Origin of the sequence: Agrococcus beijingensis, assembly GCF_030758955.1 — a bacterium.
GTDB classification, from domain to species: domain Bacteria; phylum Actinomycetota; class Actinomycetes; order Actinomycetales; family Microbacteriaceae; genus Agrococcus; species Agrococcus beijingensis.
Genome location: NZ_CP132360.1, coordinates 2,419,741 through 2,475,317 on the forward strand (window position 1 = coordinate 2,419,741; position 55,577 = coordinate 2,475,317).

Genomic DNA, 55,577 nt, shown 5'->3' on the forward strand with positions numbered 1-55,577 from the left:
AGCGTCGGGAGGGCGCCGGTGACGGTGCTGTTCGGCACCGAGTCGGGCGGCGCCGAGCTGGTCGCCGAAGAGCTGCGGCGCACCCTCGCGGCTCGAGCGGATGTCGTGGTGCAGGATCTCGCCGACATCACGCCCGACGACCTCGACGCATCCCGACTGCACCTCGTGGTCTGCGCCACCTACGGCGACGGCGAAGTGCCGACGTCGGCGCGGCCGTTCCATCGGGCGCTCGCGGCGCGCCCCGACCTCGCGGGCCTGCGCTACGCCGTGTTCGGCATGGGCGACCGCAGCTACACGAAGACCTACTCGCGCGGCAGCGAGCTCGTCGACGAGGCGCTCGCGGCCTGCGGTGCCCAGCGGCTCGGCGAGTACGGCCGGCACGACGCGGGCGGCCCTGTGCCGGCTGCCGAGGCGGCGGTCGACTGGGCCGAGGGGGTGCTCTCGGAGGTGCTGGCGCCCGTGGCTGCCTAGGCCTCGCCCATGGGCTCCTTCGGCAGCTTCCGCACGCGCGCCCGGCGCTTCGGCCGCGCCGGGATCATCGAGCGCATCTCCTCGAGCCTGCCGAAGCACAGCAGCCGGTCCTCGGCGTGCAGCACCTCGCTGCCCTTCGGCGTCGGGATCACGGTGGTGCCGCGGTGGAGCGTCAGCACGGTGATGTCGCGGGCGCCGAGGCCCGACTCGGCGAGCGTCCTGCCGACCAGGTCGGCGTCGCCGTGCACGACCAGCTCGGCCACGCCGAAGCCGGTCGAGACGCTCAGCCGCTCGCGCACGTCGATCTGCGGGAAGGCGACCTGGTTGTCGATGTAGTCGATGATCGCGCCGGCGACGTCGAGCCGCGTCGCCGTCTCGATGCCCTCGAGGCCCGGGGAGGAGTTGACCTCCATCACGAGCGGCCCGTCATTGCCCTCGAGCATGTCGACGCCGGCGACCTTGAGGCCCATGATCTGCGCGGCGCGCACCGCGACGCGCTCGTAGTCGGGATCGAGCGTGACCGCCTCGACGCTGCCGCCGCGGTGCACGTTGGAGCGGAACTCGTCGCCCTGCGCGCTGCGCCGCATCGCGGCGACGACGCGGTCGCCGACGACCAGGGCGCGGATGTCGCGGCCCCTGCTCTCGGCCACGAAGTGCTGGATCAGCACCTGCTGCCGCGTGCTCTGCAGCGTCTCGATGATCGCCTCGGCCACCTTGATCGTGGGCGCGAGGATGACGCCGATGCCCTGCGTGCCCTCGAGCAGCTTCAGCACCACGGGGGCGCCGCCGACCCGCTCGATCGCCGGGATCACGTCGGCGCGGTCGCGCACGAAGGTCGTCGCCGGCATGTCGATGTCGTGGCGCGCCAGGATCTGGGTGGCCCGCAGCTTGTCGCGCGAGTTGGTGATGCCGTTGGCCGTGTTGGGCGTGTAGACGTCCATCTGCTCGAACTGCCGCACGACGGCGGTGCCGAAGTAGGTGATCGAGTTGCCGATGCGCGGCAGGATCGCGTCGTAGTCGGTGAGCTGCCGGCCGCGGAACTGCAGGTCGGGCGCGTCGCCGGCGAGATCGATCGCGAAGCGCAGGGTGTTGAGCACCTTGACGTCGTGGCCGCGATCGACGGCTGCGGCACGCAGGCGCCTCGTGCTGTACGAGCGCGGAGCGCGGGAGAGGATGGCGAGCCTCATTCTGGGCACACTGCCTTCCTGGTTGGATGAGCGCATGGGCGACGACCATCCTGGCACCTCGGCGAGCGTCGGGTGGCGCGAGTGGATCGCCCTGCCCGACCTCGGTGTCGCGCAGGTGAAGGCCAAGCTCGACACCGGTGCGCGCACGAGCGCGCTGCACGCCTTCGACCTCGAGGAGTTCACGCGCGACGGCGCCGAGTGGGTGCGCTTCTCGGTGCATCCGTGGCAGCGCTCGCAGGCCGACCAGGTCGTCGTCGAGTGCCCCGTGCACGACCGTCGCGTCGTGCGCTCCTCGACCGGCCACGAGCAGTCGCGCATCGTCATCCGCACAGCACTCGCGCTGCGGGGGCGCACGATCACGACCGAGGTGACCCTCTCGCGACGCGACGAGATGGGGTTCCGGATGCTCGTGGGGCGCGAGGCGCTCCGCCAGGGCTTCGTGGTCGATGCGTCGCGCTCCTACCTCGGCGGGCGCCCCGCGCGCGCCGTTCGGCGACGGAACCTGGGTCGCGATGGCGCGTGAGTCGTTCGCGATCGGCGGCCTGCGGGTGCGGCCGGGGCAGGCGAAGAGCGTCGACCTGCCGATCGCGCGGCTCGTCACGGGCGGCGACGTCTCGTTGCCGGTGCGCGTCGTGCACGGCATCGAGCCCGGCCCGGCGGTGTGGCTCGACGCGGCCGTGCACGGCGACGAGGTCGTCGGCGTCGAGGTGATCCGCCAGGTGCTGGCGTCGGTCTCGCCGCGCACGCTGCGCGGCACGCTGGTCGCCGTGCCGGTGGTGAACGTGCTCGGCTTCATGACGGGCGACCGCTACCTGCCCGACCGCCGCGACCTGAACCGCTCGTTCCCCGGCTCTGCGCGCGGGTCGCTCGCGAGCCGCATCGCGCACCTGCTGATGACCGAGGTGGTGGGGCGCTGCGATGTGGGCATCGACCTGCACACCGGCTCCGACCGCCGCGACAACCTGCCGCAGATCCGCGCCGACCTCGACGACCCCGAGACGCGCAGGCTCGCCGAGGCGTTCGGGGCGCCGGTGATGCTGCACGCGCGGCTGCGCGACGGCTCGCTGCGGCAGGCCGCCCGCGACGCCGGCGCGATCGCCCTGCTCTACGAGGGCGGAGAGGCGCTGCGCCTCGAGGAGGCGCCGATCGTCGCGGGAGTGGCGGGCGTGCTGCGGGTGCTGGCGGCGCTCGGCATGCTCGACGACGCCCCGGCGCCGGAGGTCGCGTCGGCCACCAGTCGCAGCAGCGGCTGGGTGCGGTCGCGCGGCGAGGGCATCCTGCACCTCGAGGTGGCGCTGGGCGATCAGGTCGTCGCCGGCCAGCGGCTGGGACGGGTGGCGGATGCGTTCAGCACGCGGGGCAGGCTGGTGCGGGCCGATCGGGCCGGGCTGGTCATCGGCCTCGCGCGCGCCCCGATCGTGCACGCGGGCGACGCGGTCGCGCACATCGCCGAGCTGCTCGACGAGCCGGCTGCGCCCGGTCGCCTGCTGCGCCGACCGCCTGAGCCGACCTGCTGAGCCGACCGCCTGAGCCGACCGGCTGACCTCAGCCGACCAGCCCGAGCCCGCCGGTCACGATCAGCGCGACGCCGCCCAGCACCGACAGCCCGATGATCGCCCAGCGCACGACGGTGCGGCTCACCAGGTGCGCGAGCCGGTTGCCGAGCAGCACGCCCGCGACCACCGGCACCGCGAGCACGAGCCACGCCCACAGCGGCCAGTCGGGCGATCCCTCGGGCGCGACGAACGGCCGCACCGCCACGATGGCGCCGCTGATCAGCACCCAGAAGGGCTGCATGGTGGCGACGAAGGTGCGGTCCTGCCAGCCCGACAGCAGCGAGTAGACGCCGACGGCGGGCGCGCCCATGCCGACGCTCGAGTTGAGCACGCCGATGGCGGTGCCGGTCGCGACGCGCAGCACCGGGCCGTCGTGCGTGCGCGCGGTGCGGGTGAACGCCACGCTGATCACGACGCCGACGACGGCGATCACGCCCACCGCGATGCGCAGCACGTCGGTGTCGAGCCCCTTCGCCAGCAGCAACCCCGGCACCATCAGCGCCAGCGCCGGGATCGCGATCCACAGCAGCCGCCGCCAGTCGACCTCGCGCCAGACCTTCGGCAGGATGATGATGCAGGCGATCGCGCCATAGAGGTTCACGACCAGCACCGCCGCCAGCGGTCCGGCCACCAGCGCGATGGCCGGGGTGACCACCAGGCCCCAGCCCATGCCGATCATGCGCTGCCCGGCGGCGCCGATGAGCACCGCGACGAGCGCGACGACGAACGAGAGCAGGTCCACGCCGGCGTCAGCGCAGGTCGGCTTCGATGGCGCGGGCGGTGCGCTGCACGGCGGCGCCCATCGCATCCGTGTCGGGCTGTCCGACCGTGACCACCGCCACCGACGCATCCGTCGAGCCCCGGCTGACGATCGGTGCGCCGACCGACGTGATGCCCTGGATCACCTCGTTCGCGCTCACGGCCCACCCGCGCCGCCGCATGACCTCGACCTCGGGGTGCATCGGCTCGTCGTGGCCGAGCGCGCGCCAGGTGGCGGCGTCGAGCATCGACTGCAGGGCGATGCCGGGCGCGCCCAGCGCGATCGGGTGGCGGTGGCCGGGGTGCTGGGCGACGGATGCGTTGACCCCCCTGGGCACGGCCGTCACGAGGGTGACGGCGTCGTCGCCGTCGCGCACCGCGAGGAACGCGGTGGCGCCGAGCTCGTCGGCGAGCTGCTGCAGGTGGGGGAGGGAGGCCGACTGCAGGTCGTGCTCGACGTCGCGGGCGAGGATCACCAGCTGCGGGCCGAGCGACAGCAGGCCGGCGGGGTCGCGCACGACGAGCCGGTGCTCCTCGAGCGTGCGCACGAGCCGGTAGGCGACCGAGCGGTGCACGCCCAGCCGGTCGGCGAGCTGCTGGATCGTCTGGCGGCCGTGGTCGGCGAGCAGCGAGAGCGCGGTCAGGCCGCGCGAGAGCGTCTGCGATCCCGAGGTGTCGGGTCGGGTCTCGGCGTCAGTCGGCATCGTCGCTCGCTCTCGTCAGCGCATCCGCCGCGTGCACGGATGCCCGGGCCGAGCGGATGCCTTGTTGCAAGCATAGAACACCGCGTTCAGATAGTGGCACGATGGCGGGTCCGCGGCACGTGCGCGATGGGCTGTGGCTCGGCGGTGATGAGCTCGCGGAACCCGGGGCACTGCGCGAAGTCGCTGTGCTCGCACGACTGCAGGTGGCGGATCACCGCAAGCGCCGCGTCGAGCTCGGCCCGACGCCGCTCGAGCGCCGACACCTGGTCGGCGAGCATCGCGTGCCGCTCGGCGGCGCTCGAGGTGCCCAGCACCGAGCGGATCGCCGCGAGCGACATGCCCGCGTCCTGGCCGCGCAGGATCGTGCCGATGCGCATCCTCGCCGACTCGTCGTAGCGGCGCTTGCCCCCGACCCGGCTGGTGGGCTCGAGCACGCCCTGCGACTCCCAGTGCCGCAGCACGTGCGCAGCCAGGCCGAACTCGGCCGCGAGCTCGCCGATCGACAGCAGACTTGACCTCATGTCGACATGAAGTCACATGCTGGTGCGCATGGCAACCCACGACTCCGATCCCATCGACTGCATCGTGCTCGGCGGCGGCCCCGCGGGCCTGCAGGCCGCGCTCACCCTCGCCCGCGTGCACCGCTCCGTCGCGCTCGTCGACGCGGGGCCGGGGCGCAACGCGGCCGCCGCGCACATGCAGAACGTCGTCACCCGCGACGGCACCCCGCCGGCGACGTTCCGGGGGATCGCCCGAGAGCAGCTCGAGGCCTACAGCACCGTGCGCCTGCTCGACGGCACCGCGGTGGCCGCGGTGGCGGGCGAGGACGACGTGGCGGTCGAGCTCGGCGACGGCCGGCGGCTACGGGCGCGCTTCCTCGTGCTCGCGACCGGCGTGACCGACCTCCCGCTGCCGCTGCCCGGGCTCGCGCCGCACTGGGGCGGGCAGGTCGCGCACTGCCCCTTCTGCCACGGGCACGAGCTGGGCGATCGGGTGGTGGTGCTCGGCGGCGAGCCGCAGCGCGAGCATCCCGTGCGCATGATGGTCGGGGTCGCGCAGCACCTGACCTGGCTGACGGATGGGGTGCGCCTCGACCCCGAGGTCGCCGACGGTCTGCGACGGCTCGGCGTGGTCGTGGACGAGCGTCGCGCCATCGACGTCGTCGAGCGCGATGGCCGGCTCGTGGGGATCGCCGTCGAGGGCGGCGACGTGGTCGCGTGCGACGGCGTGCTGGCAGGCGGGGCCTGGCAGCAGCGGTCGACGCTGCCCGCGGCGCTCGGCTGCGCGATGCTGCCCGACGGCGCCATCGAGGTCGATGAGCTCGGGGCCACGAGCGTCGCGCGCGTGCTCGCCGCCGGGGATGCTGCGCACCGGGCGGCCGCGGGCCCGGGCCACTCGGTGATCGCGAGCGCGGCGGCGGGCCAGCTGGCGGCGCTCGGCGTCGTGCGCGCTCTGATCGCGTAGCGGCTGCGGGCGTCAGGCGCGGGCCTCAGGCCGCAGGCCTCAGGCGCTCGCGACGAGCCCCAGGACTCCGCCGAGCAGCACGGCGGCGCCGCCCGCGAGCGAGAGCACGATGATCGTCCACCGCGCGACGGCGGCGGGCACGCGGTCGGCGATGCGGTGGGCGAGCAGCGTGCCGAGACCGGCGGCAGCCGCGGCGCCCAGCCACGCCCACCACGGCCACGCCGGGAAGCCGTCGGGCACGAGCAGCTGCCGCTCGAGCAGCGTCACCGCGTTCAGGATCACCCAGAACGGCTGCATGGTGGCGGCCAGCACGCGCGGATCCCAGCGGCTCACCAGCGCGTAGGCGCCCACCAGCGGCGCGCCCACGCCGACCGCCGCGTTGAGGCCGCCGATCGCCAGCCCGGTGGCGATCCGGGTGCCGGGTCCGTCGAGCGTGTGCGCGGTGCGGGTGAAGGCGACCGAGACCAGCACGCCCGCGATCGCGACGAGCCCGACCGCGATCCGCAGCGCATCCGTCGGCACCATGCGCGCCACGAGCAGCCCCACGACGCTCATCGGCACCGCGGGCAGCAGCAGCCACGCGAGGCGGCGCCAGTCGACGTCGCGCCAGACGCCCGGCAGCATCAGGCCGCAGCCGATGATCGCGAAGATCAGGTTGAGCGGCACCGCCGCGATCGGGCCGGCGACCAGCACCGAGACCGGCCCCATGACGAGGCCGAAGCCGAGGCCGATGACGCGCTGCGCGACGGTCGCGACGAACAGCGCCGCCGCGTAGAGCAGCAGCGTGGTGGGATCGATCATGCGGCCGCCGTCGCGGCCGTCGCGCGATCAGCGCCGCTCAGACCTCGACCGAGTCGCCGGTGCCCAGGCGGTGGTGCTGGCCGCCGTGCTCCTCGACCGCGCCCTCGATGCGGGCGTGCGACAGGCTCAGCCCCATCGACGAGAGCGTCGCGTCGTGCACGGCGAAGGTGGCGCGCGGGGCGACCGCGACGACGAAGTCCATCACCTCGCCGATCTTCAGCCAGGGCGCGCCCGCGGGCGTCGCGAGCAGCTCGACCGGCACGTCGGGCGTCGTGAACGAGTCGCCCGGGTAGTAGAAGCGCTCGTTGACGAGCACGCCGAGGTTGTCGATGAGCGGGAACGAGCGGTGGATCTCGGCATGGGTGCCGCCCAGGAACCGCAGCCGGAACGGCCCGGCCGTCACGCGCTCGCCCGCCGCGACGACCGTGATGTCGAAGCCCTCCGCCGCCGCCGCGACGCCCGCGGGCCCGTAGATCGGCACGTTCGGGTGGGCCTTCCGCAGCGCTTCGAGGTGCGGCGCATCCCAGTGGTCGGCGTGCTCGTGGGTGATGAGGATCGCCACCAGGCCGGGCGCCGAGAAGCTGCTCGTCTGGTTGCCGGGATCGATGACGAGCTGCTGCCCCTCGTCGTCGAGGATCATGCAGGCATGCTCTCGCTTGGTGACTCGCATGCCCCCACGGTATTGGGTGCGGGCGCCGGCGGCGAGTGCCGGCCGTGTCGGGCGGCGGCCGGGGCGCCCCCGATCCTCGCAGCGGCCGCAGCGCCATAGGCTCGCTGCCGTGCACGTCGTCGTCGCCTCCAACCCCACCGCGCGCTTCGGGCGCTCCGAGCCGGTCGGGGCGCTGGTCGCCGCGCGCATCGCCGACCTCGGCCATCGGGTGGAGCACGTGGTCGCCGTCGACTTCGCCGGCCAGCTGGAGCAGACGCGCTTCGCGATGATCCAGGCGGATGTGCTGGTCGTCGTGGGCGGGGACGGCATGGTGCACCTGGGGGTCAACATCGTCGGCGGCACCTCGAAGCGCCTGGTGGTCGTGCCCTCGGGCAGCGGCAACGACTTCGCGCGCACGCTCGAGCTCGGCTCGACCGGCACGGTGATCGACTCGCTCGAGGCGATCCTGGCCGGCGAGCCCGACCGGGTCGACCTGGTGCGCATCGAGCACCCCGACGGCGTCACGCTCGCGGCCGGCATCGTCTCGGTCGGCTTCGACGCCGACGTCAACGTGCGCTCGTTCCGGTTCACGCGCGTGCCGAGCCGGATCCGCTACCAGGCGGCGATCCTGGCGACCGTGCTGCGGCCGCGCCACCGCACGTTCCGCGTGCGCCTCGACGGGGGAGCGGAGCGCAGCTGGCGCACCCTCGTCGCGGCCATCTCGAACAACCGCTCGTTCGGCGGTGGCATCCCGATCGCCCCTGGCGCCGACCTGCGCGACGGCCGGCTCACGGCCGTCTTCGCCGACGAGCTCTCCTACCCGCGCTTCCTGTGGCTGCTCGGCAAGGTGCTGCGCGGCCGCCACGAGGCCGACTCGCGCGTGCACATCGTCGACTGCGAGTCGGCCGAGATCGCCAGCGACGAGACCGTGATCGTCTGCGCCGACGGCGAGATCGTGGGCCGGCTGCCGGTGCGGTGCAGCGTCATGCCGGGGGCCCTGCAGGTGCTGCACCGACGCTGACGACGTGCCGGACGCATCCGATTTTGCGACTGACGGGATCGTGTGGCAAACTATCCAGGTTGCAATCGCGAGGTTCGCAGCACGGCCCCATCGTATAGCGGCCTAGTACGTCGCCCTCTCACGGCGGTAACGCGGGTTCGAATCCCGCTGGGGTCACAGTTGAAGCGCCTCCGGTCTCACGGCCGGGGGCGCTTCGCCGTTCGTGCCGCAGGTCTGCGCTGCCGTCACGGCCGCGCATGACGGAGGCCCCGATCCGCCTCGATGGATCAGGGCCTCTGCCGCACGGCCGACGCGCTGTCGCGCCGCCGCAGTGCCGCTACTCGCCCGCGGGCAGCAGCGCGCCGCGGAAGTACGCCGCGAGCTCGTCTGTGGCCGTCAGCGGCAGCACCGCGGCGACGTACTGGTCGGGCCGCACGACGACGATCGCGCCGTCGCGCGAGATGCCGCGCTCCTCGAAGATGTCGGAGCCCTCGACCACGCCGAAGACGTTCTCGAGGTTGACGAGCTCGAACTCCCCGACGATCGGCTTGAACGCCTCCGGCACGTCGGTGAGCACGACGTCGTGGTGCCCGTGCTGGTAGATCACCTTGATGTCGAACAGGGCGCTCGTGTCGCGACCGGCGGGCGTGTGCACGGCGATCGGCGAGTCGGGCGACGACTGCAGCCACTCCGCGAGGTCGCGGGTGGCGGATGCCTCGGCCGGCTTGGCGGCGTCGGCGAAGACGTAGAGGCGGTAGCGCCCGTCGGCCGTGTGCTGGTGCCCCAGGTGCAGCGGGTTGGTGTCGGCGACGCGCGCGGCGAGGGCCGACTTGAAGCGCTTGCCGATCGGGAAGCCGCTCGCGAGCGCCTGGTGCGTCGTGTCGCCGACGATCTGCGACCGGTCGTACTGCGTCATGAACCCGGCCGGGAACTCGGCGGTGGCGGTGTAGAAGTCGGAGACGGCCTGCGGGTTCTCGAACTCGCTGGCCGGCTTCGCCATCAGCGTCGACCACTCCTTGTCGAAGTCGATGAGGTTCTGCGCGACCACCTGGCGCTCGCCCGAGTAGGTGTCGAGCAGGCTCTCGGGGGCGCGCCCGTCGAGCACGTGGCCGAGCTTCCAGCCGATGTTGAAGCCGTCCTGCATCGACACGTTCATGCCCTGGCCGGCCTTCGCGCTGTGCGTGTGGCAGGCGTCGCCGGTGATGAACACGCGCGGTGCGCGGGTGCCGCGATCCTCGGGCAGCACGTCGTCGAAGCGGTCGGTGATGCGGTGGCCGACCTCGTAGACGCTGCTCCAGGCGACGTTCTTCACCTCGACCGTGTACGGCGCCATGATGTCGTTCGCCTTGCGGATGATCTCGTCGATCGGCGTGCGGCGCACGGCGCCGTCGCTGTCCTCGGGCACCTCGCCGAGGTCGACGTACATGCGGAAGAGGTAGCCGCCCTCGCGCGGGATGAGCAGGATGCTGCCGGCGGCCGACTGGATCGCGCACTTCGTGCGGATGTCGGGGAAGTCGGTCACCGCGAGCACGTCCATGACGCCCCAGGCGTGGTTGGCCGACTGGCCGGCGAGCGTGCAGCCGATCGAGCGGCGCACGCCGCTGCGCGCACCGTCGGCGCCGACGACGTACTTCGCCCGGATCGTGCGCTGCGTGCCCTCCTGCTCGTGGGCGGTGCCGGCGAGCTGCACCACGACCGGGTACTCGCCCTCGTCGGTGACCTCGAGGCCCTGGAACTCCCAGCCGAAGTCGGGCTCGACGCGGCCGGCGGCGTTGCGCGCGGCCTCGGCGAAGTAGTCGAGCACGCGCGCCTGGTTGACGATCAGGTGCTTGAACTCGCTGATGCCGGCGGGGTCGTCGAGCGGGCTCGAGGTCTTGACGATGCGCGACGGATCCTCGGGGTCGGGGGTCCAGAACGCCATCTCGGTGATCCAGTAGGCCTCGGCGGTGATCGCCTCGGCGAAGCCGAATGCCTGGAACGTCTCGACGCTGCGGGCCTGGATGCCGTCGGCCTGGCCGATCGCGAGGCGCTCCGCGCGGCGCTCGATGATGCGCACGTTGACGTCGGGGAACTGCGCGAGCTGCGCGGCGGTGATCATGCCGGCCGGACCGGTGCCGACGATCAGCACGTCGACCTCGTCGGGCAGCGCCGTCGCCCGATCGATGCCGTAGCCGGCAGCGGGCTGCACGCGCGGGTCGGTGGACACATATCCGTGGTGGTGGAACTGCACGGCTTTCCTCACTCCTGTGTGGGGACGACTGACATCATCGTCATCGGGTGTTCGTTATATGAACACGGGCTTCGATTATTGATACGAGCATACGGTGAGGCGCCCGCTCAGACAAGCATCCCCCGTGGCGCGTGCCAGCGAGCGCGCTGGCGGCGCAGGCGCGACGCGCAGCCAGCGCCGACAGTTGCCCGCCCGCCGCCACCCGCGCCGTGCCGCCGGCGCCAGCCCAAGCCGTGCGGTCGCGGAACGCGGATGAATTCGAAAGCCGCCGCAGAACGCGGATGGATCCTCCGCGTCTCAACACCGCTCCGCGTTTCGTGACCACCCGGCGACCGCAACCCGGTCGCGGGTCGCGACGCACCGCATCCGCTCGCTCTCCACAGGCCGGGGCACGGACGCTGCGGCCCGAGGCCGTCTCGCGGCACAGTCCCGCCATGCGGCACCTCACGACAGACCTGACCGCGGCGGGCGGCGTCGTCAAGCGCACGGCGCTGCGGTCGCTCGGGCACACGTCCAGGCAGATCAGCGCTGCGGTCGCCGACGGGCGGCTGCGCGCAGTCGGTCGGCTCTGGGTGGCGCTGCCCGAGGCCGACGCACGCGTCGTCGCGGCGCTGAAGGCGGGCGGGATCCTCGGGGGCGCGAGCGCGCTGCGCTCCTACGGCGTGTGGGTCACCGCCGAGACGCCGCTGCAGATCGCGACGAAGCCGAGCCGCAGCCTGCCAGTGGCGACAGGGAGCGTGCGCATCTGGGAGCGCTTCGAGCCCGACGCGCAGCCGTGGCGCGTCAGCATCGTCGACGCGCTCGTGCAGCATGCGCGGCGCGTCGACCGAGACGACGCGATCGCCTCGATCGACAGCGCCTGGCATCAGGGTCTGATCGGCGAGAGCGACGTCGACGTCGTGTTCCGTCGGCTGCCGCAGCGCTGCCAGTCGTGGCGTCGGCTGCTCGATCCGGATGCGGAGTCGGGCCTCGAGTCGCTGCTGCGCGTGCCCTGCCGCGACCGCGGCTGGACGGTCGAGTCGCAGGTGGCCGCACCGGGCGGCGGCTCCAGCGACCTGCTGATCGACGGGTGGCTCTACGTCGAGGCCGACGGCGACGAATGGCACGACAACGAGCGGCAGGCCGCGAAGGACCGCCGTCGCAACCGCGCGATCACCGACCAGGGCGACCGCTGGCTGCGCTTCGGGTACGCCGAGGTCGTGCACGACCGCGAGCGCACGCTGGCCACCATCGAGCTCGTGCTGGCGCAGGGGCGGCCCGGACTGCGGCGGGCGCTCGCTGGGTGACGTCGGCGGAAGGGCGGATGCGTCGCGGCTGTCGGGTGAGCAAGGGGCGGATGCGTCGTGGCAGTCGGGTGAGCGGTGAGGGCGGGTGGCGCGCGTCACGCGCACGGCGAGGGGCGAGGGGCGGGGGTCGCGAGAAGCGGGTGTGTCGCGAGAAGCGGGCGATCGGTCCGCGTCTGGCGGCGATTCGCGGATTGCTCCGCGTTTCGCGACCGACGCGGCGCCGGCGCGGCTCGGCTGCCGCTCGCCGGATGGCGACGGCGGGAGGGCGTGCGTCGCGACGGGCGTGAGCCGGGAGGGGCGTGTGTCGCGAGGGCGGGCCGGTCGCGAGGGGCGGGCCGGTCGCGAGGGGCGGGCCGGTCGTGAGGGCGGCCGGTCGCGAGGGCGGCCGGTCACGAGGGCGGCCAGTCGTGAGACGCGGACCGGTGCCGAGACGCGGGCGATTGGTCCGCGTTTGGTGGCGATTCGCGGATTGCTCCGCGTTTCGCGACCGGTTCCGCGTTTGGCGACCGGCGCGGCGCCCGGGCGGCCCGGCTGGGGAGCGGCGCGCCGCCGCGCTCAGCCGAGGTAGCCGAGCGCCCGCACCTGCTCGCGCTCCGCGGCGAGCTCGGCGACCGAGGCGCGCAGCTGCGCGGCGACATCCGGGTCGAGCGCGAGCCCCTCGACGATCGCCCAGTCGCCGCCCGACGTCGTCACCGGGAACGACGACACGAGGCCCTCGGGCACGCCGTAGTCGCCGCGCGAGATCACCGACATCGAGGTCCAGTCGTCGGCCGGGGTGCCGAGCACCCACGAGCGCACGTGGTCGATCGTCGCCGACGCGGCCGACGCCGCCGACGATGCGCCGCGGGCCGCGATGATCGCCGCGCCGCGGTTCGCCACCGTGGGCACGAACTCGCCCTTCACCCACGCGCGCTCGACCAGGTCGACCGCCGGCTGCCCACCCACCAGCGCGTGCGTCAGGTCGGGCACCTGGGTCGCCGAGTGGTTGCCCCAGACGATCATGCGGCGCACGTCGGCGACCGCCGCGCGCGTCTTCGCGGCCAGCTGCGCGATCGCGCGGTTGTGGTCGAGCCGGGTGAGCGCCGAGAAGCGCTCGCGCGGCACATCGGGCGCCGCGGCCGCGGCGATCAGGGCGTTCGTGTTGGCCGGGTTGCCGGTCACGGTGATGCGGATGCCCTGGCTCGCGCGCTCCTGGATCGCGCGTCCCTGCGCGGCGAAGATGGCGCCGTTGGCGGCCAGCAGGTCGCTGCGCTCCATACCGGCGCTGCGCGGCTTCGCGCCCACGAGCAGCGCGTGATCGGCGCCCTCGAAGGCGACCGACGCATCCGCCGTCGTGTCGACCGAGGCGAGCAGCGGGAAGGCCGCGTCGTGCAGCTCCATGACCACGCCCTCGAGCGCCGGCAGCGCCTGCTCGACCTCGAGGATCCGCAACCGCACGGGCTGGTCGGGTCCGAGCATGTCGCCGTCGGCGATGCGGAACAGCAGCTGATAGCCGATCTGGCCTGCGCCGCCCGTGACGGCGACGGTGATGGGTGCGCTCATGGCCCCATGGTGTCGGCAGCGCGAGCCGGGCGCCACCGCGCCGCCCGGCCGACCCGACGCATCCGGCCTGTTCGCCCTCAGAGGATGGGGCACACCGCCCCGCGTAGACTTGCAAGACGGGCGATCAGGCGCCCGCGACTGCTGGGGAGACGACACATGGGCAGGACGCTCGCGGAGAAGGTGTGGGACGACCACGTGGTGGTCAAGGGTGAGGACGGCGCGCCCGACCTCATCTACATCGACCTCCACCTCGTGCACGAGGTGACGAGCCCGCAGGCGTTCGACGGCCTCCGGCAGGCGGGTCGCCCGATGCGCCGCACCGACCTCACGGTCGCGACCGAGGATCACAACACGCCCACGCTCGCGATCGACAAGCCCATCCAGGATCCGACGAGCCGCAAGCAGATCGAGACGCTGCGCGAGAACGCGGCCGAGTTCGGGGTGCGCATCCACTCGCTGGGCGACAAGGAGCAGGGCATCGTGCACCTGGTGGGCCCGCAGCTGGGCCTGACGCTGCCGGGCGTGACGGTGGTCTGCGGCGACTCGCACACCTCGACGCACGGCGCGTTCGGCGCGATGGCGTTCGGCATCGGCACGAGCGAGGTCGAGCACGTCATGGCCACCCAGACGCTGCCGCTGAAGCCCTTCAGGACGATGGCGATCAACGTCGAGGGCGAGCTGCGCCCGGGCGTGACCGCGAAGGACATCATCCTCGCCGTGATCGCGAAGATCGGCACCGGCGGCGGCGCGGGCTACGTCTTCGAGTACCGCGGCAGCGCGATCCGCGCGCTCTCGATCGAGGGCCGCATGACGATCTGCAACATGTCGATCGAGGCGGGCGCCCGCGCCGGCATGGTCGCCCCCGACGAGACCACCTTCGCCTACGTGAAGGACAAGCCGCACGCGCCGAAGGGCGCCGACTGGGACGCCGCGCTCGAGTACTGGAAGACGCTGCCGACCGACGACGACGCGGTGTTCGACAACGAGATCACGATCGACGCGAACGAGCTCGAGCCCTTCGTCACCTGGGGCACGAACCCCGGCCAGGGCGTCTCGCTCTCGGGCGAGATCCCCGCGCCCGAGTCGTTCACCGACCCGACCGACCGCGCCGCCGCCGAGCGCGCCCTCGAGTACATGGACCTGCGCCCGGGCACGCGCCTCAAGGACATCCCCGTCGACACCGTCTTCATCGGCTCCTGCACGAACTCGCGCATGGAGGACCTGACGGCCGCCGCCGACATCCTCCGCGGGAAGAAGAAGGCGGATGGGGTGCGCGTGCTGGTCGTGCCGGGCTCGGCTCGGGTGCGCCTCGAGGCCGAGGCCGCCGGGCTCGACAAGGTCTTCACCGACTTCGGCGCCGAGTGGCGCTTCGCCGGCTGCTCGATGTGCCTGGGCATGAACCCCGACCAGCTCGCCCCGGGCGAGCGATGCGCATCGACCTCGAACCGCAACTTCGAGGGCCGCCAGGGCAAGGGCGGCCGCACGCACCTGGTCTCGCCGCTGGTGGCGGCGGCGACCGCGATCCGCGGCACGCTGTCGAGCCCCTGGGACCTGCAGGCACAGGACCTGCAGGCACAGGATCTGCAGGTCGAGGAATCCGAGGAGGCGGCGCGCAACGTGACCGTCGACGAGCTGCAGATCGCCGATCCGCGGCCGCAGACGGGCGGGGAGGCCTGAACATGGAGAAGATCACCACCCTGACGGGCCCCATCGTGCCGCTCGAGCGCTCGAACGTCGACACCGACCAGATCATCCCCGCGGTGTTCCTGAAGCGGGTCACGAAGACCGGCTACGACGACGCGCTGTTCCACTCCTGGCGGCAGGACCCCGAGTTCGTGCTCAACCAGGAGCCCTACAGGCGCGGCGGCATCCTGGTCGTCGGTCACGACTTCGGCACCGGCTCCAGCCGCGAGCACGCCGTCTGGGCGCTGCGCGACTTCGGCTTCAGCGCCGTGCTCGGCCCGCGCTTCGGCGAGATCTTCCGCGGCAACGCCGGCAAGCAGGGCCTGCTCGTCGGGCAGATCTCCGAGGAGTCGATGGAGGCGCTCTGGGCCGTCGCGAACGCGAGCCCGGGCGCCGAGATCACCGTCGACCTCGAGGCGCGCACCGCGACCGCCGACGGCGTCGCGCATGACTTCCAGATCGATGACTACACTCGCTGGCGCCTGCTCGAAGGCCTCGACGACATCGCCCTGACCCTCCGAGACGAGGATGCGATCACCGCATTCGAGGCCAAGCGGCCGTCGTGGATGCCCACGACCCAGCCTGTGAGCGAAGGAAGCTAAGTGAACCTGACCGAGTTCAGCAAGAGCGCCGGTGCGGCCGTCGGCATGAATGTCGACCGCATCACCGTGCGCGGCGGCAAGCCGCTCAACGGGCGCATCCAGATGAAGGGTGCGAAGAACCTCGTCACGAAGGCGATGGTCGCCGCGCTGCTGGGCGAGAGCGCCAGCGAGCTGCGCAGCGTGCCCGAGATCAGCGACGTGCGCGTCGTGCAGGGCCTACTCGAGCTGCACGGCGTCACGGTCGAGCGCGACGGCGACACGCTGCGCCTCGACCCGTCGAACGTGCGCACGGCCCACGAGACGTCGATCAACGCGCACGCCGGCTCCAGCCGCATCCCGATCCTGTTCTGCGGCCCGCTGCTGCACCAGCTCGGCGAGGCGTTCATCCCCGACCTCGGCGGCTGCCACATCGGCGACCGCCCGATCGACTTCCACCTCGAGGTGCTGCGCAACTTCGGCGCCGTCGTCGAGAAGCTGCCGAGCGGCATCCGCATGACGGCACCCAACGGCCTGCACGGCGCCAAGATCCACCTGCCGTACCCGTCGGTGGGGGCGACCGAGCAGGTGCTGCTGGGGGCGGTGCGCGCCAGGGGCCGCACCGAGCTGACGAACGCTGCCGTCGAGCCCGAGATCATGGATCTCATCGCGATCCTCCAGAAGATGGGCGCTGAGATCCAGGTCGACACCGACCGCACGATCCGCATCGAGGGCGTCGACAAGCTCGTCGGCTACCGCCATACGGCGCTGTTCGACCGCAACGAGGCCGCCTCGTGGGCGTGCGCGGCGCTCGCGACCGGCGGCGACATCTTCCTCGAGGGCGCGACGCAGCCCGAGATGACCACGTTCCTCAACATCTACCGCAAGGCCGGCGGCGCCTTCGAGATCGAGCCCGACGGCATCCGCTTCTGGCACCCGGGCGGCGACCTGAAGCCCGTCGTCGTCGAGACCGACGTGCACCCCGGCTTCATGACCGACTGGCAGCAGCCGCTGGTCGTGGCGCTGGCGAAGGCCAACGGCATCTCGATCGTGCACGAGACTGTCTACGAGCAGCGCTTCGGCTTCACCGAGGCGCTCGTCGAGATGGGTGCGCGCATCCAGATCCACACCGACTGCCTCGGCAGCCACGCCTGCCGCTTCGGCCAGCGCAACTACCAGCACTCGGCGGTCATCGCCGGGCCGGTCGAGCTGCACGGCGCCGACATCGAGGTGCCCGACCTGCGCGGCGGCTTCAGCCACCTGGTGGCGGCGCTGACCGCGGAGGGCACCAGCCGCATCTCGAACGTCGGCATCATCGCCCGCGGGTACGAGCGCTTCATCGAGAAGCTGGAGATCCTCGGCGCGGACTTCGACGTGGAGGGCTGATGGCGCTGCCCGGCCACCCGCCGAAGTCGGAGCGCAAGCCGATCTACCTGGGTCTCGCCGCCACGGTCATCCCGGCGATGGCGGCGATGTCGAAGCTGCACATCCGCGGCCACGAGCACGTGCCCGAGCACGGCGCGTTCGTGCTCTCGCCCAACCACTACAGCGAGATCGACCCGATCGTCATGGCGGTCGCGATCTGGAAGTCGGGGCGCGTGCCCCGCTTCATGGCGAAGGCGAGCCTGTTCGAGATCCCCATCGTCGGTGCGCTGCTGCGCGCCGCCGGGCAGATCCCCGTCGAGCGGGCCGGCCGCTCGAGCCACGGCGAGCCGATGGCGGCCGCCCGCACCCTGGTGCAGGACGAGCTGGGCGTCATCATCTACCCCGAGGGCTCGCTCACGCGCGACCCCGACCTGTGGCCGATGCGCGGCAAGACGGGCGCGGTGCGCATGGCGCTCGAGGCCGGCGTGCCGCTGATCCCGGCGGCGCACTGGGGCACGCAGCACCTGATGCCCCGCTACGGCAAGGGCCTGCACCCCTTCCCGCGCAAGCACATCCAGATCCTCTTCGGCCCGCCGGTCGACCTGTCGGAGTTCGCCGGCCGCACCGATCAGGCGGCGATGAACGCCGCCACCGAGAAGGTCATGGTCGCGATCGCAGGCCTGCTGGGCGAGCTGCGCGGCGAGCAGCCGCCGGCGAAGCGCTTCGACCCCGCCGAGCACGGCGTGGCCGAGACGGGTCGCTTCGAGCAGCTGAGGAACGAGCAGGCCAGGAAGCGGTCGGATGCGTCCGGTGGCGCGGGCGCGGTCGGTCACCGCGGCGACACCGACGGTGGCGCTGACGGACCCGCCGATGCAGGCGCAGACGGTGGCGGCGGTGGCGGGGATGCCTGAGGTCGCGGTCCTGGGGGCCGGCAGCTGGGGCACCACGTTCGCGAAGGCGCTCGCCGACGGCGGCACCGACACGGTGCTGTGGGCGCGCCGTCCCGAGGCGGCGCGCGAGATCGACGAGTCGCGCCGCAACACGCGCTACCTGCCGGGCATCACGCTCCCGGCGACCCTGCACGCGACGAGCGACATCCGCGAGGCCCTCGCCGACGCATCCCAGGTGTACCTCGCCGTGCCGAGCCAGCAGCTGCGGCAGCTGCTCGTCGAGCACGGCGGCGCCATCGCGCGCGACGCGCCCGTCGTGAGCCTGATGAAGGGCGTCGAGGCCGGCACGCGGCTGCGCATGAGCGAGGTGATCGCGCAGGAGCTGCACATCGACCCGGCGCGCATCGCCGTGATCTCCGGCCCCAACCTGGCGCTCGAGATCGCGCAGGAGCACCCGACCGCGGCGGTCGCGTCGTCCTCGAGCGCCGACACCGCCCGCGCCGTCGCGAAGGTCGCCCGCAACGAGTACTTCCACACCTTCATCAACACCGACGTCATCGGCACCGAGTTCGGCGGCGTGCTGAAGAACCTGGTGGCGCTCGCGATCGGCATCGTCGACGGCGTCGGCTACGGCGAGAACACGAAGGCCTCGATCATCACCCGCGGCCTCGCCGAGGTGACGAAGTTCTCGGTCGCGCACGGTGCCGAGCCGGCGACGATGAGCGGGCTGGCGGGCCTGGGCGACCTGATCGCCACCTGCGGCTCGCCGCTGTCGCGCAACTTCACCGCCGGCCGGCTGCTGGGCATGGGCTACTCGCAGACCGACGTGATCGCGCGCATGGAGCAGGTCGCCGAGGGGCTCGCCTCCGTCGACCCGGTCGCGCAGCTCGCGGCCGCGAAGGGCGTGCGCATGCCGATCCTCGAGCAGGTGAAGCTGGTGCTCGACGGCGCCATGGATCCGCGCGACATCGCCCCCCACCTGACGACCGACGACGAGCCGATCGAGGAGTGACCGTGCCCAACCCCGTGGCCGAGCCCGGCCAGCACACCCAGCCTGCCCCGCGCATCCGCGTCGCCCTGCTGTTCGGCGGGCGCTCCAGCGAGCACAGCATCTCGTGCGCGACCGCCGGCAGCGTGCTGCGGCACCTCGACCGCGAGCGGTTCGAGCCGATCGTGGTGGGCATCACCCGCGAGGGCGCCTGGACGCTCTGGGACGGCGACCCGGCCGAGCTGACGCTCGAGGCCATGCCGACGGTCGTCGACAACGGCACGCGCGTGCGCCTGCCGCAGACGGCGGGGGAGGGCGTGCTGCGCGTCGATCGCGTCGACGGCACGGGGCTCGCTGCCACGGAGGAGCTGCCGGTCGACGTGGTCTTCCCGATCCTGCACGGCCCGTTCGGCGAGGACGGCACGATCCAGGGAGCGCTCGAGCTGGCCGGCCTGCCCTACGTCGGCAACGGCGTGCTGGCCAGTGCCGTCGGCATGGACAAGCACTTCACGAAGACCGTGCTCGAGCACGCCGGCATCCGCGTCGCCCCCTGGATGACGGTCTCGCGCGGCGAGTGGCGGCGCGAGCCCGACGCGGTGCGGGCCAGGCTGGGCGACTTCCCGTTCCCGGTGTTCGTGAAGCCGGCCCGCGCCGGCTCGTCGGTGGGCGTGAGCCGCGTGGCCTCGCTGCTCGACTTCGACCGGGCGATGGAGACGGCGCTCGCCGAGGACTCCCGCGCGCTCGTCGAGGTCGGGGTGCGCGGCCGCGAGGTCGAGGTGGGCGTGCTCTCGGGCCGCGACGGCGACATCCCGCGCGCGTCGCTGCCGGGCGAGATCGAGCTCGACGAGGGCCGGTTCTACGACTTCGACCTGAAGTACCGCGGCGGCGAGGGCGCCCGCGTGGTCTGCCCCGCGCAGCTCGACGACGACACGATCGCGGGGCTCCAGGCCACCGCGATCCGCGCGTTCGAGGCGATCGAGGGCGCCGGCCTCGCCCGGGTCGACTGCTTCGTCTCGCCCGAGCACGGCATCGTCGTCAACGAGATCAACACCATGCCCGGCTTCACCGCCATCTCGATGTTCCCGGTCGTGTGGGAGTCGTCGGGCATCGGCTACGCCGACCTGATCACCGAGCTGATCGAGCTGGGGCTCGAGGAGGACCGGTAGCCGCCACCCTGCTCACGGTCGGCCACGGCCGGCTGGAGGGTGACGCGCTGCGCGCGCTGCTGACGGGCGCGGGCGTCGAGCTGGTGGTCGACATCCGCCGGTTCCCGGGCAGCCGCGCCAATCCGGCGGCATCGCGCGACGCGATCGCGGCCGTGCTCGGCGCGGCCGGCATCGGCTGGCGCTGGGAGGAGCGGCTGGGCGGGCGCCGGCGGCTGCGGAAGGCCGACGACGCCGTCTCGCCCGACGACTGGTGGCAGGTCGCCGCGTTCCGCGCCTACGCCGCCTGGACGCGCAGCGCAGACTTCACCGACGGGCTCGCCGCCACGCTCGCCGACGCGGCCGAGCGCCGCACCGCGGTGCTGTGCTCGGAGGCGGTCTGGTGGCGCTGCCACCGCCGGGTGGTCGCCGACGTGGCGACGCTGCGGCACGGCGTCGAGGTGCTGCACCTCATGCACGACGGCGCGCTGCGGCCGCATCCGCTGAGCGAGGCGGCGACGCTGCGCGACGGCGCGGTCGTGTGGCCGGCGGGGGAGGCGCCCGCCGCCGAGGCCCGCGAGGGCTGACCGGCTGCGCCGGAGGGTCGGATGCGGTCGGTCGCCCGCCGTCAGGCGCCCACGAGCCGCGCGTGCACGGCGCCGCCCAGCCACTGCGTCAGCATGCCGTTGAAGAGCTCGACGTCCTCGACGTTCCAGACGTGGTGCATGCCGGCGGCGATGCGCGTCTCGATGCGCGCGCCGCTGCGCTGCAGCGCCCGGAGCGAGGCGCGCATGACCGCGGGCTCGCGCTCTCCGGCGACCAGCAGCATCCGCCCCGGGTAGTCGGCGAGCCCGGCGGGGATGCCGCCGGCGTAGACCTCGGCGAGCATGGCTGCCGCGGTGTCGCGGCGGATCGAGACGCCGTGCGCGACGTAGGGCTCGTGCGAGTCGGCGGGCAGTCCGAAGGCCACGGCCTGCGCCTTCCAGAACCAGCGCCGGTGCCAGAGGGCGAGCTGCAGACCGGAGGTCGCGCGCGCGACGCCGCCCACCCGCTCGACGGCGGCGCCGCTGGCCAGTACGGAGCGCACGAGGCCCGGGTGGCGGGCCGCCAGGTGCAGCGCGAGCACACCGCCGAGCGACAGCCCGACCACGTCGACGGGGCCCGCTTCGCCGCCGGCCTCGGCCACGAGCGCGCGGATGCGCTCGGCGATGTCGTCGGCCGCGCCCGCGAGGCCCGGCCACGATTCGGCGACGCGCGCGCCGAAGCCGGGCAGGTGCGGCGTGAGGGCGAGGCGGTCGGCGACGGCGGGAAGCTGCGGCTCCCACATCCAGTTGGCGACGTTGCCGCCGTGCAGGAAGACGACGGGCGGATGCGTCGTGGCCGCCGCCGGCGCATGGATCTCGGGGAAGGCGGTCACGAGAGCTCCGCCTGGAGGTCGTCGAGCCAGGCCAGCTCGGTGCGGGCCTGGCGGATGCCGTGCTCGAGCGTCGCGAGGCGCAGCCGCCCGCCGCGGTCGGCCGGAGCGGCCGCGGACTCGCGGATGCCCTCGTAGACCGCCAGCTGCTCGACGGCGGCCGCGCGGCGCCGCTCGACGAGCAGCAGCACGCCGTCGTCATCGAGCGCGTCGCTGACGAACAGCCGCGCGAGGAAGGGCTCGCGCTCGGGCTGCCGGTCGAGCTCGGAGCGCAGCCAGTCGACCAGCGCGGCGCGGCCGGCGTCGGTGAGGTGGTGCTCCTGGCGGTCGGGCGCGTTCGTGCCGGGGATGACCGTGACGCTGGCGAGGCCCTGCTCGACGAGCCCGGCGAGCGTGCGGTAGATCTGCGCCTTGTCGGCGCTCCAGAGGTGGGCGACGGTCGAGTCGAAGTGGCGCTTGAGGTCGGCGCCGGTCATCGGGGCGACGGCGAGCATGCCGAGGATGATGCGGGAGAGGATCACGCCGCTAGTCGACCACGCGACTAGTGGAGTTGTCAACTAGGCAAAGCGAGTCGCGGCGAGCCTGTCGGCGCCGCCTGCAAGGATGCCTGCATGAGCGACGACGCCACCACGCTTGAGGATCCCGACGCCACCCTGCTGCGCTACCTCCGGGTGCAGCGCGACACCCTACGGTGGAAGCTCGAGGGCCTCTCCGAGCGCGGGCTGCGCATGCCGATGACCGCCACCGGCACCAACCTGCTGGGCCTGGCCAAGCACGTCGCCTCGGTGGTCGCGGGCTATCTCGGCGACTGCGTCGGCCGCCCCTTCGGCGAGCACCTGCCGTGGGACGACGACGATGCCGACGACAACGCCGACATGTGGGCGACCGCCGACGAGTCGGTCGAGTCGGTGCTCAGCCTCTGGGATCGCGCGTGGGCGCACGCCGACGCGACCTTCGCCGCCCTGCCGCTCGACGCGCCCGCGCACGTGCCCTGGTGGGGTGACCGCGGCGACACGACGCTGCACCGCCTGGTCGTGCACCTCATCGCCGAGGTTGCCCGCCACGCGGGCCACGCCGACGTCGTGCGCGAGGCGCTCGACGGCCAGGCGGGCCTTCGGCAGGGCGTCTCGAACCTGCCCGATCGCGACGCCGACTGGTGGGCCGACTACGTCGCGCGGCTGCGGGCCGTCGCCGAGCAGGCATCCGACGAGCGGCCGGCGATCGATCGCGGCTAGGCATGGGCGAGGCGGCCGACGGATTCGATCTCGTCGGCCGCCTCGCGCGTTCAGGCGTCGGGCTGGTCTTCCGCGTAGCCCTCTGCGGGGTTGGCCTTCGGGTTCTCGCCGAAGCGGGGGTCTGGCTCCTCGACATGGCGCTCTTCGCCCGGGTCGTGGGCGCCCGCCGCGACGACGTCATCCTCCTGGCTGTGGTGGCGGTGGGTGCTCTCCTGATGCATCGTGCCTCCTCTCGGCGCGGCCTCGCTGTCGCGCACGCCCGACGCTACGCCCCTCCCGCTCGGGGCGCGAGGGGCCAGAACGACGGGTCGTGCAGAACGGCCGGCGGATGCGCTGCGACGGCCGGTCAGGCGGTGACCGTCGCGTGCGCCCGGGCCCGGTCGATGCGCGCGGTGGCCAGCGCCTCGGCGGCGGCGAGCGGCGTGGTGCCGTGCTCGCGGGCGCTGCGGAGCACGCTGCGCACGGTCTCGCCGATGCCGGTGAGGCGGTGCGCGATCTCGGGCCACTGCTGGCCGTGCGCGATGCCCTCGAGGTGGATCACGCCGCCGGCGTTGACGACGAAGTCGGGCGCGTAGACGATGCTGCGCTGCAGCAGCCGCTCTGCGCCGCTGCGCTCGGCGAGCGGGTTGTTGGCGGGGCCGACGACCGCGCGCACGGGCAGCGCGTCGATCGCCTCGTCGGTGAGGATGCCGCCGAGCCCGGCGGGCACGAGCACGTCGGCGGGCGTGGTGAGCGCGGCGTCGGGCGCGATCCACTGGGCGCCGAGGTCGTCGGCGAGCTGGCGCTTGCCCTCGTCGATGTCGGTGACGAACAGGCGGGCGCCATGACCGGCGAGCATCCGCGCGAGGCGGCCGCCGACCTGGCCGAGGCCGGAGATCACGAACGAGCGGCCCGAGATGTCGTCGCTGCCGAAGGCCTCCTCGAGCGTGGGGGCGATCGCCGAGTAGACGCCCAGCGCGGTCGCGCCGGCCGGCTCACCCGCGCCGCCGCTCTCGGCGGGCAGGCCGACGACGTGCTCGGTGCGCTCGCGCACGACGAGCATGTCGTGCTCGGTCGTGCCGACATCCTCGGCGGTGCGGTAGCGGCCGTCGAGCGCCTCGACGAGATCGCCGAGGTCGAGCAGCGCGGCGCGGCGGCGCTCGGCGTCGAGCGCGGTGCCCATGGGCAGGGCGATCACCGACTTGCCGCCGCCGGCGTCGAGGCCAGCGGCCGCGTTCTTCAGCGTCATCGCGGCCGACAGCCGCAGCGCGTCGGCCTGCCCGTCGGCCCAGGTCGGGTAGGTCCACATGCGGCAGCCGCCGAGGGCCGGCCCCAGCACGCTGGAGTGGAGGGCGACGGTGATGACGAGTCCGCTGCGGGTGCCCATGGATGTCAGGACGCGCTCGTGCGTGAACTCAGGGATTGCGCTCATGGCGGCTCTCCTCGTTGAGAACGGGCGTCGTGCTGCCACGGCGCCAGGGTTTCGCCGCGGGTCGCGCGGCCTGCCAGCATGATGGTGCGGATGCGCGACGCGCGCAAGCGGGCACGCGTGCGTTGCGCTGACAGCGCAGTGCCGACGGGCTCCGGTCTCGCAGACTGCGCACCTCGACCGGTGCGGCTGGGCTGTCGCTGCGTGCGAGCGGCGTCCGGCGCGACGAAGGGGCCGCGTCTCCGCGGCCCCTTCGCTGTCGCGCGCTCGCCGGCGGTCAGCCGCGGCGGTCGTCGTCGGCGCGGCCGGGCAGCTCGTCGCCCTCGACGTAGATCTCCTCGCGCTGCACCGGCACCTGCACCGTCTGCATCTCGGTCACGATGCGGCGGCGCAGACGCGGTCCGCCGATGCTGCCGTCGCCGCTGTCGGCGGCAGCGGCCGCCGCGCCCCCGGCGGCCGCCGCGCCCGCCGTGTCGGCGTCGAGCCGGTGGTGCGTGTCGCGGTCGTCGCCGCTGTGCCGCGCGTCGTCATCCCGACGCCCGTCATCGCGCTGCCCCTCATCCCGGTGCCCGGTGTGCAGCGGAGCGTCGCCGTGCCCGTCGCCCGCGTGCCCGGCGGCGCCGTGGTGACCCGACGCATCCGCCTGTCGCACGGGCGGCTGCACGCCGTAGTAGCGGTAGAGCTCGCCCTCCTGCTCGACGCTCAGCTCGGAGGCCTCGTCGATGCGCGGCGCGTCCTTCACGAAGGCCTTCTCGTACGGCACGACGAGCTCGTCGCCCCGCTCGGTCGCCTCTGCCATCGGCACGAACGACTCGTGCGTGCCGAACAGGCCCGTCTGCACCGTCACCCAGGTGGGCTGCTCGGTGCCCTGCATGACGAAGATCTGCCCGACGGTGCCGATGCGGTGCCCGTCGCTGCCGTAGACGGTGCGCCCGCTGAGGGTGTCGATGTTGCCCTGGAACGTCACGATGTCCTCCATCGGTTCGGTTCCCTCGCTGCGTCGCGCCGCGTGCTCCTGGCCCGCTGCGCCCAGCGAGGGCGGCTGTTGCCTGCGGCGACGGTACGCGCGGAACCTGGGTGCCGCGTGGACGGCCGGCGGGCCTGACGGGCGGCGAGCGAGGGCCTCAGCTCACCCGGAACTCCGCATCGCCGCGCGGCTCCACCGGCGCGACGTCGACGCGGTCGACGCGTGCCGACGAGGGGCCCTGCTCGAGCCACGAGACCATCGCGTGCACCGCATCCGCCTCGCCCTCGACCTCGGCCTCGACGGTGCCGTCGAAGCGGTTGCGCACGTTGCCGACGACGCCGAGGCGCGCCGCCTCGCGTCGCGCGGCCATGCGGAAGCCGACGCCCTGCACGTTGCCGTGCACGACGCAGCGCCGGCGGATGCGGCCGGTCGTCAGCGGGGCTCGCCCTCTTCGATGCCCGGGGCGTCGGTGCCGGCGACGTCGCGCTCGTCGGCCTCGAGGTCGGCCTGCTGCCGCTTGCCGATCTGCTCGGGCTGCTCGGCGTCGCGGCCCATCTCCCAGCCCTCGCCGGGCTCCTCGTAGGCCGTGCCGTCGCCGTGCACGGGCTGGTGCGTCTTCGGGTCGGTCGCCGCGCCGGGCTGGCCCTCTCCGGGCGGGAACTCGTTGTGGCGGGTGTCGAACGACGAGGCGGTGCCGCTGCCCGGGGGCGGGCCCTCGTGGTAGACCGGGTCGCCGTCGCGCGAGTCGTAGTTCGGGTCGTTCTGGTCGTGGCTCATGGTCGCTCCTGCACTGTCGATGCTGGTCGTGTGCGGCCGAGGCTACGCCGCGAGCCTGAGCGCGAACAGGGGTGGCGGATGCGCGCCGGTAGGCTGATCTGTCGTGGCACTCACGATCGGCATCGTCGGACTCCCCAATGTGGGCAAGTCGACCCTCTTCAACGCTCTCACCAAGAACACCGTGCTCGCGGCGAACTACCCGTTCGCCACGATCGAGCCGAACATCGGGGTGGTCGAGCTGCCGGACGAGCGGCTGACGCGGCTCGCCGAGATCCACGGCTCGCAGCGCATCCTGCCTGCGGCGCTGTCGTTCGTCGACATCGCCGGCATCGTGAAGGGCGCGAGCGAGGGCGAGGGCCTGGGCAACAAGTTCCTCGCGAACATCCGCGAGGCCGACGCGATCGCGCAGGTCGTGCGCGGCTTCTCCGACGGCGACGTCGTGCACGTCGAGGGCGCGGTCGATCCCGCCTCCGACATGGAGACGATCAACACCGAGCTGATGCTCGCCGACCTGCAGACGCTCGAGAAGGCCATTCCGCGCCTCGAGAAGGAGGTCAAGGGCAAGAAGGTCGACGCTGCGGTGCTCGCGGCCGCCGTCGAGGCGAACGAGATCCTGAACTCGGGCCGCACGCTCTCGCAGGCCGGCTTCGACACGACGCCGATCCGCGAGCTCGGGCTGCTCACCGCCAAGCCGGTGCTCTTCGTCTTCAACGTCGACGAGGCGGTGCTGTCGGATGCGTCGAAGAAGGCTGAGCTGGCGGCGCTCGTCGCGCCCGCCAAGGCCGTGTTCCTCGACGCTCAGGTGGAGTCGGAGCTCGTCGACCTCGATCCCGAGGAGGCGCTCGAGCTGCTGCAGTCGCTCGGCCAGGAGGAGTCGGGGCTGCACCAGCTCGCCCGCATCGGCTTCGAGACCCTCGGGCTGCAGACCTACCTGACCGCCGGCCCCAAGGAGTCGCGCGCCTGGACGATCCGCAAGGGCTGGACCGCCCCGCAAGCGGCCGGCGTCATCCACACCGACTTCGAGCGCGGTTTCATCAAGGCCGAGGTCGTCTCCTTCGAGGATCTGGACGCCCACGGTTCGATGGCCGACGCGAAGGCCGCTGGTCGGGTGCGCATCGAGGGCAAGGACTACGTGATGGCGGACGGCGACGTGGTGGAGTTCCGCTTCAACGTGTGAACGGCGGCAGAACTCGGCTAGATTTCAGTGATCCAGGGGCCCGCCTCGCTGCCAGGTCCGCGCACAGTCCGCAGGATCTCGTTGCCGCAATCGGTGATCCGGCTTGTAGCAGTACCGGCGTGCAGTCGATCGTCGTGAGTCGTGCTAAACCTCTGTCAGGAGCACTCGCTGAATCACGCCGCTGGTTGCTGAAGCTCGGACCTGCAGGGTTCCTACGTAGCGGGGTCGCCGATCGCGATCGCCTTCTACCGGCGAATCGGACCATTCGTAGACGACACAGCGCAAGGTATTGGAGAGTCTCCCGAGGAGGACAGCCATTGGGAAAGGGCAGCGCAACAGTACGTGCACCTCGGCGTTCGAATGTTCGTACGATAGCTGACGAACCAGGGCAGCGACTTCCGCTGCAAGCTCGCTTGCCTCGGACGGGTCCAGCGGGCCAGTCCTAACGGTGCCGACGTGGAGCCACGCGTCAAGATGCGCAGCGTAATCCTCGAGGAAGCGATCATAGGCGGCGTCGCTGCGAATCTCGAGGAGATCGACGTAGACGGCAACTGACGGTGCGGCGTCTCCTGTGTGCGGCCCTCCCGCACCTTTCGCGAGCACCCGAACTCTGGCCGGTTCGGAGCGCGCCGCCACTGTGCCCCCAGTCCACGTCGCACCGTCGCTACCTTGAACTTCAAGCGCGCCGATGCGCGTCGAGGGCAGAGCGGCGCCGAGGGCGAAGGCGACTGAAAGATGTCCGCCCCCTCGGATCCGGACCGTCGAGGCGTTCGCTCGGGTCGCAGCATCAGGTAGGAATGCGATCGTGTCTTTCAGGTCGCGCAGTCCCGAGGCGCTGGGCAGTCGCTCATGAGTTGAAGGCCTCAGGCGAATCTCAAGGTCAGCGCCCGACCTGTCATAAACCTGCGCAGCGTTGCGTGTCTGGATGTTGATTTCCAACCGCCGCCGAGCGTTGGCCCGGCGGTCGCGAATCAACGCGAGGCGTTGCCAAACGATCGCACGCGCAAACCGGACCAAGTCATCGCGATCGGTGCCGCGCTGATCGACGCCGCGAAGGCTGCCTGCCGCCGGTTGCAGTAGCCGATCGGGTGCGCCGTAGTCCACCGTGCCGCCCGGCTCTGTCACGTCGTTGACGATGCCCAGGCTGAAGCTGGCGTCTGCTTCGTGGACGCGGAGCAGACGAGGAACCTCGACCTCCTTGACCACCCGGCTGTTCGCGATGTCTTCAGTCACTATGATCACTGCCCCGGAGATGCCAGCATCAATTGCCTGCTCAAGCCGAGCGGTCGTGTCACCCGGCGGCAGATCGTCGCGGTCGCGCCATACCGGAATCCCAGCAGCCCGGAGCAGCCCCACGAGCGCCGTTGCTATCGCCGAGCCGTCGCTGTGTCGATACGAGATGAAGAGTGGGGCGACGGGATCGAATGTCGCCGCATCTCTCGTCACCGGTGCTCCTCTGCGCCTGGTCGCCTTGTGGATTCACGCCCGAGCAAGCTGTCGGGAGGGGCTGTGGACTGTGCATTTCGCCGGTCCTTCCCGTGACGAATCGACAGCTGCCAGAAGCGATCGCGTTCGACCAGCCAGGCCGTTACAACGATGCCGCGAGAGAGGTCCAACCCGACAATGACCGAGACGAAGCGATCAAATGATAGGTCGGGATCCTTCAGGTGACGCAGATAGGAGCCCAAGTCCACGTCGCTGGGGGTCAGAGGCCCAAACGGGTGCGTGTGCCACTCGCCGATCCACTGACTGCAATCATGCGCCCAGGCGGCGTCTGCGAGCCGCCGCGCATAGTCCAGGTCACGCAGGAAGTTGTAGCGCTCTCGCTGCGCTCTCGGGCCAGGCTCACCCGCGTGGCGTATCGCGATGTGCTTGCCCGAGTCGGCGCCTAGGAGGATTCCTCCGGTCTCAAGCCCGTCGGCGGATCGTTCCGATTCGCTCACAATCGTCTGCAGAGCCCCGACTGATATCCAGATGGAGCGAGTGCCGGGGCGGGTCGTCACGGGGGTGAACATGTTGGACATGTCGGTCGGGGGCTCGGAATTGTTGACCATCGAATCTCCCCGGCGAACGACACGTCGAACGGGGGCGCTAGGTCACCCGCCGGCCGCAGTCCGATGATCGCGTGCTCGCCAGGAAGGCGCTGCGTGTGATCGCCGTGACGCGACTCGAGCACAGTCGCGACCGCCACCTTCGCCGCCAGCGTTCCGATGAGGCGCAGGTCGGGTGGCACGGCTGACATCGGTTGATGTGTACTGCCGGTCCCGTAGCCGAGCTCTTGATCAGCCTCAGCGTCCATCGCTCCCTCGTTCGCTAGTGCCGCTCGCATGCAGAGCAGGCAGCCGAAGCGTGGCGTAGGTCGGAGCCGTAGTAGTTCGCCCACGGCTCCGTGCTCGAGCACACAGGCAAGTACCGAGGGAACCCCAGCGCGGCGAGCGAGATGGCTCACAACTCGGCGAGGCGCGATACCGTCCGCCGCGCAGATCACGACGTCAGCCTCTTTGAAGAGCTGGCGGACGGTGTGAGCGTCCTCCACCACGTCCTCTCGATGTGGATGAACGGTCGTGTGGGGCCACCTTTCGCGCAGGTGCTCGCGCATAGCGTCGACTTTGAAGCGCCCAACGCTCTCTTTCGCGAGGCTATGGCGAATCATGTTGTGCCAAAGGAAGCGGTCCGGATCAACAAGGTCGATAGTGCCCATGCCAACACTTGCAAGCGCCTCAGCGGCTGCGCTTCCGATGCTGCCGCACCCAACGAGTAGCACCCGAATTGTCGACATTCGCTCGACCGGCCACGTCGCGGCCAATTGCTCGATCCCGAAGCACTCAGGTTCTATTTGAAGAGGAAGCGGCCGAACTCCTGTCCGTTCGATCGTCCACCCTGCGAATTCTGGGCAGCCGAGATCACGAAGCTCGGGTGGAAGTTGCGGGTCGTGAGTAATGAGGAAGCCGCGCTTGTTGCCCGGATCGCGCACCCCGGCCACTAGGTCGCGGAAGACATCGATCGGGATGGCCGCAAGTGGGCGGCGTGCAAGAAGCAGGTGCTGAAGATGAAGCGATGTCGCATCGCCCGGCTCAGGCGCCCTCAACCACTGTCCGTCGAAACTGGCATTCACCCCGTTGAGCGCTAAATAGTCGCGGGACGGCAGAGTGGAGGACCGGATATCGTGGCCGATCTCTACGGCTGCAACCACGAAAATCTCGTCCGCTTGTGAAAATTGAAGAACCAGTGTGCCGCCCGAGAGCGACGAGCCCGCGATCTTGTGAATCGCCTCGCCGGGGACGAAGATGCAGGTTTCACTCGACGACATCGTCGTGCGTCTCTCCGTCGCCCGCATTGCCCGCGCTCGCTGCGGTGATGAGTTCGTCGCGCGAGGTGTCGGAGACGAGGCCTCGAATCGACATGGCGGAGACAAGCCCGGCCTTCATTAGCGCATACTCGACACGCCAGCCAGACGCCTTGATCAGAAGCTCGGTGATGCTGGCTTCGGGCTGCCAGTCGCCGTCGCTCTGCAACAGGCATAGGTATCCGTTGGGTGCGACATGCCAAGCCGTTTGCGATTGCTCCTCGAGCGTAGGCTCTGGCGTCAGAGGTTCGATGGCTGGTGGCACCATCGGGTACGCGGCCGGGTAGGTCACGCGAACTTCGAACTCATGCACGCCTGGGAGCTCGTCCAGCGCCTCGGGCGCTGGACGATCGAATGGCCATGTCGGCAAGCTTCCAATCCACCCGCCGTGCGGGGCGTCAGGCGAACCAGGTGCTAGGAACTTCAAACCCGGCGCGAAGGCGGCAACTTCTTCCCGATCGCGGGCAAGGCGGCGGGGCTCGCAATCAGTCCACAGCGCCGCTGGCGCCCTGCCATGTACCTGGCCCCTAGTCGCGGTCATCCTTGCGGCGTGTCCTTCACCGGTCGCGGGACGGCGGTAGGCTTCACTGTGGAGCCGCGCCCAACTGCCGGGAAGTCGGCGCCGAAAACCTTGCCCCAGTGCGCGATGGCGGCAGCGGTATCGTTGCTCACCTGAGCTTGGATTGCCTTTGCGGCGTCATCTCGAGCCGCTTGCAAGGCTCCGGCGAACGCGGCGTAGTCGAGTTTGGATTGAATCGGTCCGCACAGCCCAGCTGGATCCTCGACGACGCTGCCACCGTCCATCGCGAAGGCCGCGCTCACGAAAAACTGCTTGAGCGCGGCAGGGCGCGAGGCGTCAGTTGGCAAGTGATCGAGCGCCAGCACCTCCATGACGAGCGACTTGACGTCGAAGGGCTGCTGCGCGGCCCAGGACTTCAGCATCCGCACGGTCCCGGCGAACTTTCTCCATGTGGCATGCCGATGTGCGACCTGCGCGATGAGAAATTCAGGGTCGCATGCGATCCAATCCTCGGAAACAGCCTCAGGAACCAACAGTCGGCCGTCGCGGCGTAGCGCCGGCATCGCGTCAACAGTGAACGCGTCCGGGTCTTCCGGCTCATCCAAGAAGCACTTCACCGCGTGATTTCGCCATCGCGCGAGCCGAACCTCCTGCGCGAACGTGCCCTCGGCGGAGCCCAGCAACCCATGCACCCGCTCGCGGGTGTGGTTGAGCGCCGCCGCCGCTGACTCGCCCGGGTGACCCCAGTCCGGATGATGAGACCCGTCGAAGACGATGATGACGTCGACGTCATGAATCGGGTCCTTCTGAGTCCCGCGCGCCAGAGAGCCCGACGCGATGATCTCGTCGACGTCGGTCTCGGACGAAAACGCGTCGCGGAAGAGATCTCGTCGCTCGCGCGCTTCTCGCACCGCGCCGGGGTCGGCATTCACGGCCTGCTGGAACTCTTCAAACGCGTCGTCGACGTTCATTGCCTCTCCTCACTTGTCAGCGTGAGGGTAACCGTAGCGACAACCACTGACAGCGGACGCTGGAACGACCGCGTCTCTCCAAGTTCGACTTCTGCTCGGTGGCTGGCTGGTTGTCTCGCGCAACCGATGAAGATCGCCGCTCAGCGCTGGGTCAAGTCCCAAGTAGTGGTGTAGCGGTGGTCCTTCGTTCAGGTCAGCCGCAGGGCACTAATCTGACACGATCCAGGTCCGATTGCGGTTTGGATGCGTTCAGTGTTGTAGCGCTGGAGCCAGGGGCAAGAGCGGCTGCGCGTTCGGCGTTGGAGGTGAACGGCCGACGGTAGGCCCATTCAGTCTGCAGTGTGCGGTTGAAGCGCTCGACCTTGCCGTTCTGCCAGGGGCAGTGGGGGCGGATGAAGACCTGCTTCGCGCCGAGTTCGGCGATGACGGCGTGGAGCGAGAACCGGTAGGCGAAGGCGTTGTCGGTCATCAGCCGCTCGATGCGGTCGATGCCGCAGCTGGCGAATGCGGTCGCAGGGCGGAAGAAACCGGCGCAGGTGGCGCCCTTCTCGTCAGCCAGCACCTCGGAGTAGGCCAGCCGCGAGTGGTCGTCGATGAGCGAGTGGACGTGGTCGTAGCCGGGCGGTTGCGGTCGCGGTTGTCGGCCTGGCCCCGGCCATGCATGCGCCAGCCGCCGCCGTAGGGGATGCGGCCGAGCTTCTTGACGTCCATGTGGACCAGTTCCCGGGCCGCTCGCGCTCGTAACGGACCGCGGTCTGCTTCGAGGAGCGGATGGCGTGCCCGGTCATCGAATCCAGCTGCGCCAGCGCGGGAGCGCCGCGGCGCGCGAGCACCCTCGAGACGGTCCGCGGCGCGACGGTCACGAGCTCGGCGATCCGGTGGCGGCCTAGCCGCTGCTCGATGCGCCACCGCACGATCTCCAGCTCGATCCCCTCCGGCGTGCGGGTCGGGGACGAGCGCGGCCGGGAGGAGCGGTCCTGCAGACCCTCGCTGCCGTGCTCGTCGAACACCTCGATCCAATGCGAGACGCACTTGCGGGAGCAGCCCATCGCCTTGGCGATATACGATTTCGGCCAGCCAGCGCGGTGGCGGGCGATGACGAGCTCCCTCGCCTTCGGCGTCCGGCGCGCATTAGCGTGAGACACGAGGACCTCCATTGGTCGGTGAAGCGTGAACAACTCCACTCAACCCGCTGGGGTCCTCCTCGCGCCACCATCCGTGCCACCAAGGTCATGGCCGGGTACAACCAGAGGGGCGGTCGACGCGAAGTCGGACCGCCCCCCTTCACGTGGATCTATCGCGTACCAGCGACAGGAAACCTCGACTTGGTCTTCTGCTTCTTCTTCGCCTCCGCGTAGCCGTAGTGGCCATAGCCGTAGTGGCCGTAGCCGTAGGCATCTGCGCCTCGCGTGGGCACCATCGTCAGCACAACGCCGCCGACCTGCTTGTCGACGGTTTCGAGCAACTGGACAGCGCTCTCGAGCTGATTTCGCGTGGCCTTGCCGGCCGAGGCGACCAGGATCACTGCCTCCACATGCTTCGACAGCACTGCGGCGTCCGTCACGGGCAGCAACGGCGGAGCGTCGAAGAGGATCCAGTCGAACTCACCCTGCAGATCCCTGATCAGGGTCGACATCGCCTTCGACCCGAGCAGTTCGGACGGGTTGGGCGGGATCTGGCCAGCGGGCAGCACGTAGAGCGACTTGTTGCCCCACTGCTGCACAGCGTCGACCAGGTCGGCCCGACCGATCAGCACGTCGGTCAGGCCGACACCGCCATCGAGATTCATGTACTCGGCGACCTTGGGCTTGCGAAGATCGGCGTCGACCAGAATGACGGTCTGGCCGGCATCGGCGAGCGCAAGGGCAAGGTTGGCAGTCGTTGTGCTCTTGCCTTCGCCCGGCATCGACGATGTGACGACGAACGTGCGCGACCCGTCGTCGACCTCGATGAACTGCAAGTTGGTGCGAAGCGTGCGGAACGACTCGGATCGCGGGCTTTGCGGGTCGGCATGCACGATCAGCGGTCGCTGCTTTGCGTTCGGATCGAAGTTGATCGACCCGAGCATCGGCGCATCTGTCACTGCGCGAATGTCCCGCTCGCTGCGGATGCGGGTGTCCAAGACCTCGCGCAGCAAAGCGAACCCGGCTGCGAGCGCGAGCCCGATGATGCCGCCGAGCGCGATGTTGACCATCGTGCGGGGGCTCACCGGCGAGGTCGGAACCGTTGCCTCCTCGACGACCGCCAACTGCACCGGGCTGCCGAGGTCGGGGCGAGATTCGATCTCGTCCACCGTGATGGAGAGGCTCGCGGCAGCAGCATCCGCGAGCGCTGCTGCCTCGGCCGGATCATTGCTCGTGGCAGTGATCTCGATGATGGTGGTCTCGGGCACAGTCGCCGCGCTGATGCGAGCGTCAAGTTCGCCACGCGGGACGTCAATCTGCAGCGCCGCGATGACCCCGTCGAGCACGCGCTGCGAGTCGACCAGGTTCGCGTAGGTCGCGACACGGGAAAGCGTGAAGGTATTGCCCTGGGCGAGTTCGGCCGTCGTGTCACCCGACTGCAGCGAGACGAAGACCTGCGTCGATGCCGAGTAGACAGGTTTCTGCACTAATGATGCGATCGCGCCGACGCCGACCCCGACGAGCGTTGCGGCCACCAGCAGCACCCAGTACTTCCTGATGATGCGGATGTAATCCGAAAGCTCCAACGACTTCTCCCCTAGTGCGTGACTGGGCGCGACGAGATGCGGCGCACGCCCTAGTCATCCTCTCACAGCAAGGTTTCGAGTCTCAGTGGGGCGATCCATAGGCGAGCGCTCGCAGACTCGACGCGATGCGCTCGACGTGCCGCTCGACGTCGTCGGCGGAGCGCCGATAGACCTCGGTGTCCAACCGATACGGGTCTTCAACATCGAGCTCGAGCGGATCCTCGGGCACCGGCATCAGGCCGCGGGCGGTCATGGCGCTAGCCACGACGCGGCGCATGAAGGCCGCGAAGCCGTCGTCGCCGAGCGGCGCGATCTCGTGCTCCACTTCGCGGTTCGCGAGCGCCTCGACGATGCGCGCGAACTCCACCAGCGTGAAGACCCGACGGTTGGCCTTCGGCACGAGGCTCGCCGCCGCCGCACGGTGCTCGCGAGCCATGCCGAGGATGAGGTCGGCGTCGCCCACATGGCGCTCGATGATGCGTCGAGCGCGGTGGTCGGCCACGTCGACGATGCCGAGGCGCACGGCTTCGGCAGATGCGTGCTTGTCCATCACGTCGCCGTCGCGCGCCTTCGTGCCGGCGCTCGTCACCTCGAGCGCGGGGATGGTCGTGCGGTCGAAAGCGGCAGGGATGCGCGAGCGGAGCAGCTGCTCGGCCTGCGGCGAGCGGCACAGGTTGCCCGAGCACACCGTGAGGATGTGGAAGACGCTGTCGGTCCTCACAGGCTCCGAAGACTTCTGGCTGGGGAGCGGCATGCCTTCACACTATCGACGGCGCCACGAACGGTCTCGTGCTTGTCTGGCCTGCTCGGCAATCTTCCGCGCCGCTCCGGGTACCCTGGCAGGCGATCCATCTCCAATCACGGAAGGTAGCGACGCTATGCCGTTCGAAGGCAACCGTGGGCTGGCCTACATCGGGCTCGGCGTCGCTGCGCTCTTCGCCGTCGGCTCCGTCGTCGCCGTCAACGTGGTGTCGCAGCAGCGGGAGAGCCAGGCCTCCAACCTCGGCACCTCGAGCAGCGACCTCGAGCAGCGCTACTCCGTCGCCGCCCGCGAGATCGACGCGTGGTCGACGCAGAACCAGCAGGCCCTGTGCGAGCTCGACGGTCGCATCGTCACCGCCGTCGACCTGGAGCAGCGCCTCGACGTCGCGCTCGACGACGCCGCCGCGGTCGCCGGCGCGTGGCTCATCATCAACCCCGCTCCGCGCGAAGCCTTCGAAGCCGAGCGCGTCGCTGCGATCGAGACGTTCGCCGCCGAATTCACGACCGCCGCCGACGCCGCCGTCGCCGAGCAGTACGCGGGCGCCGACGACGTCGTCGCCGCCTGCCTCGCCCAGCCGCGGGAGAGCGTGCCGCCACTCACCGGCGCGCCGACCCAGGCAGACGTCGAAGCGCTCGAGGCGCGCGCCGCGGGGCTCGGCGAGGCATCCGACCTCGATGTCACCCGGCTCGACGCGCTCAACAGCGCGGTGGTCGGCTTCGCGCCCGCCGTGCTCACCGCCGCTGACGCACGGGTGAACGTCAACCGTCTCGCCGCCACGCAGGACGTGCTCGACGTGACCGCCGAGGCACTGCGTGCCACCACCGGTCCCGCCGAGACGCTCGTCACGCTCGAGGCGCTCGCCGCGCACGCGCAGGCATCGCTCGTGACGCAGGGCGACATCGCGGCGGAGGAGACGACCGAGGAGCCGGAGCCGGAGCCTGCGCCCGCGCCTCGCCCCCGGCCAGCCCCAGCTCCCGCTCCGGCTCCAGCACCGACGTCGGCCCCGACCACCGAGCCGGCGCCCGAGCCGCAGCCCACCGAGCCGGCCAACCCGGGCAACGGCAACGGCGGCGACTCCCCCATCGACCCGCTGGTGCCGTAGGACTCCCCTCGACGCAGCGCCGCGGTCGGTGCATGCTGGCCGCATGGCTGACACCTACCAGCACGAACCCCCGTACACCGTCGGCGTCATCGTCGGCAGCACCGCCGCGTCGTCGATCAACCGACGGCTCGCCAAGGCGCTCATCAAGCTCGCGCCCGAAGACCTGCAGTGCTCGTTCATCGAGATCGACCAGCTCGGGCTCTACGACCGCGACCTCGACGCCAGCTACCCGCCAGAGGCGCTCGCCTTCAAGGAGGCGATCTCGTCGAGCGACGCGATCCTGTTCGTCACGCCCGAGTACAACCGGTCGATCCCCGGCGCCCTCAAGAACGCCATCGACTGGGCCTCGCGGCCCTACGGGCAGAACGCGCTGTCGCGCAAGCCCGTCGGCATGGCGGGCACCTCGCCCGGCGGCATCGGCACCGCGGTCGCCCAGCAGCACCTGAAGGCGATCATGTCGTTCTGCAACGCGCCGCTGATGAACGACGTCGAGGTCTACGTGCAGTACCAGGAGGGCATGGTCGACGACAACGACGACGTCACCATCGACTCGACCAAGGAGTTTCTCACCGACTTCATGCAGCGCTACGACGACTTCGTGCGGCGCGTGCTGACGGTGGTGCCGCAGAACCGCTGAGGGCGTGCCGACCAGTTCGGCGGGCGGCGGGGCGCCTGCGCGGCCGCGCGCGTGCGCTACGGTGCACGCAAGCAGCCTCGCAGAGGGACCCTGATGCATCTGAAGCGCTCCTCGAGCCCCGCGCCGATGCCGCGCGTGCCCGGTCGCTGCGGCGCCCGCCGCCCGTCGTCGACGCAGGTGGGCTGAGGGGCCGCCGTGAGCGCGCTTCCCGCCGAGAGCAAGTGGGCGCCCGCCGTCGCCCCCAAGCGCGGGCTGTGGCAGGGCGCCGACCGCCATGTGCTGCTCGCCGTCACCGTGATCGCCCTGCCGTTCTCGTACATCCCCCTCGAGCTCGTGCCCGGCCGCGTCAGCGTCACCATCGTGGTCTTCGCGCTCGTCGTGCTCACGGGCATCCGCTACCGCGTGCTGCGGCAACGGCCGGGCGCGCTCGAGACGGTGACGCTGCTGCTGTCGGCGTACATCTTCATCAGGCTCACCGCGGTGACCGCGCTGCAGGCCGACGTGATCGACTGGCAGGAGGCCCTCAGCGCCACGCTCGCCCCGCTCGGCGGCGTCATCCTCTATCGCGTCGCGCGGCGCGACGACCTGAAGGAACCGTGCCTGCGGGCGCTGCGGTGGATGTTCGTCATGCTCACCGCCATCGCGCTCTACCAGGCGGTGGTCGGCCTGGCATTCCTGCAGAGCCGCGGCTACACCGAGGGCTTCTACTACTTCACCTTCGCGGGCACCTACCGGCCCTTCGGCACCTTCCTCTCCCCCACCGTCTTCGGCGCGTTCCTCGCCATCGTGGGGGCGGCGCTCGTCTGCATGGCGCCCACCATCAGGGGCGCGCTGCTGTGGTTCGCGATCGCGCTCGCGCCGATCCTGCTGACCGAGACCCGCGCGGCATGGATCTCGTTCGGCATCGCCGTCGTGGTCGGCTGGCTGCTGCGCACCCGCGCCCGACCGGTGCACCTGACGCTCGGACTCGCCGCCATCACCTGGGCGATCGCCTTCGTCGTCTGGTTGGCGCCGGGAGCCGTCGACTTCCTGCTCTCCCGCCTCGCGACGCTCTCCGACTCCGGCCTCACGTCGAACGCCGCCCGCGTCAACCTGTGGCAGGGCACGCTCGAGACGACGCTCGCAGAGTCGCCGCTGGTCGGCTTCCCCACCGGCGACTTCTCGCAGGTGGTGGGCACCGTGGCCGGCGCCTACGCCGACTACGGCCACGCGCACAGCAACTACCTGCAGGTGCTCTTCCTCTACGGGCTCATCGGGCTGGCGCTCTTCGCCGGCATCCTGGTGCTCGCGACGGTCGGGGCGCTGCGCACGGCATCGACCACGCGCAGCCCGTGGGCCTACGGCGGCGTCGCCGCGATCGTGGCCTTCCTGATCGACTCGTCGTTCGAGACGAGCTGGACGAGCTTCTCGATCGTCGCCGTCCTCTACCTGCTGCTGGGGCTCGGGCAGGTCGCCGGGGTCGATCGCGGCCTTCCCTCCAGCCCCGCCGCGCTCACCGTGCCGAAGCCCTCGCTCGCGCCCTCGGGCCCGACCGCATGAGCCGGCGGCGAGGCAGCAGCACAGCCTCCGACCTCGAGGGGCGGGATGTGCGGGTGCTGCTGATCACGCCGGAGTACCCACCGTCGGTGGGCGGCATCCAGAGCCTGCTGCACGAGATCACCACGGCCATGCCGCGGGCCTCGGTGAAGGTGATGACCCCGGATGCGCCTGGTGGCGCCGCGTTCGATGCCGGCGCCGGGGTGCGCACGGACCGGGTGCGCGTCGTCGGCTCGAGCTCGATCGTGCGCAACCTCGTCTTCAACGCCCGCGGGCTGACGCGGCTGCACGACGGGCGGCCCGACGTCGTGCTGAACGGGCACGTCGTCACCGCACCGCTCGCCTGGGCCTTCGCGCGCCGGCACCGGGTGCCGCTCGTCACCTACGGCTACGGCAAGGAGATCCAGGGCCGCCCCGGGCTCGCCCGCTGGGCGCTGCGCCGCGGCGCCGCCGCGATCGCCATCAGCGAGTTCACGCGCGGGCTGCTGCTCGAGACGGTGCGGGGCGGTCGGCACGCGCCCGTGCACGTCGTGCACCCGGGCGTGCACGTGCCGGCGTCGGTGCCCGCGCGCGCCGACGACGGCCCCTTCACGCTGATCACGGTCGGCCGACTGCGCGATTGGTACAAGGGGCACGACATCGTGCTCGAAGCGTTGCCCCGGGTGCTCGAGCGACTGCCGGGGGCTCGCTGGGTCGTGCTCGGCGACGGGCGCCGCCGGGCCGCGCTCGAGGAGCGCGCCGCCAAGCTCGGGGTCGCGCACGCGGTGCGCTTCCTCGGCGCCGTCTCCGACGCCGACAAGCAGGCGTGGCTGCAGCAGGCCGACGTCTTCGTGATGCCCGCGCGCTACCCCAAGGGCGAGGTGGCCGGGGAGGGCTTCGCGATCGTCTACCTCGAGGCCGCCGCCTGGGGCGTGCCCTCGATCGCCGGCGATGTGGGCGGGCCGCGCGAGGCGGTCGTCGACGGCGTCACCGGCCTGCTCGTCGATCCGGAGTCGGCCGAGCAGGTCGCCGACGCCATCCTCGCGCTCGGTCTCGACCCGGCGCGCGCCCGTGAGCTGGGTGCGCAGGCCCGTGAGCGAGCCGAGCGCGACTTCACCTGGCCGCACGTGGCCGCACAACTTGAGGCAATCCTGCGCGCGGTCTGCGAACGGTCAGCCCGGTCGTAGCGGAGCCACAGGTCGGCTCACGGTCTGCTCAGGACGGCCCGCCGCGATAAAAGCCGGGAGTACTGTCCACAGCAATCGCCTCGGCGATGCTCGCAGTCACGAACCGATTGGCCAGGCAATGCGCGCACTCATCACAGGCATCACCGGACAGGACGGCGGGCACCTCGCCGAGCTGCTCCACAGCAAGGGCTACCAGGTCTTCGGGTTGATCCGAGGCCAGAACAACGCTCGCCGACAGCAGTTCGAGACCGAGTTCCCCTACGTCGAGCTCATCGAGGGCGACGTCACCGACCCGTCATCGCTCGTGCAGGCGGTCGAGCAGGCGCAGCCCGACGAGCTCTACAACCTCGCCGCGATCAGCCACGTCGGCTACTCGTTCAAGAACCCCTCGCTGACCGCCGACGTCACCGGCAAGGGCGTGCTCAACGTGCTCGAGGCCGTGCGCATGGCGCACATGGGCGACCGCATCAAGGTCTATCAGGCGTCGACCTCAGAGATGTTCGGCGGGCTCGACTACAACCGGCCCGGCCGCGGCTACAACGAGCAGTCGCTCTTCCACCCGCGCAGCCCCTACGGCGCGGCCAAGCTCTACGGCCACTGGATGGCCCGCAACTACCGCGAGAGCTACGGCATGTACGTCACCTGCGGGATCCTCTTCAACCACGAGGGCGAGCGCCGCGGCGCCGAGTTCGTGACGCGGAAGATCACCAAGGCCGTCGCCCACATCAAGGCGGGTCTGCAGGATCACCTCGAGCTCGGCGACCTGTGGCCGAAGCGCGACTGGGGCTACGCCGGCGACTACGTTCGTGGCATGTGGCAGATGATGCAGCATCCCGAGCCCGACGACTTCGTGCTCGCCTCAGGCGAGACCCGCTCGGTGCAGCAATTTCTCGAGAGCGCGTTCGAGCACGTCGGCATCGACGACTGGCGGCCCTTCGTGCGGCAGAACCCGGCCCTGCTGCGCCCGGCGCAGGTCGACATCCTGCTCGGCGACCCGGCCAAGGCCGAGGACCAGTTGGGCTGGTCGCGCGAGATCGACTTCACCGGGCTCGTGCAGCGGATGGTCGACCACGACCTGAAGCTGGCCGCGGTGGCGGTGGCCGCTCGATGACCCTGCGGCTGGCGATCACCGGCGTCGACGGGTTCGTCGGGCGGCACGTCGCCCAGATCGCCGCCGAGCGCGGCCATCACGTCGTCGGGGTCACGCGCTCCGCCGACGCGACGGTCGCCGGCGTCGCCGAGCTGGTCGAGGCCGACCTCACCGAGCAGTGGCCGCGCACCCCGCCCGTCGACGCGATCGTGCACCTCGCCGGCCTCGCCGCCGTCGGGCCCTCGTTCGACGAGCCGGTGCGCTACATCGTCGAGAACGCCGCGATGACCGCGCACCTGTGCGAGGCGCTGCTGCGCCACGACGAGCCGGCGCGCGTGGTGGCCGCCAGCACCGGCGCGATCTACGCACCATCTGACGAACCGATCGACGAGACGGCGACGCTCGCCTACGCATCCCCCTACGCCGTCAGCAAGGGCACCGTCGAGCACCTGCTGTCGTACTACCGCGGGCGCGGGCTCGACACCGTCGTCGCGCGGCCCTTCAACCACATCGGCGCTGGCCAGAGCCCCGGCTTCCTGGTGCCCGACCTGCTCGAGCACCTCGACGGCCTCGGCGACGAGGAGCCGCTGCCCGCCGGCAACCTCGACGCCGAGCGCGACTACACCGACGTGCGCGACGTCGCGACCGCCTACCTGCTGCTCGCCGAGGCGCCCGTGCTCGCCCACGACGTCTACAACGTCGCCTCGGGCCGTGCCCGCAGCGGCCACGAGGTGCTCGCGGCGATCTGCGCCGCCCTCGGCCGGTCGGTGCCCGAGCTCGGCACCGGCGAGCTGCGGCCCCTCGACATGCCGCGGGTCGTCGGCGACGCCACGCGCCTGCGCGACGAGCTCGACTGGGCCCCCGCCCACGACTTCGCCGACTCGATCGCCGCCGCGGTCTCGGCGCACGCGGGAGTGCGCCCCTCGGCATGAACCGCGTCGCGCACGTCGACCACACCGTCGAGCCGGGCGGGGCGGAGATCGCGCTGCGGCGCCTGCTCGAGGCCGAGCACGGCTGGCAGGGCACGGTGTTCGTGCCGCCGTCGGCTGCGGGCCTGGGCGAGTACGCGTCACTCGGGGCCACGCTTGCACCCGGGGCTGTGCAGGTTGTGCAGGTCTTGGGCGTGCCCCAGCGCGCCGGCGCCACGACCGCCTCGGCCCGCGCGCGGCTCGCGATGCTGGCCGCCGGCATCGCGCAGGCGGCCGCGCTGCGCCGCTCGCCGGCGTTCCGCCGCAGCGACATCGTGCACGCCAACACCAGCCGCGCCGCGCTCATCGGGCTGCTCGCGACCGTCGGCTCGCGCCGTCGCCTCGTGGTGCACCTGCGGGATGCGGTCGATGCGGCCGCGCTCGGATCCGTCGCCGTGCGCGCCCTGCGTCTGGCACTGCGGCGCGCCGACGGCGTGATCGCGAACTCCCGCTTCACCCTCGAGTCGGCACGCCCCTGGATCCGCGACGGCGCGACCGTGGCGGTCATCCCCTCGCCTACCGGCTTCGACGGCAGCCGCCCGCCTGCCCCGCCACGGGACGCGGTGCGCACGGTCGGCATCCTCGGCCGCCTGGCACCCTGGAAGGGCCAGGCGCAGCTGCTCCGCGCCTTCGCCGAGGCGTTCCCCGACGGCGACGTGCGGCTGCAGCTCGCCGGCTCCGCCGCCTTCGGCGAGGAGGCCTACGAGCGGCAGTTGACGAGCCTCGCCGCCGAGCTGGGCATCGCCGACCGCGTCGACCTCTTGGGCCAGGTGCGCGACATCTGGCCGCTGCTCGACGAGTGGGATGTCTGCGTGCACGCCTCGACCCGGCCCGAGCCGCTCGGGCAGAGCGTGCTGCAGTACCTGGCGGCGGCGCGACCGACGATCGCGGCACGCGCCGGTGGGCCGCTCGAGTGGATCGACGACGGCCAGACGGGCCTCCTCACCGCGATGGGCGACGTCGGCGAGCTGGCCGGAGCGCTGCGGCGCCTCGCCGACGAGCCCGCGCTGCGGCAGCAGCTGCACGGCAACCTCGTGCAGCAGCGGCCCGTGCGGCCGGATGCCGAGATCGCCCGCGCGCACGCCGAGCTCTTCGCCGCGGTGGCCGGACCGCGAGCTCAGCAGGAGCCTCCAGCGCCGCAGACGCCGTCGCCGAGCGCGACGCCGGCCTCAGGCCCGGCTGCGCGCGCGCTCGACGGCGTCGGCGTAGAACGCGACGAGTCGCTCCGGTGAGCCCTCTCGCAGCACCTCCTCGATCAGCGCGCGCGACGCCTGCAGCTCGGCCTCGGAGAGCTGCGGCCCCGCCTCGATGCGCGTGCGCAGGGCCGCCGTGAACGCCGCGCCGGTCGCCAGGTCGAGCGGCAGCGGGCCCGACGCCAGCGATCGCAGGTACTCGGAGCCCGGGTTCGGGTGCGCGACGACCGGCAGCCCGTGGTCGAGCCCCTCGAGCACCGGGATGCCGAACCCCTCGTACGCCGACGGCGACACCAGCGCCCAGGCACGGCCCAGCAGCGCCGCCACCTCGTGGTCAGCGAGGCCGGCCCGGTGCTGCACCCACGGCTGCCACGCATCCGCATCGTCCTTCGGGCCCACCACGATCAGGTCGATCTCGCGGCCCTCGGCGCGCAGCGCCTCGACGGCGGCCTGCGCGACGTGCCCCTGCTTGCGGCCGCCGAAGCTGCCGATGAAGACGACCGACGGCGTCGCGCTCGGCTCGCGCGGCACCGGCGGCACGCCGAAGTACGGCGGCAGCACCGCATCGCAACCCATCAGCTCGACCGACTCGGGCGCGATGCCGAGCTTCACCGTGGCGCGGCCCGCCGACCGCCGCTCGAGCAGCGCGAGCACGTAGTGGTTGAGCCTCCGCAGCCCCCGCGACGTGCGGGCCTCGCCCAGCGACGAGCCGTAGAAGGTGCGCACGAGCGGCACCTCGGCGGGCAGCAGCACGTCATCGCCGTGCGAGTGCACGACGTCGGCGGCGAGTCCGCGCACGGCGCGCGAGGCGCGGATGGCCGAGCCGTAGTAGCGGCCGACGCGGCCCCGCGGAGCGGGCAGCGTGACGAGCCTGACGCCCTCCATCGGCACCGCGCCCTCGAAGCAGATGACCGTCAGGTCGACCAGCGCTCGGGTGCGCTCGGCGAGGCGCTGCACGTAGCGGCCGACGCCGCCCGAATGCATGCCCACCCGAGGCCACTCGAGGGCGATCCAGGTGACGCGCATCCGCTCTCCTCCCCGCTCTCCTCCCGGCACCGCCGCGGCTATCGGCAACCCCACCCGTACCCTACGATCTCGAATGTGTCCCGGCGACCACTGGTGATCGCGCACGACTACCTGACGCAGCGCGGCGGAGCAGAGAAGGTGGTGCTCGCCCTCACCCGCGGGTTCCCGGATGCGCCGGTGCAGACGACGCTGTACGCGCCGGCCGACACCTACCCCGAGTTCGCCGACGTCGAGGTGCGCACGACCGGGCTGAACCGCTGGCGGTGGCTGCGGCACCATCACCGCTTCGCGCTGCCGCTGCTCGCCCGCTCGGTCTCGCGCACGACCATCGACGCCGACGTCACGCTCGTCAGCTCGAGCGCATGGGCGCACGGGTTCCGCACCACCGGGCGCAAGATCGTCTACTGCTACTCGCCCGCCCGCTGGCTCTACCAGCCCGAGCGCTACCTCGGGAAGCGGCCGGCGCTCGCGCAGCGGGCGCTGCTGCGGCTGCTCGGGCCGGGCCTGCGCCGCTGGGATCGGCGGCAGGCACGGGGGGCGGATGCGTACATCGCCATCTCGGGCGCGGTGCAGCAGCGGATCCGCGACGCGTACGGCATCGAGGCGGAGGTCGTGCACGCGCCGCACTCCTACAGCGCCTCTGGTGAGCAGCAGCGGCCTGGCGGGTTGCCTGGCTCGCTCGCCGAGGGCGGCTTCGCGCTCTGCATCTCGCGGCTGCTGCCCTACAAGAACGTCGACGCCGTGGTCGACGCCTTCCGGGAGCTCGGTCGGCCGCTCGTGGTGGTGGGCTCCGGGCCCGAGGAGGCGTCGCTGCGCGCGCGAGCATCGGGCGACATCACCTTCCTGCAGCGGCTCTCCGACGCCGAGATGCGCTGGCTCTACGCGCGCTGCGACGCCGTGATCGCGGCGAGCTACGAGGACTTCGGGCTCACCCCGATCGAGGCGGCGGTCTTCGGCAAGCCGGCCGTCGCGCTGCGCTGGGGCGGGTTCCTCGACACGATCGTCGAGGGCGTCACCGGCACCTACTTCGACGAGCCGACGCCCGCCGCGATCGCCCCGGCCGTGCGGCAGAGCGGCTCGCGTGCATGGGATGCCGACGCGATCCGCGCGCACGCCGAGACCTTCTCGGAGGCGACCTTCCTGCGGCGGATCTCGGGGGTCATCGCGCGGGTGACCGGCTCGGCGCCTGGCTCTGCGGGTGCGGGGCCCTCTGGGGGTCTGCGGTGAAGCAGGTCGCGTCGGTGCCCGACCGCGCGCGCCGGCTGCTGGGCCGCGGCCGGCCGGTGGTCGCAGTCGCGAGCGTCACCTACGTGGGCCTGGCGCTCAGCGTGCTCTCGGCGCCGATGCTCGCTACCGCGCTCGGTGCGAGCGGTCGCGGCCAGCTGGCCGCGGCCTTCGCCGTGATCCAGGTGCTCGGCTTCGTCGCCTTCCTCGGCCTCCCCCGCGGCGTCGCCGTGCAGGATCACCGCGAGGCGGCGGCCTCCCGTGGCGCCGTCACCCTGATCGGCGTGATCGGCCTGCTGTCGGCATCCGCCTGCTTCCTCGCCGCCGACCAGCTCGCCGGCGGCGACCCATGGGTGGCGGGGGCGATCCGCCTCTCGAGCGTCGTGCTCGCGCTCGCGGGGCTCTACCAGATCGGCGTCGAGCGGCTGCTGCTCACCTCGCAGCTCGCCACCTACAACCTCAGCCGCATCTGCAACGTGGTGCTGCCGTCGCTCGGCTACATCGTCGCCTTCCTCGCCGGCGCGCTGACGCTCGAGCTGGCCTTCGCCATCACCCTCACAGGGCAGCTGCTCGCCTCGATCGTGGGCGTCGTGAGCTCGATCGGGGTGCTGCGGCGCAGCGCCGGCAAGCGACCGCCGTGGCGCTTCAGCCTCTCGATGTGGTCGTCGACCGTCGTCGACGGCGTCGCCTGGCGCATGGACCAGGTGCTGCTCGCCATGCTCGCCACCTCGGCGACCCTCGGCGTCTACGCGGTCGCCTCGACCATCGCGAGCGCCTCCGGCGGCCTCACGCAGGCGCTGAACGCCGTGCTCTACGGGCGCTTCGCCGCCACCGCCGACGACGGGCATGCGGGCGGCGCTGGAGACGGCACTGCCGGCGACGGCACTGGGGGCCGCGGCGGCACCAGCGCCATGCGGCGCAGCCGCGCGGTCGCCCTGCTGTCGTCGGTGCTCGCCTCCGCGGCGATGATCACCGCGATGGCGCTCTGGCACGAAGCGCTGCTCGGCCCCACCTTCGACGGGCTCATGACGCCGCTCATCGTGCTGTGCATCGCGCAGGCGCTCAACGACCAGTGGCAGCTGCAGGTCTACCGGCAGTCGGCCGACCAGGCGTCGGTGGGCCTCACCGCGCCCTCCTGGATCGGGCTCGCCGCCTTCGCGCTCGTGGCGGCCGTCGTCGCCGCGCTCGACCGCCTCGACGCCGACACGATGGCGCTCGCGGTGCTGGCCGGCGCGGTGGTGCGCATCGCGCTGCGGCTGCTCGTCACCGCGCGGCACCGGCGGGCTGCCGTGCCGAACGCGACCGTCGGCTGAGCGGGCGTCGACGCGGGGCCTCACGCAGGCCCCGACGCCCGGGGGCGCTGCCTTCGGAGATCAGCGGTTCGCGCGCCTGCGCTTGCTGCGTCGACTGCCGCGCGACTCGCGCTTGGTCGGGGCGGGCGGCTCGACGACCTCCTCGACGACCGGCGCGGGGCGGTGCTCCCCGCCGTAGGCGTACGCGACGTACCGGTACGCATCCGACCCGTCAGACCTCGCCATCGTCATGATGATGCCGCCCAGCGACGAGCCGACCGTCTCGAGGATCTCGAGCGAGCGGCGCAGCTGCGGCGCGTTCACCCGGTCGGCGGCGGCCACCAGCAGCACCTCGGCGCCGTGCTGCGCGAGCACGGCCGCATCGGTCACCGGCAGCAGCGGCGGCGCGTCGAGCACCACCCAGTCGAACTCGGCGCGCAGCTCCTCGAGCAGCGTGTGCATCGCGCGCGAGCCGAGCAGCTCGCTCGGGTTCGGCGGCACCGGACCCGCGGGGAGCACGAACAGCCCCGACCCCCTGAAGTCCTGCACCGCATCCGCCAGTGCAGCCCTGTCGATGAGCAGGTCGGTGAGGCCCACGGCCCCCTCGAGCCCCATGTACTCGGCCAGCTTGGGCTTGCGCAGGTCGGCGTCGACGAGCAGCACCGACTGGCCCGAGTCGGCGATCGCGAGCGCCAGGTTGGCCGAGGTGGTCGTCTTGCCCTCACCGGGGATCGATGAGGTCATCACGAACAGCCGGCTGTCGCCGTCGACCTCGACGAAGTTGAGGTTGGTGCGCAGGGTGCGGAACACCTCGGCCTGCGGACTGAGCGGCTCGGCGTGCACCACCAGCGGGCGCGTGCGCGTCTTGGCGTCGAACTGCACCGAGGCGAGCAGCGGCGCCGACGTGACCGCCTTGATGTCGCGCTCCGAGCGGATGCGGGTGTCGATCAGGTCGCGGGCGACGATGAACGCCAGCGCCGCGACGATCATCAGCAGGCCGCCGAGCAGCGCCTGCAGCAGCGGCCGCGGGCTCTCGGGCTCGGCAGGCACCGACGCGCTCACGATCGTGGCCAGGCGCACCGGGCTCGAAGCGCCGTCGGACTCGAGGTCGGAGACCGCCTCGGCCAGCGCCGCCGCCGTCGCGTTGGCGAGATCGGCGGCGAACTGCGCCTGGTCGCTCGTCGCCGCGATCTCGAGGATCGCCGTGTTCGCCACCGGCGCCGCCTCGACCTGCTCGATCAGGTCGCGCGCCGCCAGGTCGAGCTCGAGCTCGTCGACGACCCGCTCGAGCACCTCCTCGCTGCTCGCCAGCCGCGCGTAGGTGTTGACCCGCGAGAGCGTGAAGGCGTTGCCCTGCACGAGATCCGAGCTGGTGTCGGCCGCCTGCGTCGAGATGAAGACCTCGGTGGATGCGCGGTACTCGGGAGTCTGGACGGCCGCGAGCCCGAGGCCTGCCGCGACGCCGAGGATCGCGGCCACCACCACGATCGCCCAGTGCTTGCGCAGCAGCCGCACGTACTCAAGAAAGCCCAACGCTGTTCCTCTCAAGCGCCCCGACGGCTGAACCGGTGTTCCGCGCCGCGCGGTTCCCCACATAGTAGGGGTCGGGCGACACGGCGCCGGTAGGCCCCAGGCTCGTGGGGCTTGGGCTAGTAGGCCCCTTCACCGGAGATCACCGCGCGGAACGTGCGCCAGAGGATCACCACATCGGTCGTCAGCGACCAGTGCTCGGCGTAGTGCAGGTCGAGCCGCACCGACTCATCCCACGAGAGGTTTGAGCGGCCGCTCACCTGCCACAGGCCCGTGATGCCCGGCTTGACGCAGAACTTGCGGTGCACGTGCTCCTCGTAGAGCTCGACCTCGCTGCGCAGCGGCGGCCGGGGCCCGACGAGCGCCATGTCGCCGGTCAGCACGTTGAACAGCTGCGGCAGCTCGTCGAGCGAGCTGCGGCGCAGCAGGGCGCCGAACCGCGTCACCCGCGGATCGACCCGCATCTTGAACAGCACCACGTTGCCGGGCTCGTCGCCGTCGACGCGCAGGTCGAGCAGGGTGCCGAGCCGCTGCTCGGCATCGACGTGCATGGTGCGGAACTTCAGCATCGTGAACGACCGCCCGTTGAAGCCGACGCGCTCCTGCCGGAAGAGCACGGGACCGGGAGAGTCGAGCATCAGGGCGATCGCGATGGCGAGCATCGGCAGGGCGAGCACCACGAGCAGCAGCAGGCCGGCGACCAGGTCGAGCGCTCGCTTCGCGACGCATTGCATCTCGTCGAACCGCGACGCCTGCCTGAGCTCCATCGTCACCCCCGGTCGTGGGCCGTGCACCTGCACGTTCGGCAAGCATGGCCACGGCGGGTTGCGAGCGGCTTTGCTCCGCCGAAGCGGTCGCTCAGGGTCGCGCGTGCGCCTCGCCGTGATGCTCAGGGGTACGCAAGGGCGCGGGGGGCGGTGCTGAGGGGGTGGGGTGCGGCTGAGGCGCGGGCAAGGATTTGCGCGGGCGCGGGTGCGGCTTCGAGGGAGCGGGGCGGTAGCCGCGGGGCTCAAGCGCGGGTGCGTCTTCGAGCGGGCGGGGCGGGCGAGGCCCGGGCTCAGGCGCAGGCGGGGCGGGCGAGGCCGGGGCTCAGGCGCGGGCGAGGGTCGCGAGCCCATCGGCGATCCGCGCGACGTGCCCGTCGATCGCCTCTGCTGAGCGCCGGTAGACCGCGGGGTCGAGCCTGTAGGGGTCTTCGATGTCGAGCTCGTGCGAGGTGGCGGACAACCGCATCCGCCCCTTCGTCCTCGCCGCTGCGTGCACCACCGCGCGCAGGAACGCGGCGGGGCCGGCGGCCTCGATCGACGGCACGGGCTCGGGCAGGTCGCCGTGCGCGAGCGCCTCGACGATGTGCGCGAACTCGATGAGCGTGAACGCGCGACGGCTGGCGCTCGGCACCAGCCGCATGCCGGCGGCGCGGTGCTCGCGCGCCATGCCCAGCACCAGGTCGGCGCCCAGCACATGCGGTTCGCGGATGCGTCGCGTGCGGTGCGCGCGCACGTCGCCGACGCCGAGGCGCTCGGCCTCGGAGGCCGCGAGGTCGTCCATCGGGTCGCCGTCGTAGGCCATGGTGCCGGCGCTCGCGACGGCGAGGAGGTCGGGTGCTGGGGCGGTGGCGGCGGCGGAGAGCGGCGCGGCGCCGATGCCGATGCCGATGCCGAGTGCCGCCGGGATGCGCGCGCGCAGCAGCTGCTCGGCCTGCGGCGAACGGCACAGGTTGCCGGTGCAGACGGTCAGGATGCGGAAGACCGGATCGGCGCTCGTAGCCTCGCCGGCCGAGCCGCGGGTGAGGCTCGTGCTCGTGGCGGCATCGTCGCGAGCGCGACGCCAGCCGCTCATGCGGCGGCTCCTGCTCGGCGGCGGTGCTGCACGGCTAGAGAGCGGGGAGATCCGCCTCGGCCCGCGCCGCGCGGCCGCCTGCGGCGAGCACGGACAGCGCCGCGGCGATGCGGGTGACGTGCCGGTCGATCGCGTCTGCCGAGCTGCGGTAGACCTCGGGCCCGTAGCCGTAGGGGTCGGGGATGTCGAGCAGCATCGCCGGCTTCGGCAGCGGCACCGTCGCGCGCGCCTGGCCGGCCGCCACGACGACGCCGCGCATGAAGGCGGCGAAGCCCTCCGGGCCGAGCGGCGCGACCGACGCGAGCGTGGTGCGGTCGGCGAGCGCCTCGACGATGCAGGTGAACTCGACGAGCGTGAACGACTTGGGCTTGACCCGCCTCGTCACCTTCGTCACCGCATCCCGGTGGTCGCAGGTCATGGTCAGGATGAGGTCGGCCTCGAGCGCGTGCGAGCGGCGCAGCCTGCGGGCGACGTGGTCAGCGGTGTCGTCGATGCCGAGGCGCTGTGCCTCGGCGATCGCCCATCGCTCCATCGCGGCGCCGTCGTTCGCTCGCGTGCCGGCGCTCGAGACGTCGAGCGCCTCGATGATCGTGCGACCGAAGGCCTCGGGGATGCGCTTGCGCAGCAGCTGCTCGGCCTGCGGCGAGCGGCAGATGTTGCCGGTGCACAGCGTGAGCACCCGGAAGATCCCCTGCGGCCTGGGCGCGAGGAAGGGGAAACGACTGGTGATCGCCATGTTCGAACACTAGGTCGCGGAATGCGTGGTGTCAGACAACTGGCGGACTTCCTGGGTGAACGCTGAGGATGGGGTGGGAGGCGAGGGCGGGGTCGCCGGGGTCGATGGCGATGCAGGCGCGGGCACCTGGCTGGGTGGCAGCGCGGAGGGCGGCAGCAGGTGCAGACCGCTGTGGCAGGTGAACTGCTCGACCAGCTCGGCCGCCCTCGTCGCGCCGCCGAGGCCGCGCAGCTCGTCACCGATCAGCGCCGCACGCTCGCGGTAGGCGGGCTCGCGCAGCAGCAGCCGCACCGCGGCCGCCACCCGCGCGGGCGTCGGGTGGCCGGTGCGCAGGTCGAGACCCGCGCCCGCCCATGCGACGCGAGCGGCGATCTCGGGCTTGTCGTGCGCGCCGCCGGCGACCACGAGCGGCAGGCCCTGCTCGAGCATCGCCAGCACGCCGCCCCAGCCGCCGTTCGTGACGCCCACTGCGGCGTGGGGCAGGATCGACGGGTACTGCAGGAAGTCGGCCAGCCGTGCGTTCGAGGGGTACCCGTGGCCGACGCGACGCCCCGAGGTCGTGCCCACCACCCGCACCGGCAGGTCGGCGAGGCCCTCGAGGGTCGGCAGCAGCAGTTCGCGCGGGTCGGTGTCGAGCGTGCCCTGGGTCACGAACACGACTGGGCGCGGCTCGTCGATGAGCGTCTCGACCCACAGCGGGGTCGCGAACGGCTTCTGCGCGGGCTCGAGCCTGCCGACGAAGCGCACCGTCTCGGGCAGGTCGCTGCGCGGGTACTCGAGCGACGGCGATCCGGTCGCGATGACGAGCTGCGGCGAGTAGAGCGCCTCGGCGAACGGCAGCCCCGGCCCCAGGTCGAGCTGCTCGCGCACCGAGCGGTAGGCCCGCTCGATCGGGGCGGATGCGACCGGCATGGCCGCGCGCAGCACGCGATCGCGCACGCGGTCGAGCCAGCCGGTCGGCGGCTGCAGCGCGAAGCCGACCGGCGGCAGGTCGCGGCTCGGCAGCGTGAGCGGCACGAGCGACACCGTCACCCACGGCTTGTTCAGCATCTCGGCGGCGATGCCGGCGCCCACCGTCATCACGTCGCCGACCAGCACGTCGAAGCGCTCGCGGCTGTTCGCCGCGCGCAGGTCGGCGACCTGGCCCATCGCGGTGCCGATGAAGACGTCGCGCAGCATGGCGAGCATCCCCCGCACACCGGGCCGGTCGGTCTCGGGGAACGTCTCGCTCAGGCGGTGCTCGTCGAAGTCCTGTGCTTCGCGCCACGGGATGATCTCGCACCCGAGCTCGGCGAACGCATCCGCATACCGTGCACCGGTGTAGGCATCGACACGGTGGCCGCGAGCCAGCAGTGCCGCGGCCAGCGCCGTCATTGGTCTGACGTGCCCCGCGAACGGCATCGCGGTCACCACGATGTGTGCCATGGCAAGACGGTACGGGCAGAGGTCAAGCCTTCCCCCCGGCGCCGGCCCAGTTTTGGGACAGTGTTCGCGCGCGCTCACCCGCGGCTGCGGTCGGTCGATCGGCAGGGGTTATCGAGGGCTGGCGCGGGCATCGCGGGGGCGATTGCGGGGGTGGGGTCGGGGTTGTCGCGGGGTGGGCGGCTGAGGTGCTCGGCGCAGGCGGTCAGTGCTCGTCGCGATCGCGATCGCGGTCACGCTCGAGCGCCGCCGCCAGCACCATCGCGGCCCGCTCCAGCGTGGCCCGCTCGCGCGCGCCGAGGTGCGAGAAGCGCGGCTCGAGGGCGTCGCCCGTGGCATCGCGCAGCTCGGATCGCAGCGCCCTGCCCGCCGGGGTCGGCTCGATGCGCGTCGCGCGCCCCTCGCCGGAGCGCCGCAGCCAGCCCTCGCGCTCGGCCTGCTGCACGAACACCGACATCGTCGGCTGCGCCACATGGCAGCGACGCGCCAGCGCGCTCACCGACATCGGACCCTCCGCCGACAGCACCGCGATCGCGCGCCGGATCGCCGCCGGCATCGCCGGCGCCGTCGCATCGTCGGCGAGCTTCGCGAGCAGATGGCCACTCTCCACGAGCGAGGCGAGCGCGAGCGCGAGACGGGTCGACATCCTGCAACTCTATAGGGGGCGGATGCGTCGCCACGGCCTGACTGGCCCCTCCTCCGTTCGCGAGATCCACAGAGACAAACCTGTGGACAACCCTTGCGCTTCGAATCTCTGTTCGAGTATGCTAGCCAGAGGCATCCAACGGAGGAGCGAGCATGGCGATCGAGACCGGCACCACGGCCGATGCCGTCGCCGCGCTCGAGGCAGCGCTCGCCGCAGCGGCCGATGCCGCGGCGGTGCTCGACGCGCTGCTCCCCCGCCTCGACACCCAGCAGCGCTGGGAGGTCGTCGGCCTCGTCGGCGACCTGGGCCGTGCCACCGACTCGTTGAAGCTCCGCATCGCCGACGACGTGGTCCACCGCCACGACGACCTGCCGAAGGACGAGCGGTTCACCGTCGGCTGCGGCTACCGCGATGTCGCCGACATGCTCGCGAGCGAGTTCGGTGCGAGCCGCTACGTCGTCAAGCGGCTCCTGGCCGCCACCAAGCACCTCAAGCCGTGGGTGACGATCACCGGCGACACCGTGCCCGCCCGGTTCCCGCTGCTCGGCGCCGCGATCGACCGCGGCGCGATCTCGATCGACCAGGCGGTCACCGTGATCGATGCCCTCGGCGACGCTCCCAACCGGGCGCATCCTGACGACCTCGCCGCCGCTGAGGCGGCACTGGTCGACCACGCCACCGGCGTGCGCGGCGCGCACCCGGCCGACAGCGAGGTGCTCGAGCGGCCCATGCCGCCCGAGATGCTCGCCAAGGTCGCCCGCGGCTGGCGCGACGCGCTCGACCCCGATGGTGTCGAGCCCACCTACGAGCAGCAGCTGCGCCAGCGCGACTTCCGCTTCGGCACGCGCGCCGACGGCATGTTCGCCGGCGCGTTCGTGCTCACGCCCGACCAGGGCCCCACCTTCGCCGCCGCCTTCGACGCCTTCACGCGCCCGAAGAGCCCGCGCTTCAAGGACGACGCCGAGCTCGACACCGCGCTGGTCGACGGCGACGACCGCACGCGCGGGCAGCGCATGGCAGACGCGCTCGTCGCGATGGTCGCCAGCTCGGTCGAGGGTCGCGAGGTGCCCAGGGTCGGCGGTGAGGCGCCCACCGTCGTCATCCACGTGCAGAAGAGCGCCATCGATGCCGCGGCCGAGGGCGTGCCCGGCTGCACCGCCACCGTCGAGCGCACCGGCGAGACCGTGCCCGTGCACGTCGCCTCCGCCATCATGTGCGACGGCTACATCCAGTCGGTCACGATCGGCGCCGACGGCGAACCGCTCTACCTCGGCCGCCGCAAGCGCTTCTTCAACCGGGCCCAGCGCCGAGCGCTCGCCGCGCGCGACGGCGGCTGCCGAGCCCCGGGCTGCGACTTCCCCGTCGGCTGGACCGACGCGCATCACATCCAGCCATGGAGCGAAGGCGGGCCGACCGACCTGTCCAACGGCATCCTGCTCTGCAAGCATCATCATCAGGAAGTGCATCGCGGCGCCCTCGAGATCGTCTGGGGCGAGCACGGCTGGGTCGTGCAGCCGACGATGCGAGCGCCCTACCGACGGCGAGGGTGGACGGTCATCGCCGACCCCGAGCGCCTCTATCCCAAGCGCGCCGCCTGAGCGCCAGCGAGCCCTGGTGATCGTCGCTCAGCGCGGGCGTCGCCGCCGTGCGAATCGGCGGGTGCTGCTGGCCGACGCCGGCGGAGCGACTGCCCGACATGCTGGGCAAAGCCTGGGTCACCGAACCTCGACCTGCTCGCCTCCGCATTGCTACGTTGCGGCCGTGGAGACCACTCAGCAGCGCGACGCGGCTCGCGTCCCGGCGCGCGTCGCATTCATCACCGCGGCCGCCGCCGCGCTCTCGCTGCTGATCGCAGGACTGTCGGTGGCCGTCGACGGCATCGTCGAGCTCTTCTGGGTCATGGCCTGGTGCGCCGCACCCGTCGCCGCCATCGCCAGCATCGCCGCGGCAGTGCTCCTGTGGCGCGATCGCGATCGCGCCAGCAGCCGGCGCTCGGCACTCGCCAGCCTCGCGCTGGTCGCAGCCGCCATCGTGATGCTCGGCCTCATGCTGCTGCTGCAGCCACCCTTCGGCTCCGGCGGCGGCAGCGCCTGAGCAAGCGAAAAGCCCCGCCGAAGCGGGGCTTTCCGAAACGTGGACCCGGGGGGAATCGAACCCCCGACCTTCTCATTGCGAACGAGACGCGCTACCAACTGCGCCACGGGCCCGGACCGATACAGCGTAACCGACGGGACCGCATCCGACGAAATCGAGCGGCAGGTCGGGTGGCTGCAAGCTCAGCCCACGCGGCGCGCGAACGCCGCGTGCACGTCGAGACCGCCGAGGTCGTCGTCGACCATGCCCATCGAGGCGAAGCGCGACGGCTTCACCGGCTCCTCGACCCGCACGACGTCGAGCTGCTCCGCCCGCGCGACCGCGTCCTCGCGCTGCGCCTCCTCGATCGGCGCCTCGCCGAACGGCGCCTCGCCGAACGATGCCTCGCCGAACGGCGCCTCGCGCTGCGGCGCCTCGCTCGACGACGCACCGCGCTGCGGCGCGGCGCTGAACGGCACATCGCGCAGCGGCACCTCGCGGATCGGCACCGCCG

The 55,577-nt window shown here is 71.9% G+C and carries 56 protein-coding genes, 2 tRNA genes and 1 pseudogene (2 of these 59 only partly in view); 27 read left to right on the forward strand and 32 right to left on the reverse strand.

Annotated elements, in window-relative coordinates; translation table 11 throughout:
• Positions 1-471: the final stretch of a cytochrome P450 gene (locus tag Q9250_RS11775; protein WP_306232073.1), read on the forward strand. Its footprint begins 2,565 nt before the window's first position; 471 of the gene's 3,036 nt are visible here — the last part of the coding sequence; the start codon falls outside the window, past its left edge; its stop codon occupies positions 469-471.
• On the opposite strand, the gene rimK is transcribed toward Q9250_RS11775, so the two are convergent.
• On the reverse strand, positions 468-1,658 hold the full coding sequence (gene rimK / locus Q9250_RS11780) for a 30S ribosomal protein S6--L-glutamate ligase (RefSeq protein ID WP_306232074.1): 1,191 nt from the start codon (positions 1,656-1,658) through the stop codon (positions 468-470). The genes Q9250_RS11775 and rimK overlap by 4 nt on opposite strands.
• A gap of 34 nt (positions 1,659-1,692) precedes the next feature.
• Here rimK and Q9250_RS11785 point away from each other — a divergent pair, with 34 nt between their 5' ends.
• On the forward strand, positions 1,693-2,181 hold the full coding sequence (locus Q9250_RS11785; protein ID WP_306232075.1) for an ATP-dependent zinc protease family protein: 489 nt from the start codon (positions 1,693-1,695) through the stop codon (positions 2,179-2,181).
• The gene (locus Q9250_RS11790; RefSeq protein WP_306232076.1) at positions 2,171-3,175 is read left to right on the forward strand and encodes a succinylglutamate desuccinylase/aspartoacylase family protein; all 1,005 of its coding nucleotides are present in this window, start codon (positions 2,171-2,173) and stop codon (positions 3,173-3,175) included. The genes Q9250_RS11785 and Q9250_RS11790 overlap by 11 nt, the downstream gene beginning before the upstream one ends.
• Positions 3,176-3,203: 28 nt before the next feature.
• Here the strand turns inward: Q9250_RS11790 and Q9250_RS11795 are convergent, their stop codons facing one another.
• The 3 genes from Q9250_RS11795 to Q9250_RS11805 form a co-directional block, all read right to left on the reverse strand.
• Positions 3,204-3,956 (reverse strand): sulfite exporter TauE/SafE family protein, encoded by a 753-nt coding sequence (locus tag Q9250_RS11795; RefSeq protein WP_306232077.1) that lies wholly within the window; start codon positions 3,954-3,956, stop codon positions 3,204-3,206.
• Positions 3,957-3,963: 7 nt separating this feature from the next.
• Positions 3,964-4,677 (reverse strand): IclR family transcriptional regulator, encoded by a 714-nt coding sequence (locus Q9250_RS11800; RefSeq protein ID WP_306232078.1) that lies wholly within the window; start codon positions 4,675-4,677, stop codon positions 3,964-3,966.
• Between the two features lie 86 nt (positions 4,678-4,763).
• Positions 4,764-5,198, reverse strand: coding sequence for a helix-turn-helix domain-containing protein (locus Q9250_RS11805; protein ID WP_306232079.1), 435 nt, complete (start codon positions 5,196-5,198; stop codon positions 4,764-4,766).
• A 28-nt stretch (positions 5,199-5,226) separates the two neighbouring features.
• Between Q9250_RS11805 and Q9250_RS11810 the strand changes: the two genes are divergently transcribed.
• Positions 5,227-6,141, forward strand: a complete 915-nt coding sequence (locus Q9250_RS11810; RefSeq protein WP_306232080.1) for an NAD(P)/FAD-dependent oxidoreductase — start codon at positions 5,227-5,229, stop codon at positions 6,139-6,141.
• A 39-nt stretch (positions 6,142-6,180) separates the two neighbouring features.
• Here Q9250_RS11810 and Q9250_RS11815 read toward each other — a convergent pair whose 3' ends face one another.
• Both Q9250_RS11815 and Q9250_RS11820 read right to left on the reverse strand, forming a co-directional pair.
• The gene (locus tag Q9250_RS11815; protein WP_306232081.1) at positions 6,181-6,942 is read right to left on the reverse strand and encodes a sulfite exporter TauE/SafE family protein; all 762 of its coding nucleotides are present in this window, start codon (positions 6,940-6,942) and stop codon (positions 6,181-6,183) included.
• A gap of 37 nt (positions 6,943-6,979) precedes the next feature.
• A complete protein-coding gene (locus Q9250_RS11820) occupies positions 6,980-7,612 on the reverse strand; it encodes an MBL fold metallo-hydrolase (RefSeq protein ID WP_306232082.1) in 633 nt (210 codons plus the stop codon).
• 109 nt (positions 7,613-7,721) lie between these two features.
• Here Q9250_RS11820 and Q9250_RS11825 point away from each other — a divergent pair, with 109 nt between their 5' ends.
• Both Q9250_RS11825 and Q9250_RS11830 read left to right on the forward strand, forming a co-directional pair.
• Positions 7,722-8,612, forward strand: a complete 891-nt coding sequence (locus Q9250_RS11825; protein WP_306232083.1) for a diacylglycerol/lipid kinase family protein — start codon at positions 7,722-7,724, stop codon at positions 8,610-8,612.
• A gap of 83 nt (positions 8,613-8,695) precedes the next feature.
• Positions 8,696-8,768, forward strand: a tRNA-Glu gene (locus Q9250_RS11830).
• Positions 8,769-8,928: 160 nt separating this feature from the next.
• On the opposite strand, the gene Q9250_RS11835 is transcribed toward Q9250_RS11830, so the two are convergent.
• Positions 8,929-10,821, reverse strand: coding sequence for an FAD-binding monooxygenase (locus Q9250_RS11835; protein WP_306232084.1), 1,893 nt, complete (start codon positions 10,819-10,821; stop codon positions 8,929-8,931).
• A 434-nt stretch (positions 10,822-11,255) separates the two neighbouring features.
• Between Q9250_RS11835 and Q9250_RS11840 the strand changes: the two genes are divergently transcribed.
• The gene (locus Q9250_RS11840) at positions 11,256-12,107 is read left to right on the forward strand and encodes an endonuclease domain-containing protein (protein ID WP_306232085.1); all 852 of its coding nucleotides are present in this window, start codon (positions 11,256-11,258) and stop codon (positions 12,105-12,107) included.
• A gap of 555 nt (positions 12,108-12,662) precedes the next feature.
• Here Q9250_RS11840 and Q9250_RS11845 read toward each other — a convergent pair.
• Positions 12,663-13,649 (reverse strand): malate dehydrogenase, encoded by a 987-nt coding sequence (locus Q9250_RS11845; protein ID WP_306232086.1) that lies wholly within the window; start codon positions 13,647-13,649, stop codon positions 12,663-12,665.
• 156 nt (positions 13,650-13,805) lie between these two features.
• Between Q9250_RS11845 and leuC the strand changes: the two genes are divergently transcribed.
• The 7 genes from leuC to Q9250_RS11880 are packed head-to-tail and all read left to right on the forward strand — an operon-like array spanning position 13,806 to position 20,882.
• The gene (leuC, locus tag Q9250_RS11850; RefSeq protein WP_306232087.1) at positions 13,806-15,326 is read left to right on the forward strand and encodes a 3-isopropylmalate dehydratase large subunit; all 1,521 of its coding nucleotides are present in this window, start codon (positions 13,806-13,808) and stop codon (positions 15,324-15,326) included.
• 2 nt (positions 15,327-15,328) lie between these two features.
• Entirely contained in the window at positions 15,329-15,934 is a 606-nt protein-coding gene (leuD, locus tag Q9250_RS11855) for a 3-isopropylmalate dehydratase small subunit (protein WP_306232088.1), read from the forward strand.
• A 45-nt stretch (positions 15,935-15,979) separates the two neighbouring features.
• On the forward strand, positions 15,980-17,296 hold the full coding sequence (gene murA, locus Q9250_RS11860; RefSeq protein ID WP_306233989.1) for a UDP-N-acetylglucosamine 1-carboxyvinyltransferase: 1,317 nt from the start codon (positions 15,980-15,982) through the stop codon (positions 17,294-17,296).
• A complete protein-coding gene (locus tag Q9250_RS11865) occupies positions 17,296-18,186 on the forward strand; it encodes a lysophospholipid acyltransferase family protein (protein ID WP_306232089.1) in 891 nt (296 codons plus the stop codon). Before murA ends, Q9250_RS11865 begins: the two co-directional genes overlap by 1 nt.
• Positions 18,146-19,177 carry an NAD(P)H-dependent glycerol-3-phosphate dehydrogenase gene (locus Q9250_RS11870; protein ID WP_306232090.1) on the forward strand — a complete coding sequence of 344 codons (1,032 nt, stop codon included), beginning with the start codon at positions 18,146-18,148 and terminating at the stop codon, positions 19,175-19,177. The genes Q9250_RS11865 and Q9250_RS11870 overlap by 41 nt, the downstream gene beginning before the upstream one ends.
• Positions 19,178-19,179: 2 nt before the next feature.
• Positions 19,180-20,319 (forward strand): D-alanine--D-alanine ligase family protein, encoded by a 1,140-nt coding sequence (locus Q9250_RS11875; protein ID WP_306232091.1) that lies wholly within the window; start codon positions 19,180-19,182, stop codon positions 20,317-20,319.
• Positions 20,320-20,375: 56 nt separating this feature from the next.
• Positions 20,376-20,882 carry a DUF488 domain-containing protein gene (locus tag Q9250_RS11880; protein ID WP_306233990.1) on the forward strand — a complete coding sequence of 169 codons (507 nt, stop codon included), beginning with the start codon at positions 20,376-20,378 and terminating at the stop codon, positions 20,880-20,882.
• A 41-nt stretch (positions 20,883-20,923) separates the two neighbouring features.
• On the opposite strand, the gene Q9250_RS11885 is transcribed toward Q9250_RS11880, so the two are convergent.
• Positions 20,924-21,712, reverse strand: a complete 789-nt coding sequence (locus Q9250_RS11885) for an alpha/beta fold hydrolase (protein ID WP_306232092.1) — start codon at positions 21,710-21,712, stop codon at positions 20,924-20,926.
• A complete protein-coding gene (locus tag Q9250_RS11890) occupies positions 21,709-22,230 on the reverse strand; it encodes a PadR family transcriptional regulator (RefSeq protein ID WP_306232093.1) in 522 nt (173 codons plus the stop codon). The genes Q9250_RS11885 and Q9250_RS11890 overlap by 4 nt, the downstream gene beginning before the upstream one ends.
• A 90-nt stretch (positions 22,231-22,320) precedes the next feature.
• Between Q9250_RS11890 and Q9250_RS11895 the strand changes: the two genes are divergently transcribed.
• Positions 22,321-22,944 (forward strand): DinB family protein, encoded by a 624-nt coding sequence (locus Q9250_RS11895; protein ID WP_306232094.1) that lies wholly within the window; start codon positions 22,321-22,323, stop codon positions 22,942-22,944.
• A 50-nt stretch (positions 22,945-22,994) separates the two neighbouring features.
• Here Q9250_RS11895 and Q9250_RS11900 read toward each other — a convergent pair whose 3' ends face one another.
• The 5 genes from Q9250_RS11900 to Q9250_RS11920 form a co-directional block, all read right to left on the reverse strand.
• Positions 22,995-23,165, reverse strand: coding sequence for a hypothetical protein (locus tag Q9250_RS11900; protein ID WP_306232095.1), 171 nt, complete (start codon positions 23,163-23,165; stop codon positions 22,995-22,997).
• A gap of 125 nt (positions 23,166-23,290) precedes the next feature.
• Positions 23,291-24,355 carry a Glu/Leu/Phe/Val dehydrogenase dimerization domain-containing protein gene (locus Q9250_RS11905; RefSeq protein WP_306232096.1) on the reverse strand — a complete coding sequence of 355 codons (1,065 nt, stop codon included), beginning with the start codon at positions 24,353-24,355 and terminating at the stop codon, positions 23,291-23,293.
• 274 nt (positions 24,356-24,629) lie between these two features.
• Positions 24,630-25,331 (reverse strand): PRC-barrel domain-containing protein, encoded by a 702-nt coding sequence (locus tag Q9250_RS11910; protein WP_306232097.1) that lies wholly within the window; start codon positions 25,329-25,331, stop codon positions 24,630-24,632.
• A 145-nt stretch (positions 25,332-25,476) separates the two neighbouring features.
• Positions 25,477-25,722 carry an acylphosphatase gene (locus tag Q9250_RS11915; RefSeq protein WP_306232098.1) on the reverse strand — a complete coding sequence of 82 codons (246 nt, stop codon included), beginning with the start codon at positions 25,720-25,722 and terminating at the stop codon, positions 25,477-25,479.
• 29 nt (positions 25,723-25,751) lie between these two features.
• Positions 25,752-26,096: a hypothetical protein gene (locus Q9250_RS11920; RefSeq protein WP_306232099.1), complete on the reverse strand. Its 345-nt coding sequence runs from the start codon at positions 26,094-26,096 to the stop codon at positions 25,752-25,754.
• A 103-nt stretch (positions 26,097-26,199) separates the two neighbouring features.
• Between Q9250_RS11920 and ychF the strand changes: the two genes are divergently transcribed.
• Entirely contained in the window at positions 26,200-27,273 is a 1,074-nt protein-coding gene (ychF, locus tag Q9250_RS11925) for a redox-regulated ATPase YchF (protein ID WP_306232100.1), read from the forward strand.
• 144 nt (positions 27,274-27,417) lie between these two features.
• Here the strand turns inward: ychF and Q9250_RS11930 are convergent, their stop codons facing one another.
• The 8 genes and pseudogenes from Q9250_RS11930 to Q9250_RS11965 form a co-directional block, all read right to left on the reverse strand.
• Positions 27,418-28,719: an SAVED domain-containing protein gene (locus Q9250_RS11930; RefSeq protein WP_306232101.1), complete on the reverse strand. Its 1,302-nt coding sequence runs from the start codon at positions 28,717-28,719 to the stop codon at positions 27,418-27,420.
• Positions 28,716-29,276 carry a Mov34/MPN/PAD-1 family protein gene (locus tag Q9250_RS11935; RefSeq protein WP_306232102.1) on the reverse strand — a complete coding sequence of 187 codons (561 nt, stop codon included), beginning with the start codon at positions 29,274-29,276 and terminating at the stop codon, positions 28,716-28,718. Before Q9250_RS11935 ends, Q9250_RS11930 begins: the two co-directional genes overlap by 4 nt.
• The gene (locus Q9250_RS11940; RefSeq protein WP_306232103.1) at positions 29,273-30,583 is read right to left on the reverse strand and encodes a HesA/MoeB/ThiF family protein; all 1,311 of its coding nucleotides are present in this window, start codon (positions 30,581-30,583) and stop codon (positions 29,273-29,275) included. Before Q9250_RS11940 ends, Q9250_RS11935 begins: the two co-directional genes overlap by 4 nt.
• On the reverse strand, positions 30,570-30,932 hold the full coding sequence (locus Q9250_RS11945; RefSeq protein WP_306232104.1) for a ubiquitin-conjugating enzyme family protein: 363 nt from the start codon (positions 30,930-30,932) through the stop codon (positions 30,570-30,572). Before Q9250_RS11945 ends, Q9250_RS11940 begins: the two co-directional genes overlap by 14 nt.
• Positions 30,933-31,156: 224 nt before the next feature.
• The gene (locus tag Q9250_RS11950; protein ID WP_306232105.1) at positions 31,157-32,110 is read right to left on the reverse strand and encodes a nucleotidyltransferase domain-containing protein; all 954 of its coding nucleotides are present in this window, start codon (positions 32,108-32,110) and stop codon (positions 31,157-31,159) included.
• Positions 32,111-32,298: 188 nt separating this feature from the next.
• A pseudogene (locus Q9250_RS11955) lies at positions 32,299-33,255 on the reverse strand (IS481 family transposase).
• Between the two features lie 149 nt (positions 33,256-33,404).
• Positions 33,405-34,820 (reverse strand): tyrosine-protein kinase domain-containing protein, encoded by a 1,416-nt coding sequence (locus tag Q9250_RS11960; protein ID WP_306232106.1) that lies wholly within the window; start codon positions 34,818-34,820, stop codon positions 33,405-33,407.
• An 82-nt stretch (positions 34,821-34,902) separates the two neighbouring features.
• Positions 34,903-35,574, reverse strand: a complete 672-nt coding sequence (locus Q9250_RS11965; protein WP_306232107.1) for an arsenate reductase/protein-tyrosine-phosphatase family protein — start codon at positions 35,572-35,574, stop codon at positions 34,903-34,905.
• Between the two features lie 124 nt (positions 35,575-35,698).
• Between Q9250_RS11965 and Q9250_RS11970 the strand changes: the two genes are divergently transcribed.
• The 7 genes from Q9250_RS11970 to Q9250_RS12000 all read left to right on the forward strand — a co-directional run bounded on the left by Q9250_RS11970 (position 35,699) and on the right by Q9250_RS12000 (position 43,314).
• Positions 35,699-36,685, forward strand: a complete 987-nt coding sequence (locus Q9250_RS11970) for a hypothetical protein (RefSeq protein ID WP_306232108.1) — start codon at positions 35,699-35,701, stop codon at positions 36,683-36,685.
• A 43-nt stretch (positions 36,686-36,728) separates the two neighbouring features.
• Positions 36,729-37,322: an NADPH-dependent FMN reductase gene (locus Q9250_RS11975; RefSeq protein ID WP_306232109.1), complete on the forward strand. Its 594-nt coding sequence runs from the start codon at positions 36,729-36,731 to the stop codon at positions 37,320-37,322.
• Positions 37,323-37,517: 195 nt separating this feature from the next.
• Positions 37,518-38,861: an O-antigen ligase family protein gene (locus Q9250_RS11980; RefSeq protein ID WP_306232110.1), complete on the forward strand. Its 1,344-nt coding sequence runs from the start codon at positions 37,518-37,520 to the stop codon at positions 38,859-38,861.
• A gap of 53 nt (positions 38,862-38,914) precedes the next feature.
• Positions 38,915-40,024, forward strand: a complete 1,110-nt coding sequence (locus Q9250_RS11985; protein ID WP_306232111.1) for a glycosyltransferase family 4 protein — start codon at positions 38,915-38,917, stop codon at positions 40,022-40,024.
• Between the two features lie 118 nt (positions 40,025-40,142).
• On the forward strand, positions 40,143-41,135 hold the full coding sequence (locus Q9250_RS11990) for a GDP-mannose 4,6-dehydratase (protein ID WP_306232112.1): 993 nt from the start codon (positions 40,143-40,145) through the stop codon (positions 41,133-41,135).
• Positions 41,132-42,046 carry an NAD-dependent epimerase/dehydratase family protein gene (locus Q9250_RS11995; RefSeq protein ID WP_306232113.1) on the forward strand — a complete coding sequence of 305 codons (915 nt, stop codon included), beginning with the start codon at positions 41,132-41,134 and terminating at the stop codon, positions 42,044-42,046. Before Q9250_RS11990 ends, Q9250_RS11995 begins: the two co-directional genes overlap by 4 nt.
• Positions 42,043-43,314, forward strand: a complete 1,272-nt coding sequence (locus Q9250_RS12000) for a glycosyltransferase (protein WP_306232114.1) — start codon at positions 42,043-42,045, stop codon at positions 43,312-43,314. Before Q9250_RS11995 ends, Q9250_RS12000 begins: the two co-directional genes overlap by 4 nt.
• Here the strand turns inward: Q9250_RS12000 and Q9250_RS12005 are convergent.
• Positions 43,252-44,301 (reverse strand): glycosyltransferase family 4 protein, encoded by a 1,050-nt coding sequence (locus Q9250_RS12005; RefSeq protein WP_306232115.1) that lies wholly within the window; start codon positions 44,299-44,301, stop codon positions 43,252-43,254. The two genes, Q9250_RS12000 and Q9250_RS12005, sit on opposite strands and share 63 nt — an antisense overlap.
• Before the next feature lie 75 nt (positions 44,302-44,376).
• Here Q9250_RS12005 and Q9250_RS12010 point away from each other — a divergent pair, with 75 nt between their 5' ends.
• Both Q9250_RS12010 and Q9250_RS12015 read left to right on the forward strand, forming a co-directional pair.
• Positions 44,377-45,528: a glycosyltransferase gene (locus tag Q9250_RS12010; protein WP_306232116.1), complete on the forward strand. Its 1,152-nt coding sequence runs from the start codon at positions 44,377-44,379 to the stop codon at positions 45,526-45,528.
• A complete protein-coding gene (locus Q9250_RS12015; protein ID WP_306232117.1) occupies positions 45,525-46,838 on the forward strand; it encodes an oligosaccharide flippase family protein in 1,314 nt (437 codons plus the stop codon). Before Q9250_RS12010 ends, Q9250_RS12015 begins: the two co-directional genes overlap by 4 nt.
• 60 nt (positions 46,839-46,898) lie before the next feature.
• On the opposite strand, the gene Q9250_RS12020 is transcribed toward Q9250_RS12015, so the two are convergent.
• The 6 genes from Q9250_RS12020 to Q9250_RS12045 all read right to left on the reverse strand — a co-directional run bounded on the left by Q9250_RS12020 (position 46,899) and on the right by Q9250_RS12045 (position 52,990).
• Positions 46,899-48,350 carry a tyrosine-protein kinase domain-containing protein gene (locus tag Q9250_RS12020; protein WP_306232118.1) on the reverse strand — a complete coding sequence of 484 codons (1,452 nt, stop codon included), beginning with the start codon at positions 48,348-48,350 and terminating at the stop codon, positions 46,899-46,901.
• 116 nt (positions 48,351-48,466) lie between these two features.
• Complete coding sequence (locus Q9250_RS12025) at positions 48,467-49,114, reverse strand: sugar transferase (RefSeq protein WP_422665043.1); 648 nt, start codon at positions 49,112-49,114, stop codon at positions 48,467-48,469.
• Between the two features lie 322 nt (positions 49,115-49,436).
• Positions 49,437-50,186 (reverse strand): arsenate reductase/protein-tyrosine-phosphatase family protein, encoded by a 750-nt coding sequence (locus tag Q9250_RS12030; protein WP_306232119.1) that lies wholly within the window; start codon positions 50,184-50,186, stop codon positions 49,437-49,439.
• A 34-nt stretch (positions 50,187-50,220) separates the two neighbouring features.
• Positions 50,221-50,922 carry an arsenate reductase/protein-tyrosine-phosphatase family protein gene (locus Q9250_RS12035; RefSeq protein WP_306232120.1) on the reverse strand — a complete coding sequence of 234 codons (702 nt, stop codon included), beginning with the start codon at positions 50,920-50,922 and terminating at the stop codon, positions 50,221-50,223.
• 9 nt (positions 50,923-50,931) lie between these two features.
• Entirely contained in the window at positions 50,932-52,347 is a 1,416-nt protein-coding gene (locus tag Q9250_RS12040; RefSeq protein ID WP_306232121.1) for a glycosyltransferase, read from the reverse strand.
• A 202-nt stretch (positions 52,348-52,549) separates the two neighbouring features.
• Positions 52,550-52,990 carry a MarR family winged helix-turn-helix transcriptional regulator gene (locus tag Q9250_RS12045; RefSeq protein ID WP_306232122.1) on the reverse strand — a complete coding sequence of 147 codons (441 nt, stop codon included), beginning with the start codon at positions 52,988-52,990 and terminating at the stop codon, positions 52,550-52,552.
• A gap of 152 nt (positions 52,991-53,142) precedes the next feature.
• Between Q9250_RS12045 and Q9250_RS12050 the strand changes: the two genes are divergently transcribed.
• Positions 53,143-54,588 carry an HNH endonuclease signature motif containing protein gene (locus tag Q9250_RS12050; protein ID WP_306232123.1) on the forward strand — a complete coding sequence of 482 codons (1,446 nt, stop codon included), beginning with the start codon at positions 53,143-53,145 and terminating at the stop codon, positions 54,586-54,588.
• A gap of 163 nt (positions 54,589-54,751) precedes the next feature.
• On the forward strand, positions 54,752-55,084 hold the full coding sequence (locus tag Q9250_RS12055; protein ID WP_306232124.1) for a hypothetical protein: 333 nt from the start codon (positions 54,752-54,754) through the stop codon (positions 55,082-55,084).
• Positions 55,085-55,124: 40 nt separating this feature from the next.
• Here the strand turns inward: Q9250_RS12055 and Q9250_RS12060 are convergent.
• Positions 55,125-55,197, reverse strand: a tRNA-Ala gene (locus Q9250_RS12060).
• A gap of 69 nt (positions 55,198-55,266) precedes the next feature.
• Positions 55,267-55,577, reverse strand: the 3' end of a protein-coding gene (locus Q9250_RS12065; protein WP_306232125.1) for a hypothetical protein. The gene runs 979 nt beyond the window's last position; 311 of the gene's 1,290 nt are visible here — the last part of the coding sequence; its start codon lies beyond the right edge, outside the window — the gene reads right to left on this strand; it ends in the stop codon at positions 55,267-55,269.

Coding starts and splice junctions, on each gene's coding strand:
- Q9250_RS11920 (WP_306232099.1), bottom strand. CDS start 26,096: ATGAGCCACGACCAGAACGACCCGAACTACGACTCGCGCGACGGCGAC.
- Q9250_RS11845 (WP_306232086.1), bottom strand. CDS start 13,649: ATGAGCGCACCCATCACCGTCGCCGTCACGGGCGGCGCAGGCCAGATC.
- Q9250_RS12025 (WP_422665043.1), bottom strand. CDS start 49,114: ATGGAGCTCAGGCAGGCGTCGCGGTTCGACGAGATGCAATGCGTCGCG.
- Q9250_RS11975 (WP_306232109.1), top strand. CDS start 36,729: ATGGCTGACACCTACCAGCACGAACCCCCGTACACCGTCGGCGTCATC.
- Q9250_RS11810 (WP_306232080.1), top strand. CDS start 5,227: ATGGCAACCCACGACTCCGATCCCATCGACTGCATCGTGCTCGGCGGC.
- murA (WP_306233989.1), top strand. CDS start 15,980: ATGAATGTCGACCGCATCACCGTGCGCGGCGGCAAGCCGCTCAACGGG.
- Q9250_RS11910 (WP_306232097.1), bottom strand. CDS start 25,331: ATGGAGGACATCGTGACGTTCCAGGGCAACATCGACACCCTCAGCGGG.
- Q9250_RS11965 (WP_306232107.1), bottom strand. CDS start 35,574: ATGCCGCTCCCCAGCCAGAAGTCTTCGGAGCCTGTGAGGACCGACAGC.
- Q9250_RS11865 (WP_306232089.1), top strand. CDS start 17,296: ATGGCGCTGCCCGGCCACCCGCCGAAGTCGGAGCGCAAGCCGATCTAC.
- rimK (WP_306232074.1), bottom strand. CDS start 1,658: ATGAGGCTCGCCATCCTCTCCCGCGCTCCGCGCTCGTACAGCACGAGG.
- Q9250_RS12000 (WP_306232114.1), top strand. CDS start 42,043: ATGAACCGCGTCGCGCACGTCGACCACACCGTCGAGCCGGGCGGGGCG.
- leuC (WP_306232087.1), top strand. CDS start 13,806: ATGGGCAGGACGCTCGCGGAGAAGGTGTGGGACGACCACGTGGTGGTC.
- leuD (WP_306232088.1), top strand. CDS start 15,329: ATGGAGAAGATCACCACCCTGACGGGCCCCATCGTGCCGCTCGAGCGC.
- Q9250_RS11940 (WP_306232103.1), bottom strand. CDS start 30,583: ATGTCGTCGAGTGAAACCTGCATCTTCGTCCCCGGCGAGGCGATTCAC.
- Q9250_RS12045 (WP_306232122.1), bottom strand. CDS start 52,990: ATGTCGACCCGTCTCGCGCTCGCGCTCGCCTCGCTCGTGGAGAGTGGC.
- Q9250_RS12040 (WP_306232121.1), bottom strand. CDS start 52,347: ATGGCACACATCGTGGTGACCGCGATGCCGTTCGCGGGGCACGTCAGA.
- Q9250_RS11800 (WP_306232078.1), bottom strand. CDS start 4,677: ATGCCGACTGACGCCGAGACCCGACCCGACACCTCGGGATCGCAGACG.
- Q9250_RS11785 (WP_306232075.1), top strand. CDS start 1,693: ATGGGCGACGACCATCCTGGCACCTCGGCGAGCGTCGGGTGGCGCGAG.
- Q9250_RS11820 (WP_306232082.1), bottom strand. CDS start 7,612: ATGCGAGTCACCAAGCGAGAGCATGCCTGCATGATCCTCGACGACGAG.
- Q9250_RS11840 (WP_306232085.1), top strand. CDS start 11,256: ATGCGGCACCTCACGACAGACCTGACCGCGGCGGGCGGCGTCGTCAAG.
- Q9250_RS12035 (WP_306232120.1), bottom strand. CDS start 50,922: ATGGCGATCACCAGTCGTTTCCCCTTCCTCGCGCCCAGGCCGCAGGGG.
- Q9250_RS12050 (WP_306232123.1), top strand. CDS start 53,143: ATGGCGATCGAGACCGGCACCACGGCCGATGCCGTCGCCGCGCTCGAG.
- Q9250_RS11870 (WP_306232090.1), top strand. CDS start 18,146: ATGCAGGCGCAGACGGTGGCGGCGGTGGCGGGGATGCCTGAGGTCGCG.
- Q9250_RS11970 (WP_306232108.1), top strand. CDS start 35,699: ATGCCGTTCGAAGGCAACCGTGGGCTGGCCTACATCGGGCTCGGCGTC.
- Q9250_RS11895 (WP_306232094.1), top strand. CDS start 22,321: ATGAGCGACGACGCCACCACGCTTGAGGATCCCGACGCCACCCTGCTG.
- Q9250_RS11815 (WP_306232081.1), bottom strand. CDS start 6,942: ATGATCGATCCCACCACGCTGCTGCTCTACGCGGCGGCGCTGTTCGTC.
- Q9250_RS11950 (WP_306232105.1), bottom strand. CDS start 32,110: ATGAACGTCGACGACGCGTTTGAAGAGTTCCAGCAGGCCGTGAATGCC.
- Q9250_RS11790 (WP_306232076.1), top strand. CDS start 2,171: ATGGCGCGTGAGTCGTTCGCGATCGGCGGCCTGCGGGTGCGGCCGGGG.
- Q9250_RS12030 (WP_306232119.1), bottom strand. CDS start 50,186: ATGAGCGGCTGGCGTCGCGCTCGCGACGATGCCGCCACGAGCACGAGC.
- Q9250_RS11900 (WP_306232095.1), bottom strand. CDS start 23,165: ATGCATCAGGAGAGCACCCACCGCCACCACAGCCAGGAGGATGACGTC.
- Q9250_RS11990 (WP_306232112.1), top strand. CDS start 40,143: ATGCGCGCACTCATCACAGGCATCACCGGACAGGACGGCGGGCACCTC.
- Q9250_RS11995 (WP_306232113.1), top strand. CDS start 41,132: ATGACCCTGCGGCTGGCGATCACCGGCGTCGACGGGTTCGTCGGGCGG.
- Q9250_RS11805 (WP_306232079.1), bottom strand. CDS start 5,198: ATGAGGTCAAGTCTGCTGTCGATCGGCGAGCTCGCGGCCGAGTTCGGC.
- Q9250_RS11905 (WP_306232096.1), bottom strand. CDS start 24,355: ATGAGCGCAATCCCTGAGTTCACGCACGAGCGCGTCCTGACATCCATG.
- Q9250_RS12005 (WP_306232115.1), bottom strand. CDS start 44,301: ATGCGCGTCACCTGGATCGCCCTCGAGTGGCCTCGGGTGGGCATGCAT.